Source organism: Mycobacterium sp. E2989 (genome assembly GCF_001667595.1).
Taxonomy (GTDB): Bacteria; Actinomycetota; Actinomycetes; order Mycobacteriales; family Mycobacteriaceae; genus Mycobacterium.
Map to the genome: position 1 here is coordinate 1 of NZ_LZJX01000039.1, position 47,451 is coordinate 47,451.

General features: G+C 68.3%; 47 protein-coding genes. 27 read left to right on the top strand and 20 right to left on the bottom strand.

Translation table 11 applies throughout. The annotated features are described in order from the left end of the window. Both A5680_RS26000 and A5680_RS08015 read left to right on the top strand, forming a co-directional pair. Nucleotides 1–1,182, top strand: a complete 1,182-nt coding sequence (locus A5680_RS26000) for a hypothetical protein (protein WP_067818021.1) — start codon at nucleotides 1–3, stop codon at nucleotides 1,180–1,182. Next, complete coding sequence (locus A5680_RS08015; protein WP_067818024.1) at nucleotides 1,179–2,024, top strand: SDR family NAD(P)-dependent oxidoreductase; 846 nt, start codon at nucleotides 1,179–1,181, stop codon at nucleotides 2,022–2,024. Before A5680_RS26000 ends, A5680_RS08015 begins: the two co-directional genes overlap by 4 nt. Here the strand turns inward: A5680_RS08015 and A5680_RS08020 are convergent. The 3 genes from A5680_RS08020 to A5680_RS08030 form a co-directional block, all read right to left on the bottom strand. Next, a complete protein-coding gene (locus A5680_RS08020) occupies nucleotides 2,021–2,896 on the bottom strand; it encodes an SMP-30/gluconolactonase/LRE family protein (RefSeq protein WP_197499743.1) in 876 nt (291 codons plus the stop codon). The two genes, A5680_RS08015 and A5680_RS08020, sit on opposite strands and share 4 nt — an antisense overlap. A 124-nt stretch (nucleotides 2,897–3,020) precedes the next feature. Further along, nucleotides 3,021–6,122: a DUF3427 domain-containing protein gene (locus A5680_RS08025; RefSeq protein ID WP_197499744.1), complete on the bottom strand. Its 3,102-nt coding sequence runs from the start codon at nucleotides 6,120–6,122 to the stop codon at nucleotides 3,021–3,023. A gap of 156 nt (nucleotides 6,123–6,278) precedes the next feature. After that, complete coding sequence (locus A5680_RS08030) at nucleotides 6,279–6,746, bottom strand: VOC family protein (RefSeq protein WP_067818030.1); 468 nt, start codon at nucleotides 6,744–6,746, stop codon at nucleotides 6,279–6,281. Nucleotides 6,747–6,834: 88 nt separating this feature from the next. Here A5680_RS08030 and A5680_RS08035 point away from each other — a divergent pair, with 88 nt between their 5' ends. The 3 genes from A5680_RS08035 to A5680_RS08045 are packed head-to-tail and all read left to right on the top strand — an operon-like array spanning nucleotide 6,835 to nucleotide 10,247. Then, nucleotides 6,835–8,088: a cytochrome P450 gene (locus A5680_RS08035; RefSeq protein ID WP_067818033.1), complete on the top strand. Its 1,254-nt coding sequence runs from the start codon at nucleotides 6,835–6,837 to the stop codon at nucleotides 8,086–8,088. Continuing rightward, a complete protein-coding gene (locus tag A5680_RS08040) occupies nucleotides 8,089–9,249 on the top strand; it encodes a S9 family peptidase (RefSeq protein ID WP_067818034.1) in 1,161 nt (386 codons plus the stop codon). Continuing rightward, nucleotides 9,246–10,247 (top strand): tocopherol cyclase family protein, encoded by a 1,002-nt coding sequence (locus tag A5680_RS08045; RefSeq protein WP_067818037.1) that lies wholly within the window; start codon nucleotides 9,246–9,248, stop codon nucleotides 10,245–10,247. Before A5680_RS08040 ends, A5680_RS08045 begins: the two co-directional genes overlap by 4 nt. Nucleotides 10,248–10,251: 4 nt before the next feature. On the opposite strand, the gene A5680_RS08050 is transcribed toward A5680_RS08045, so the two are convergent. From A5680_RS08050 to A5680_RS08070, 5 genes are all read right to left on the bottom strand, one after another. After that, nucleotides 10,252–11,670: a serine/threonine-protein kinase gene (locus A5680_RS08050; protein ID WP_067818040.1), complete on the bottom strand. Its 1,419-nt coding sequence runs from the start codon at nucleotides 11,668–11,670 to the stop codon at nucleotides 10,252–10,254. A gap of 78 nt (nucleotides 11,671–11,748) precedes the next feature. Next, nucleotides 11,749–12,138, bottom strand: coding sequence for a hypothetical protein (locus tag A5680_RS08055; RefSeq protein WP_156669569.1), 390 nt, complete (start codon nucleotides 12,136–12,138; stop codon nucleotides 11,749–11,751). Between the two features lie 6 nt (nucleotides 12,139–12,144). Further along, nucleotides 12,145–13,281, bottom strand: a complete 1,137-nt coding sequence (locus A5680_RS08060; protein ID WP_067818043.1) for a serine/threonine-protein kinase — start codon at nucleotides 13,279–13,281, stop codon at nucleotides 12,145–12,147. Nucleotides 13,282–13,399: 118 nt separating this feature from the next. After that, a complete protein-coding gene (locus A5680_RS08065) occupies nucleotides 13,400–15,217 on the bottom strand; it encodes an alpha/beta fold hydrolase (RefSeq protein ID WP_067818045.1) in 1,818 nt (605 codons plus the stop codon). After that, the gene (locus A5680_RS08070) at nucleotides 15,214–15,834 is read right to left on the bottom strand and encodes a TetR/AcrR family transcriptional regulator (RefSeq protein ID WP_067818047.1); all 621 of its coding nucleotides are present in this window, start codon (nucleotides 15,832–15,834) and stop codon (nucleotides 15,214–15,216) included. The genes A5680_RS08065 and A5680_RS08070 overlap by 4 nt, the downstream gene beginning before the upstream one ends. A gap of 53 nt (nucleotides 15,835–15,887) precedes the next feature. On the opposite strand from A5680_RS08070, the gene A5680_RS08075 reads away from it, so the two are divergent. Then, a complete protein-coding gene (locus A5680_RS08075; RefSeq protein WP_067818050.1) occupies nucleotides 15,888–16,532 on the top strand; it encodes a polysaccharide deacetylase family protein in 645 nt (214 codons plus the stop codon). A 6-nt stretch (nucleotides 16,533–16,538) separates the two neighbouring features. Further along, on the top strand, nucleotides 16,539–17,918 hold the full coding sequence (locus tag A5680_RS08080) for an FAD-binding oxidoreductase (RefSeq protein ID WP_067818053.1): 1,380 nt from the start codon (nucleotides 16,539–16,541) through the stop codon (nucleotides 17,916–17,918). On the opposite strand, the gene A5680_RS08085 is transcribed toward A5680_RS08080, so the two are convergent. Continuing rightward, nucleotides 17,915–18,724: a lysophospholipid acyltransferase family protein gene (locus A5680_RS08085; protein WP_067818055.1), complete on the bottom strand. Its 810-nt coding sequence runs from the start codon at nucleotides 18,722–18,724 to the stop codon at nucleotides 17,915–17,917. The genes A5680_RS08080 and A5680_RS08085 overlap by 4 nt on opposite strands. A 427-nt stretch (nucleotides 18,725–19,151) precedes the next feature. On the opposite strand from A5680_RS08085, the gene A5680_RS08090 reads away from it, so the two are divergent. The 3 genes from A5680_RS08090 to A5680_RS08100 are packed head-to-tail and all read left to right on the top strand — an operon-like array spanning nucleotide 19,152 to nucleotide 22,272. After that, nucleotides 19,152–20,819, top strand: a complete 1,668-nt coding sequence (locus A5680_RS08090) for a nitrite/sulfite reductase (protein ID WP_067818058.1) — start codon at nucleotides 19,152–19,154, stop codon at nucleotides 20,817–20,819. Nucleotides 20,820–20,833: 14 nt separating this feature from the next. Continuing rightward, nucleotides 20,834–21,559, top strand: coding sequence for a phosphoadenylyl-sulfate reductase (locus A5680_RS08095; protein WP_067818061.1), 726 nt, complete (start codon nucleotides 20,834–20,836; stop codon nucleotides 21,557–21,559). Beyond that, on the top strand, nucleotides 21,556–22,272 hold the full coding sequence (locus tag A5680_RS08100) for a sirohydrochlorin chelatase (RefSeq protein WP_067818063.1): 717 nt from the start codon (nucleotides 21,556–21,558) through the stop codon (nucleotides 22,270–22,272). The genes A5680_RS08095 and A5680_RS08100 overlap by 4 nt, the downstream gene beginning before the upstream one ends. Here A5680_RS08100 and A5680_RS08105 read toward each other — a convergent pair. Further along, nucleotides 22,236–23,201 carry a LysR family transcriptional regulator gene (locus A5680_RS08105; protein ID WP_067818118.1) on the bottom strand — a complete coding sequence of 322 codons (966 nt, stop codon included), beginning with the start codon at nucleotides 23,199–23,201 and terminating at the stop codon, nucleotides 22,236–22,238. The two genes, A5680_RS08100 and A5680_RS08105, sit on opposite strands and share 37 nt — an antisense overlap. A 98-nt stretch (nucleotides 23,202–23,299) precedes the next feature. Between A5680_RS08105 and fdxA the strand changes: the two genes are divergently transcribed. Then, a complete protein-coding gene (gene fdxA / locus A5680_RS08110; RefSeq protein WP_055405344.1) occupies nucleotides 23,300–23,626 on the top strand; it encodes a ferredoxin in 327 nt (108 codons plus the stop codon). Between the two features lie 35 nt (nucleotides 23,627–23,661). Continuing rightward, a complete protein-coding gene (locus A5680_RS08115) occupies nucleotides 23,662–24,957 on the top strand; it encodes an alpha/beta hydrolase (RefSeq protein ID WP_055405345.1) in 1,296 nt (431 codons plus the stop codon). Here the strand turns inward: A5680_RS08115 and A5680_RS08120 are convergent. Continuing rightward, nucleotides 24,903–25,529, bottom strand: coding sequence for a TetR/AcrR family transcriptional regulator (locus tag A5680_RS08120; protein ID WP_055405346.1), 627 nt, complete (start codon nucleotides 25,527–25,529; stop codon nucleotides 24,903–24,905). The genes A5680_RS08115 and A5680_RS08120 overlap by 55 nt on opposite strands. A 62-nt stretch (nucleotides 25,530–25,591) precedes the next feature. On the opposite strand from A5680_RS08120, the gene A5680_RS08125 reads away from it, so the two are divergent. Both A5680_RS08125 and A5680_RS08130 read left to right on the top strand, forming a co-directional pair. Then, nucleotides 25,592–26,017: a DUF1707 domain-containing protein gene (locus tag A5680_RS08125; protein ID WP_055405347.1), complete on the top strand. Its 426-nt coding sequence runs from the start codon at nucleotides 25,592–25,594 to the stop codon at nucleotides 26,015–26,017. 9 nt (nucleotides 26,018–26,026) lie between these two features. Then, nucleotides 26,027–26,794 (top strand): SDR family oxidoreductase, encoded by a 768-nt coding sequence (locus tag A5680_RS08130; protein WP_067818066.1) that lies wholly within the window; start codon nucleotides 26,027–26,029, stop codon nucleotides 26,792–26,794. On the opposite strand, the gene A5680_RS08135 is transcribed toward A5680_RS08130, so the two are convergent. Together A5680_RS08135 and A5680_RS08140 are read right to left on the bottom strand one after the other, a co-directional pair. Continuing rightward, a complete protein-coding gene (locus A5680_RS08135) occupies nucleotides 26,791–27,270 on the bottom strand; it encodes a hypothetical protein (RefSeq protein ID WP_067818069.1) in 480 nt (159 codons plus the stop codon). The genes A5680_RS08130 and A5680_RS08135 overlap by 4 nt on opposite strands. Nucleotides 27,271–27,287: 17 nt before the next feature. Then, nucleotides 27,288–27,740, bottom strand: a complete 453-nt coding sequence (locus A5680_RS08140; protein WP_082970305.1) for a protease inhibitor I42 family protein — start codon at nucleotides 27,738–27,740, stop codon at nucleotides 27,288–27,290. A gap of 98 nt (nucleotides 27,741–27,838) precedes the next feature. Here A5680_RS08140 and A5680_RS08145 point away from each other — a divergent pair, with 98 nt between their 5' ends. The 4 genes from A5680_RS08145 (at nucleotide 27,839) to A5680_RS08160 (ending at nucleotide 33,135) form a co-directional block, all read left to right on the top strand. After that, a complete protein-coding gene (locus A5680_RS08145) occupies nucleotides 27,839–28,885 on the top strand; it encodes a DUF5685 family protein (protein ID WP_055405350.1) in 1,047 nt (348 codons plus the stop codon). Nucleotides 28,886–29,012: 127 nt separating this feature from the next. Further along, nucleotides 29,013–30,605: a Na+/H+ antiporter gene (locus A5680_RS08150; protein ID WP_067818071.1), complete on the top strand. Its 1,593-nt coding sequence runs from the start codon at nucleotides 29,013–29,015 to the stop codon at nucleotides 30,603–30,605. Between the two features lie 32 nt (nucleotides 30,606–30,637). Continuing rightward, nucleotides 30,638–31,798, top strand: a complete 1,161-nt coding sequence (locus A5680_RS08155; RefSeq protein ID WP_067818074.1) for an AAA family ATPase — start codon at nucleotides 30,638–30,640, stop codon at nucleotides 31,796–31,798. Between the two features lie 206 nt (nucleotides 31,799–32,004). Beyond that, entirely contained in the window at nucleotides 32,005–33,135 is a 1,131-nt protein-coding gene (locus tag A5680_RS08160; protein WP_067818077.1) for a glycosyltransferase, read from the top strand. Here A5680_RS08160 and A5680_RS08165 read toward each other — a convergent pair. Next, nucleotides 33,132–33,599 (bottom strand): hypothetical protein, encoded by a 468-nt coding sequence (locus A5680_RS08165; protein ID WP_231633902.1) that lies wholly within the window; start codon nucleotides 33,597–33,599, stop codon nucleotides 33,132–33,134. The genes A5680_RS08160 and A5680_RS08165 overlap by 4 nt on opposite strands. A gap of 62 nt (nucleotides 33,600–33,661) precedes the next feature. Here A5680_RS08165 and A5680_RS08170 point away from each other — a divergent pair, with 62 nt between their 5' ends. Further along, nucleotides 33,662–34,516: a sulfurtransferase gene (locus tag A5680_RS08170; RefSeq protein ID WP_067818080.1), complete on the top strand. Its 855-nt coding sequence runs from the start codon at nucleotides 33,662–33,664 to the stop codon at nucleotides 34,514–34,516. Between the two features lie 4 nt (nucleotides 34,517–34,520). On the opposite strand, the gene A5680_RS25085 is transcribed toward A5680_RS08170, so the two are convergent. Beyond that, entirely contained in the window at nucleotides 34,521–35,381 is an 861-nt protein-coding gene (locus A5680_RS25085) for a hypothetical protein (protein WP_082970306.1), read from the bottom strand. Nucleotides 35,382–35,506: 125 nt separating this feature from the next. Between A5680_RS25085 and A5680_RS08180 the strand changes: the two genes are divergently transcribed. The 6 genes from A5680_RS08180 to A5680_RS08205 all read left to right on the top strand — a co-directional run bounded on the left by A5680_RS08180 (nucleotide 35,507) and on the right by A5680_RS08205 (nucleotide 40,305). Then, nucleotides 35,507–36,307 (top strand): alpha/beta hydrolase, encoded by an 801-nt coding sequence (locus A5680_RS08180; protein ID WP_067818082.1) that lies wholly within the window; start codon nucleotides 35,507–35,509, stop codon nucleotides 36,305–36,307. Beyond that, a complete protein-coding gene (locus A5680_RS08185) occupies nucleotides 36,286–37,086 on the top strand; it encodes an SDR family NAD(P)-dependent oxidoreductase (RefSeq protein ID WP_231977587.1) in 801 nt (266 codons plus the stop codon). The genes A5680_RS08180 and A5680_RS08185 overlap by 22 nt, the downstream gene beginning before the upstream one ends. Further along, nucleotides 37,083–37,955, top strand: a complete 873-nt coding sequence (locus A5680_RS08190; RefSeq protein ID WP_067818086.1) for a TIGR03619 family F420-dependent LLM class oxidoreductase — start codon at nucleotides 37,083–37,085, stop codon at nucleotides 37,953–37,955. The genes A5680_RS08185 and A5680_RS08190 overlap by 4 nt, the downstream gene beginning before the upstream one ends. Then, nucleotides 37,955–38,680, top strand: a complete 726-nt coding sequence (locus A5680_RS08195) for a hypothetical protein (RefSeq protein ID WP_067818126.1) — start codon at nucleotides 37,955–37,957, stop codon at nucleotides 38,678–38,680. Before A5680_RS08190 ends, A5680_RS08195 begins: the two co-directional genes overlap by 1 nt. An 84-nt stretch (nucleotides 38,681–38,764) precedes the next feature. Beyond that, nucleotides 38,765–39,259, top strand: a complete 495-nt coding sequence (locus A5680_RS08200) for a lipoprotein LpqH (protein ID WP_067818088.1) — start codon at nucleotides 38,765–38,767, stop codon at nucleotides 39,257–39,259. Nucleotides 39,260–39,315: 56 nt separating this feature from the next. After that, nucleotides 39,316–40,305, top strand: a complete 990-nt coding sequence (locus A5680_RS08205) for an alpha/beta fold hydrolase (RefSeq protein WP_067818090.1) — start codon at nucleotides 39,316–39,318, stop codon at nucleotides 40,303–40,305. 82 nt (nucleotides 40,306–40,387) lie between these two features. On the opposite strand, the gene A5680_RS08210 is transcribed toward A5680_RS08205, so the two are convergent. Together A5680_RS08210 and A5680_RS08215 are read right to left on the bottom strand one after the other, a co-directional pair. After that, the gene (locus A5680_RS08210) at nucleotides 40,388–41,590 is read right to left on the bottom strand and encodes a cytochrome P450 (protein WP_067818094.1); all 1,203 of its coding nucleotides are present in this window, start codon (nucleotides 41,588–41,590) and stop codon (nucleotides 40,388–40,390) included. Between the two features lie 12 nt (nucleotides 41,591–41,602). Next, a complete protein-coding gene (locus A5680_RS08215) occupies nucleotides 41,603–42,268 on the bottom strand; it encodes a TetR/AcrR family transcriptional regulator (protein ID WP_067818097.1) in 666 nt (221 codons plus the stop codon). A gap of 194 nt (nucleotides 42,269–42,462) precedes the next feature. Here A5680_RS08215 and A5680_RS08220 point away from each other — a divergent pair, with 194 nt between their 5' ends. After that, on the top strand, nucleotides 42,463–43,248 hold the full coding sequence (locus tag A5680_RS08220) for a spirocyclase AveC family protein (protein WP_067818100.1): 786 nt from the start codon (nucleotides 42,463–42,465) through the stop codon (nucleotides 43,246–43,248). Between the two features lie 84 nt (nucleotides 43,249–43,332). Here the strand turns inward: A5680_RS08220 and A5680_RS08225 are convergent, their stop codons facing one another. From A5680_RS08225 to A5680_RS08235, 3 genes are read right to left on the bottom strand one after another with little or no spacing between them, the layout of a single operon-like run. Further along, complete coding sequence (locus A5680_RS08225; protein WP_067818103.1) at nucleotides 43,333–44,307, bottom strand: LLM class flavin-dependent oxidoreductase; 975 nt, start codon at nucleotides 44,305–44,307, stop codon at nucleotides 43,333–43,335. 44 nt (nucleotides 44,308–44,351) lie between these two features. Further along, nucleotides 44,352–45,419, bottom strand: a complete 1,068-nt coding sequence (locus tag A5680_RS08230; RefSeq protein WP_231977589.1) for a dihydrodipicolinate reductase — start codon at nucleotides 45,417–45,419, stop codon at nucleotides 44,352–44,354. Between the two features lie 8 nt (nucleotides 45,420–45,427). Continuing rightward, nucleotides 45,428–46,408 (bottom strand): LLM class flavin-dependent oxidoreductase, encoded by a 981-nt coding sequence (locus tag A5680_RS08235; protein WP_067818109.1) that lies wholly within the window; start codon nucleotides 46,406–46,408, stop codon nucleotides 45,428–45,430. 236 nt (nucleotides 46,409–46,644) lie between these two features. On the opposite strand from A5680_RS08235, the gene A5680_RS08240 reads away from it, so the two are divergent. Next, nucleotides 46,645–47,451, top strand: an 807-nt coding sequence (locus A5680_RS08240; RefSeq protein WP_067818113.1) for a dihydrodipicolinate reductase, incomplete at its 3' end; no start/stop codon positions are given.

A 47,451-nucleotide genomic window follows, 5' to 3' on the forward strand; every position in this document is an offset into this window, starting at 1 on the left:
GTGGCCGCCCGCAAGCCCCCGCGTCTGACCGTCGACGACTGGCTGCAGGCCGGCTGCGCGCTGCTCGCCGAGCAGGGTGTGCGCGTCGCGGGCATCGACAGCGCCTCGCTGGCGAACGCAGCGATCGCCGGGCTGGCCACGCTCCTGGCCGACTCCGGCAAGTACGTGCAGTTGCACCGCGACGCCGTGGACGCGCTGAGGGAAAGCAACCTGGTTCCAGTCACTGAGGGCGTCTTCCGGCTGACGACGGGCGCCGAGGACCTCTTTGCCCAATGGCGACCGGAGTTGCTCGGGCCGGAGGTGATGCTGTCGGCGCAGCTGCTTGCGGTGCAGATGGCGTTGAAGTCCGCGGTGGCCGAGGTGGAGGACGCCGTCCGGCGGGTGGAGGACAAGGTCGAGGCGGTGCTCGAGGTCGCTCGGGCGCAGCGCGCCGGCGACGTGCTCGGCAACAGCCTGACGGTCTCGCGAATGGTCGAGTCGTTGGACAAGTACGGGTCGCTACCCGACGCGTATTGGGATTCGGTGGCCGCGCTCGGGCCGGCGCTCAACGTCGCCGTCATGCAGCTGCGCAACCATGTCAGCCGTATCCTGGCGTCGTTCGGTCCCGAGTTGGCGGTGCAACAGCGCGCCGCGAAGCTGCGAAATGCCATGGCCGACAACCGACTTGGCGATACCCTGAGCCTGCTGGTGATCGCCGAGGAGGCGCTGCACAAGTGGCAGCGGCTGAACCTCGCGCGGATCGAGGCCAAGGAGCCAGAGCAGCTGCTGCGGGCGATTGATGAGGCACGCGGGCTCGTCGACCATCACCTGCGCGAAGACCTCGACATCTACCGGAGCGCTACTGAGGTGCTCGACCGGTTCGCACGGACGGCGGCCGTCGACGGCTTTCGGTTTTGGGCGGTGCGCGAGCTGGCGCGACAGCGCGGCGCCCTGCGTGATGAGTTCGACCGCTTCGCGAAGGCGCGCCAGCACCAAGTCGAGGCCTGGGAGGACTTCCACATCCCGAGCGTCTTCGATGCCGCCTTGGCCACGCTTGCGGCCGTCGGCGGTGTGACCGGCCGTGCGCTGGTGGCGGCCGGCCGAGGGGTCGCCTACTTGGGTGGGCACGTCGTCGCGCCGTTCCGTGGGCGAGGCGATGAACCGTCTCAGACGACCGGACTCGAGGAACACCAGTCGGCGTGATCGATCTGGGGCTCTCGGGTAAACGCGCGGTGGTGTCGGGTGCCGGCTACATTCCCGAGCGCGCGGGCCACGGCTGGTTCACGTCGCTGGCGCTGGCCGAGGCGGGCGCCTCGGTGGCCTGCATCGACATCGACGAGCAGCGCGCGGAGCAGGTTGCCGGCGAGATCGTCGGCCGGGGCGGTCATGCCGTCCCGATCGTCGCCGACATGACCGACCCCGAGCAGGTCGGACGGGCGATCGACGATGTCGAGGCGGCGCTGGGCGGTATCGACGTCTGCGTCGACATCATCGGCGGGGCGACCTGGTCGAAGGTCGAGGACTTCACGCCCCAATTATGGGACGCGGCAATCCATTACAACCTGACCCAGGTGTTCTATCTCTTTCAGGCCGCGTCCAGGTACATGATCGCCCAGGGCAGCGGCGGATCGCTGGTGGCGATCGCGTCGGTCGACGGCATCGCCTCGGCGACGTACCACGCCGCTTACGGTGCCGCGAAGGCCGGCGTGATTTCGTTAGTCAAGACGTTCGCGGATGAGTTGGGGCGGTACGGCATTCGCGCCAACGCGGTCGCGCCGGGCAACGTGGGGTCTGGCAACGAAGATCAGCCTCCTGGCGAGTACAACGTCAACGGGATCAACCCGCTGGCGGCGCCCCGCGCGCATGACATCGCCAACGCCGCATTGTTCCTGTCCTCCGAGTTGGCCGCCCGGATCACCGGCCAGACGCTCGTCGTGGACGGCGGTGCGACGATTCGGCAGCTGTGGGGATTGGGCGAGTCGATGATCCCGGCTGACCCGGAGCAGGCGCTGCCCGACTTTATGAGGCCCGGGCCGTCGGGCTAGCGCTGGTGGATTAGCGGCAGGCCGGGCACAGAGCTTCTGCCCTTGAGCACGTACGGGGTCGCGATCGAGCCGATGTAGATGTCGCGCATGTCGCGCCCGCCCCAGGCGATGCTGGTGGGGCTTTGTAGAAGCGCGCCGTCGGGGTCTTCTATCACGGTTGTCGCTTGACCGCCCGGGCTTATCGCAACGATCCGGTTGGCGAGAACCAATGTGACCCATAGGTTTCCGTGGGCGTCGAACGCACATCCGTCGGCCATTGCCCACCGGCGGCCCACCTCCGGGTCGGCCATTAGGCGGCCGGCGTCGCGGCCGAACTCATCGGGCCGTCGCTCCCCTAGCGGCGGCCCGAATCGCTCGTCGGGGCCGAGTGTTTCGCCTGCGATCGGAAATCGCACCACGTCGGCGGCCAGCGTGCGGACCACGTATAGGTAGTCCTCGTTGCGATCCAGCGCCATGCAGTTCGGGAAGCCCACGCCATCGGCGACCACCTGCGCCGATTGGCGATCCGGCGCGACGCGAAAGATGAACCCGTCGGCGGTGCCGCGCGCGATGGTATCCATCAGGTCGTCCGCCATCGTGCTCACCGAACACCACAAGGCGCCAGTCGAATCCACGCAGACGAAGTTCAGCCATCGCAGCGGGCGTCCGTTGAGTTGTCCGCTTAGGACCTCCGTGACCACGCCGGTCACCGGGTCGAGGTCCAGCAGGACGCCCAAGCCCCAGTTGGCAATCAGAAAGTGGCCGTTGCGGTCGAAGGCGATCCCGTTCGGCTCGCCACCGGCCTTGCCTATTCGCCGAACGGTGTTGTCGTCGATGAGTTCCGCGACAGCTGAGCCCTTGTCGGACGCGAACACCCGGCCATCGCCTGCCACCCCAACATGTTCCGGCCGATCCACGCCGCGCCCGAAGGGGTGCAAACCGGCTACCGTGACGGCGGTCTCGCCCGTTGCGCTCATCTATGCCCTTGTGAACTTGTAGCAAGTCATTTCTCAGCGCTCACGCCACCGCGGCCCGAGACGTCAGATAGACCTCAGTGGGCATCGACTGGTGGAGTCGCCAAGTGATCGCCATCGGCCTGTCCCCTTCATAGGACACGTAGTCGGCAGGACCAAGGAAAATGTAGGGCGCGGTGCCCAATGCGTTGTTCTTCGCCTCTCGAACGAAAAGCAGTATGTGCGAACCACGTTCGCGATGGTGGATGTAGCGCTGCCCTGTCGGTGAGGTGGACGACGTGGTCGACTGAGACTCCCAATGGAATAGATCTGGACTAAGCGCAAAATCGCGGTACATCGTCGTCGGCGAGTAGTCGCGGTCAGACTTCTTCAACGTAATCAGAAATGCGTCCGCGTTGACCGCCTCGCACCAGGCCACGCCCTCGCGCATAGTGCTAGGTGTTCGACGAAGCGAAGCGAAGCCCAGCGCGGCCAGGATCTCCTCACGGGTGTAACTCGCGTGGATTTCAAGAGGGACGTCGCCCAGGGCAGCCACCGCCCCACCAAGCCGGTAGGTATTGCGACGGGCCCGATCGAACGCGATGTCGATGACCTGGCGCATCTCGTCAGCCGCAGGCTGGTTCTTGAGGGCGTTGAGTCCTATTGCTGGGCTGTCGAACCCGCCGCCACTGGGGAACAGCGAGTAAAAAAGCATCTCGGCTAGGCGTTGGTCGGCAGGGCTTTTGATTTCAGCTGTTCCGTCGAGTATGGACCGATACGCCAGCCATCGGCGATGGTCGTCGACGTGGGCGAGCGCGCGGACGCGTTTGACGAGATCTGACTCGCGCGGGCCGGCTTCGGGGCCGAGCTTTCCGGCATCCCGGCACAGGGTCGTCCACGATCGCTTGTCTCTCAGGACGTCCTCCAGGTCCCGCCCCGTTGCCCCGAGATAGGACGCCAGCTTGTTATCAGGATGTGCGCGCACCTCGGAGACCAGCGCCGCCCACCTCGGTGCGACCTGCTGTTTGATGTTCTCGAGTACTAGATCACGTGCGATAGAGTCGAGCACGATCTGACTGCCCGAAGGCAGAAACGGAAAGCCCTCCTGAACCTGGCGCTGCAACGATCTCCCCCCGGCGCCTGTCAGCGCCCGGAATCGTTGGTCGAACCGGAACTCGCGACGCTGGTGCCCAACGAAATCCAGTGCAGTCAGCACTGTCTTTCCTTTCATTAGCCGTAGTCCACGCCCCAGTTGCTGTAGAAAGACCGTTGCGCTCTCGGTTGGTCGAAGGAAAAGCACGGTATCGACTTCAGGAATATCGAGGCCTTCGTTGAACAGGTCGACCGCGAAGAGAATGTTGATCTCGTGGTTGCGTAGCGCGGTCAGTGCATTGCGGCGATCGGCCGTGGGCGTGTCGGCGGACACTGCGCGTGCGGGGATACCAGCGTCGACGAAGCGTTGGGCCATGTAGCGAGCATGTTCGACGCTGACACAGAATCCCAAGGCACGCATAGCCGCAACATCGGCAACCTTGTCATTGAGCTCCTTGAGAACGATCCGGGTGCGGGCGTCGTCGCCGGTGTAAATACTGCTGAGAGCCGCCAGGTCATAGCCGCCTCGCCTCCACTGCACCGATTCAAGATCGGTTCCGTCGTGAATGCCAAAGTAGTGGAACGGGCACAGGAGGTTCTGCTCGAGCGCTTCCCAGAGCCGCAGCTCGGCCGCGACTCGTCCGCCAAAGAGGTCACGGACGTCGATGCCATCTGCGCGCTCTGGGGTTGCGGTCAGTCCCAAGAGTTCGATTGGGCGCACGTGGTCCAACAGCCGTCGGTACGACGCGGCTTCGGCGTGATGGAACTCGTCGATCACCACAATGTCGAAGCGATTTGGTTCGATGGTGGAAAGCCTGCCTCGGGAGAGGGACTGGATGCTGGCGAACACTTGCCGCCATTTCGTGGGTTCTTGCCCCTCGACCAAAAGCTCACCGAATGTGGCGTCGGTCAGCACCTCCTGGTACATGCGCCGAGACTGCTGCAGGATCTCCTTGCGATGCGCGACGAACAACAATGTGAGATCGCGACGATGGATGTCGCGAGCAAGGTGGCGATAATCCAGAGCGGCCATGACGGTTTTGCCGGTGCCCGTCGCGGCGACGAGCAGGTTGCGGTGCCGATCGTGAATGGTGCGTTCAGCGTCGAGATGTTCCAGCATCTCGGCCTGATGCGCCATTGGGTAAACGTCTAGCCCTGACAGCGTGATGGCGAGCGGGTCGCGCGGGCGCCTCCCCGATCCGGCCTCCAGGGCCGCGCGCAGACGGTCACCATCCTCCGCTGGCCGGTAGACCTCGAATTCTCGGTTTTCCCAGTAGGAGTCGAACGTGGTGCGGAACTTCTCCAGCAAATGTGGCGTGGACATCGCCGAAAGCCGGACATTCCATTCCAGTCCGTCGACCAGCGCGGCAGAGGACAAGTTGCTGGATCCGACGTAGGCAGTGTGGAATCCGGTGTTTCGACGCAGCAGCCACGCTTTGGCGTGCAAACGGGTGCGGTTGATTTCGTAGTTGACTCGAACCTCGGCGCCGAACTCGGTGACAAGGCGATCGAGCGCGCGAGCGTCCGTGGCCCCGAGGTAGGTGCTGGTGATGACGCGAATCGGGACGCCGCGCCGACGCAGCTCCTCTAGCTGGGCCTCAAGCAGACGCAGGCCGTGCCACTTCACAAACGCACAAAGCAAATCAACGCGGTCAGCGCTGGCGAATTCGGCGCGCAGTTCGGCGGCCAATGTCGGCTCGCTGCGGGCGTTGGTCATCAGCGCAGCGTCTGAAAATGGGGTCGCAGGTCGCGGCAAGCGGGTCGACCCAAGTGCCGTCGCAGTCATCACTTCCTCGAGGCGAGTAATCTTGCCGGGCTCTAACTGATGCAACACTTCCCCGTCCGCGTAGGCGTTCGGCAGGACCTCGAGAATCCGCTGAGCGAGTTCCGCTCGGTCCTCGGCGGTGGTAACGGTGCGCAGCGACTTCTCGATGATGGAGGCTAGGTGTCGCGCGATCGCCAGCGGCTGCTCGGCATAATCGACGGTGCCGTACTCCGGCCGCAGGTCCTCAAATCGACGCAGCTCACCGTTAAGCCGTTCGGTCAGCAGCGATTCATAGACGCCCAGATCCACGGGTCGCAGACTAACGAATGGGCTACCCCACAACGGGACTTTGCGCCTTTACACATGAAGTTTAGATACGCGTTATGAGATTGCGAGCAGCCGTGAGTACGGATTTCATGGGCAACCAGGTCCCCGGGCGGCGGAAATGGCCGCTGCCCATCGACGCTAAATGACCGCGCTAGAAGGCCGAGGCGGCAACGCCGACAACCAACCATCCGAAAGCAACTCCAACAGCTGCCCATCCGGATCCCGGATCATCGCCATCGCGTCGGTCACGGTCCCGTCGACTACCACTCCCCCGAACTCCGCCACCCGAGCCAACGCGCCGGCGAGGTCGGACACCGAAAACGAGATGTGCGTCAGCCCAACCTGATCCATGACGCGACCGGACCCGGCGTGAACTTGACGCTTCGAGTAGTCCATCAACTCCAGCACAAACCCATCCCGTACCAGATACGTCGCATGCACACCGAGCGGCTCGGGAAGCTGGACCAGCTTGGAGGTCGGGCCGTCGGGCGGGTCGAGCTCCCACCAAAACTGGAAGCCGAGCACATTTTCGTAGAACCGCCGCGACCGCTCGCGATCGGAGACGCACAGTCCGACGTGGTTGAAGGTCGTCCGGTGACTACTCATCGTGGCCTTTCTCGGCAGAACCCGGCGCGTAATAATGCAAAGATAGTGCAGATAGCCGATCGCGCGGCACGGTGGAGGACCAACCCAGATGACAATCCGTCCCGACGTCGCCGAAGACGCGATCGTCGACTTCGACCACCATTCCGACGCGTTCAACCTCAACGAAAACGCCATCAACAAAGACCTGAGAAGCAGGTGCCCCGTCGCCTGGAACAAGAATTACGGCGGATTCTGGTTCCTCAGCAGCTACGACGCGGTCAGCCGAACGGCCAGAGACGGTGACACCTTCGCCCACAAGTACGAGCCCAACTCAAAAGACGGCGTTGACTACCAAGGCGAGATGGGCGTCCCGCGCCCCGACGGCCAGCCGGCCCTGGGCATCGGCGAGGTCGACGGCCCGTACCATCAGGCGCTCAGACACGCCCTGGCCCCGTTCTTCTCCCCCGGCGCCGTCCAAAAACTCAAGCCCTTCATGGAACACAAGGCGCACGAGTTCCTCGACCAGAAAATCGAAGACGGCCGCATGGACCTCGTCCTCGACTACGCCAGCCCGGTCCCGGCCATCCTCACCATGAAGCTGATGGGCCTTCCCCTCGACAACTGGCACCTCTACGCCCACCTCTTCCACTCCGTCATGGCCGTGCCCCAGGACAGCGACGAGTACAAAAACGCCATCGCCAAGGTCCCGAAGATGATGGAAGAAGTCCTCGAGTACGCGGCCGGCAGACGGGCCAAACCGACCGACGACCTCACCAGCTTCCTCCTCCAGTTCGAGTTCGACGGCCACCGCCTCACCGACGACCAGCTGCTCAACATCCTCTGGAACCTCATCGGCGGCGGCGTCGACACCACCACCTCCCAAACTGCGCTCACGCTCCACCACCTGGGCACCCACCCAGACCTCAGGCAACAACTCATCGACCACCCCGCGCTCTACCGCACCGCCACCGACGAATTCCTGCGCTACTTCAGCGTCAACCAAACCCTCAGCCGCACAGTCACTCACGACGTCGAGCTCAACGGCCAACGCCTGAGAAAGAACGACAGAGTCGTCATCAGCTGGCTGTCGGCCAACCACGACGAAAAAGAATTCGAAAACCCCGACGAGATCATCCTCGACCGCGCGCCCAACCGTCACGTCGCCTTCGGCCTTGGGCCGCACCGCTGCATCGGCTCGCACCTCGCTAGGCTGATGGCCGAAGTCATGGTCAAAGCCGTCCTCGACCGCATCCCCGACTACCAAGTCGACGCCCAACACGTCCACCAATACCTCGGCAACCCCAGCATGACCGGGCTCGCCAACCTGCCGGTCACCTTCACCCCCGGAGCAAAGCGAGGCTAGATGCCCGCCAACCCGATCACCCAACTACTCGGGCCGTTCACCCGGACCGGCGGCTTCTACGCCCGCTCCTGGGGCACCTACCTGGATCGCCAGCCCGACGAGCTGCCGGTCGCCCGGCCCACCATCGCGCTCGCGGCGCAGGCATTCCGCGACGAAATCCTGCTGAGCGGCTTCAGCATGCTGCGCCGGGCCCCCGACGCCGAAACACTGGAACGAATCAACACAGAAGTCGTTGCGGCACAGGACTTATACAAAGATAAGGGCTGGCTCGACAATCCCGAGGGATTCTTCGCACCACCCCCACCGCTCAACGACGTGACCGTCAAGCGCGTGAGCAATATGGGACGCAACTACGAGCGGCTGTCCTTCGACAGCGACTACGACCCTTACGAAGGCGAACCCGGCCGGGACCGCTGGCGCAGCTACACCGGCAACAAGCGCGAATACGCGCTGATGTTCCGGCACCGCCGGCCCCGGCCCTGGCTGGTCTGCATCCACGGCGCCGAGATGGGACGCGCCGCGCTCGACCCGATGCTGTTCCACGCCTGGCATCTCTACCGGCAGCTCGACCTCAACGTCGTGCTCCCGGTGCTCCCCCTACACGGCCCCCGAGCAAGCGGCGGACCGAAGTTCCCCAGCGAGGACGTCCTCGACGACGTCCACGGCGCCGCCCAGGCGGTCTGGGACATCCGGCGGCTCATCGGCTGGATCCGCGCGCAACAGCCCGACGCCGAAATCGGCGTCAACGGCATCTCCCTGGGCGGCCTGATCTCGTCGCTGGTCGCCAGCCTCGACGACGGTCTCACCTGCGCCATCCTCGGCGTGCCCGCCGTCGACCTGGTGAACCTGGTCGGCCGCCACGCCAGCCTCAGCGGCCACGCCGCCCTGGGCCACACCATGAATGAAGCCAAGCCCCTCGGCCGCATGATCTCGCCACTGGCGCTGACCCCGCGCGTCCCGAAAGCGGGCCGCTTCATCTACGCGGGCCTCGCCGACCGGCTGGTCCACCCGCGCGACCAGGTCACCCGGCTCTGGGAGCACTGGGGCAAACCCGAAATCCAGTGGTACCCAGGCGGTCACACCGGATTCTTCCGCTCGCGGCCCGTGCAGCGCTTCATCGACGACGCGCTCGTGCAGTCGGGGCTGGCGGAGCGGAGATGACCGCCGCCTACCTGCGCTGGATAGCCGGGAACACGGTCGGGCCACTGGTCCATGCCTATCGACGCACCGGCGCCGACGTGCCCTTCGGCGATCCGGTTCCCTCGCACGGCACCGAAATGGAGGGCTGGTTCTGGCGCCTCACCGATGCCGCCTCGGGTCGCGTCGTCGTCGCGCTGTGCAGCGTGAACCGGCATCCCGACGGCGACTGGGCCACCGTCGCGGTAGCGCTGCATCCCGGCGACGTGGTGCGCTCCGCGGTCATGGACGGCGCCCACGCCGACTCGTCGACCTTCTCCCTACACGCCGGGACCGCTCCCGACTGCCGCCTGGTGGCGTACCTCGATCGGCTCCAGATCGACCTCGACGGCATCCATCTCAACCTGCATTTCACCGATCCGTTCAACTGGCCCAAGGCTTTCGGCGGAGGTGGGGTCTTCTCGTCGGTCCCGTTCCTCAACCAATACTGGCATCCCTACCGGCTCGGCGGAAAAGCCGGCGGCACAGTCGAATTCCGCGACCGCACGTGGTCGTTCAAGGGCGCCCGGCTGTACACGGAACGTAACTGGGGCGCGGGCTTCCCCGAGCGCTGGTGGTGGGGTCAGGCCCACGATTTCGGCGACGCCGACGTCTCGGTCGCGTTCTCTGGCGGCCTTCTTCAGCTCGGCCCGATCCGCAGGGACGTCACCGGTGTCGTCGTGCGGCTCGGCGACCGCGTCATTCGGGTGACCCCGCCGGCGCCCGTGCGATCGGACGTCGGCGACGGACGCTGGACCATATCGGCGCGCACACCCCGCTACCGCATCGAGCTGGACGGCGACGGCACCCACGCAGATCCGCACGTGCTACCCGTTCCGCTGCCCGCGCAGCGGCGCAACATCGACACCGATTGCGAGCACCTCGCGGGCCGATTACGTTGCAGGGTAAGGGAATACGGTCGGGTGGTGTTCGACGGCACCTGCGAGCTGGCCGGCCTGGAGGTCGGCAGCCGGCCGGCCTAGATCGTTACGACGCCGTCGCGTACTGCAGGACCGGCTCCGAGGAATCGACGTGGCTGCCGCTGATGATCCGCAGCCGATTGGGCCGCACCTCGTAGACGACGCCGTCGACCGGGTTGGTGACGTCGAACCCGTCCCCCGCGCGCTCCGCGTTGGACAGCTCGATGTGGGCGCCGTCGCTGATGCGCTCACCACGGTAGTAGTAACTGCCGCTGAGGTTTTGGCACACAACGGCTAGCGACTTGGCGGTGCGCACCACGGCGGCCGGCGGATTCCCCGGATCGCAGCGGGCCGTCTCGCCGACGAACCCTAGCCCGTCGGCGCCCCGCACCGGGGCCGACAGCGTCGGCGTCTTCGGCGGCGGCGGGCTGGATGGCGCCGGACCAGAAGGCTTAACGGCGGCCGGTGGCTGCGAACCGCCACCGGCCAAAGCCGAGACCAGCGCCACCAGAAGGCCGACGACGACCAGCGCCAGCGCCGCGCCGATCGCCAGCAGCGGCCCGCGGCCGCCAAAAGGCCGACGCGGCAACGGCGATGGCATCTCGACAATCGGATACGGGCTGAAACCGGTGTCGTCCGGATTCGGATACACCGCCTCGAACGGCCGGGTGCCAAGGGGCCCGGCGCCGACGCCAATCGGTTCGTACGCCGAGTTCACGGCTTCGCTCGCCGCCCGCGCGAGCTCACCCGCGGAGCCGAACCGCGCCGACCGCTGTTTGGCCATGCCGCGGGCGATCACGTCGTCGAAGGCCCGGCCCACGCCGCGGCGCATGATGCTGGGCCTCGGCGCCGGCGACAACAGGTGCGCGCGCTTCAACTCCTCCGCGCCGCCTTCGAACGGCGGCTGGCCGGTGAGGCATTCGTAGAGCAGGCAGGCCAGCGCGTACACATCGGTCTGCGGGCCGACGCGGCCGGTGGTGAACCGCTCGGGCGCCATATACACGCGAGAACCGTCCGCGATCCCGAAGTCGATCAGATACGCGAAGTGATCGGGCGTCAGCAGCACATGCTCCGGCCGCACGCCCAGGTGCACCAGCCCGGCGGCATGCGCGGCGTCCAGCGCCCGGGCCACCTGCGCGACGATCGACGCGGCCCGCGGCGCCTCCAACGCACCTTGCGAGCTCAGCAGGTCGCGCAGGCTGCCACCCTCGACCAGTTGCATGTCGACGAAGAACACCCCGTCGATCGAACCGAAGTCGTGCACCGGGATGACGTGGAGTTCGGTCGACCGCGCGGCAATCCCACACTCGCGCTGAAACCGTTGCTGGAAGTCATCTTCGGCCGCCATCGCGGCAGGCAACAGCTTGACCGCGACCGTCCGGTCGTTAACCGTGTCGTACGCCCGATAGACCTCGCCGGTCGCGCCCGCACCGATCAGTGAGCGCAGCTCGTAGGGGCCAAAACGGGTGCCGAGCCGCGAGGTCAATGGGCAGTCCTTTCGCTGGGCGGAACAGGTCCAGCCCGGCGGGTTCCCATATTGGCCGAGGACGTAACGTGCGGCGGCTCACGCGTGCGGCGGCACGGGGCACCAGAACAGGCCGCAGTTGAAGTTGGGCGGTCCGGCCGGCGCCGGGTGCGGGGTGGCGTTGATCGGGCCGCCGGGCCATCCGTAGACGGCGCCGCTGTCGGCGTCGACCACGCCGCGGTAGTCGTAGTAGTAGAGGTGGCACACGCCCATGTCCCAGTTGATGAAGTTGTCCGGGACACGCTCGCCGGGGCACCACTTGCCGCAGGTGTGCCCGGCCGGGCAGTTCCCGCCGACGTGGCCGTACGGGTCGGCCTGCGCGGTGCCGGCGGCCAACCCCGCGCCGATACCGGCCGTCAGCAGCGCGCCGGCCATCCACTTCTTGTTCATCCCGCAATCACACAACAAATCGCCGGCTACCGATCCCATATCGGCTCAGCCTCCGTGCCCACCCTTGTGCTTGGGTCCCCCGTGCCCGGGCGGCGGCGCTGGGGCCGGCTGCGGGGTGCTGCTAGGCGTGGTGGTGGTCGTCGTCGGGGGCGGCGCCGGTGTGGTGGTGGTCGTCGTGGGCGTGGGCGGTGGCGACGAGAACGGCGGATCGATGGCCAGCAGCAGCATCGCCAACAGGAACGCGGCGAGGATGCCCGCGACCCACCATTTGCGGCGGGGGCTGTGCGGCTCCAAAGCGGGGACGTAGGTCAGCACGGCGGGCGGCGGCGCCTCCATGACCCGGGTGCCGACGGGAGCCCTCACGGGTTCGGCGCCGAACAGCGCGGCGCGCATCGCGCCGGCCTCGTCGAATCGCGACGCGGGGTCGCGCGCCATCGCGCGTTCGATCGTGGCGGCGAGCGGCGGTGGCACGTCGGGGCGCAGGGCGGCGATCGGCGGCGGCGAGTCGTGCAGGATCGCGTGTGCCAGCGCGCCCAGGTCCTCCTGCGGGAACGGCCGCCGCCCGGTCAGCGCCTCGTAACCGACCACGCCGACGGCGTAGAGGTCGTCGACCACCGTGGCCGGTTTGGACGTCAGCCGCTCGGGGCTCAGATAGGCCATGCTCCCGACGACTTCGCCCGCCCGGGTGTAGGCGGCGCCGGCCGTTTTGGCGATGCCGAAGTCGGCGAGCTTGGGTTCGCCGGTGGCGGTGAACAGGATGTTGCCGGGCTTGACGTCGCGGTGCAGGATGCCGGCGTGATGCGCCTCGGCCAGGGCGTCCAGGACGCCGTCGAGGACGGCGTGCACGAACGGCGGCGGCAGCGGCCCGCGGGCGATGTGGTCGGCCAGCGACACGCCCGGCAGCCGCTCCATCACGATGAACGGCAACCCCTGATGCTCGCCGACGTCATGGACGACCACGACGTGCCGCCCGGTCAGCCGCGCGGCCGCTCGCGCCTCGGTGTCGAATCGCAGGCGGCTGTCGGGACGGTCCGCGATCCCGGGGTAGAGCAGCTTGACGGCGATGGGCCGGCCCAGCTTGCGGTCCCAGCCGTCGCGCACCTCGGCCATCGCCCCGCGGCCGAGCACACCCCGCAGCTCGTACCGGCCGTCGCCAAGGAGACCGCCCGGCGCCGGAGGCACTTCACCGCGGTGAGACTGAGTTCCCTGGAGGTCCGTGTCGATCTCCTGTCGGAAAGCTGGCTGGCCTGATTCCGAGTAACCACCCGATCCGGAATCGAAACTAGCTACTCAACAGGAGTCAAACAGCAGGCGGTTTCTGCACCGCCCCCGCGTACTCGCCGACGAAGCCGTTCCTCAGCCACCACCGCGGCTCGGTGTGCTCGAAGATTTCCTCGCCGAGGGCGCGCGTGCGCACCGACTTCTTGACGGGGAACGGGTTCATCCCCGACTTGTATTCGACCCCGACCATCGCGGGCCTGCCCGGCCGGCCTCGCCGGCGCAGCAGCTCGAAGCCGGCCCCCTCCAGCAGGGCGTTCAGCTCGGCGGGGCGGGGGAACCGGCGGAAGTCGTGGTTCGGCTTGTGCAGACCGAACACGAACAGCGGCCCGACGGTCACGAAGCACAGCCAGGTGCACACGTTGCGATCCGGTGCGACGTAGAACATCCGGCCGCCCGGTTTCAGCGCGCGGAACACGGTGTCCATCAGGCGGCGGTGCTCGGTGCAGTGGTCGAGCACCCCGTGTAGGTAGACCAGGTCGAAGCGGTTGTCCCCCAACACCTCCGGGTCACGCGCGTCACCGACGACGAACCTCACCCCGGCCCGGTCGGCGAACCGCCTGCGCGCGGCGTCGATCGACTTGTAGTCGACGTCGACGCCCACGACGTCCCAGCCGCGCAGCTCCGGATATCGGTCGAGCAATCCCGCGATCGCCCCGCCGGCGCCGCAACCGACCACCGCCATCCGCGGCCGCTCGCCCTCGATGGGCGGCAGGTAGTCGCGCAGGAAATCCCATGCCGCGTAGTCGATCTCGCCGACGAGCTCGGCGGTGAAGCGCCACTGGTCGCTCACCTCGGCGTTGGAGAAGTACCGCACGCCGCGCTCGATAGTGCCGTTGCTGATCCGCATCAGCAAGCGGTCGATCGCCGAATAGCGGTACTCGGGCTCGCCCGCCGCGTCGTTGGCCCGTTCGCGCTCGAGGAATTCGAAGAATCGCCGCTCTTCGGGTTCGATCGGCGCCTGCCACGACTTCGCGTCCCCGAGCACGCGTTCGGAAATCCACGAGTCGATCACGCGGCTGTACACGTTGGTGTCGAACAGCATCAGCTGGTGGCCACCGCCGGGCATCATAAAGAAGTCCTTGGGCCCGCCGATCCGCTCGAAGCAGGCCCGGCAGTGCTCGGCGCCGACGATTTCGTCGTGCTCCCCGCACGTGACAAGGACGGGTTTCGTGTTGGCAGCGGCCGGTTTTGGCGGCACGTAGTTGAACACCGAGTGGTAGCTCTTGAGCCCGTACCGCCAGACGTAGAACGGATCTTTCTTCTTCTTGTCCAGCAGCCCGGGGTCTTCCTGGTAGGCGGCCTCGAAGTCGATGACCCGCCGCAGTGGGACCCGCACCCGGTCGCCCAGCTTGTCCGCCGCCCACTTCGCCGGCCGCGACCGGAACAACCGGATCGCCGGGCTCATCGGCGTTTCGTGGTTCAACAAGATGTTCATGCACACCCCGGCCGTTACGGCCGGGCACGCGTCCAGCGCGTGGAACGCGACCTCGCCACCCTGGCTCGCGCCGTGCAGGACGACCGGGAGGGACGTACGCTGCGCCGCGTAATCGGTGACGGCCCTGGTGTCTTCGAGGAAGTCCGCGAAGCTGAACACGCCCGGCTCGCCCTCCGTGCGGCCGTGCCCGGTCAGGTCGAACGAATAGACGGCCGCCCGGTAATTGCGGCGCATGTGCTCGGCGAACGCGTCGTAACTCTCGCTGTTCCCCGCCGTGCCGTGCACCAGCACCAGGACGTAGTCCGCGTTGGGGTTGTCGTAGCGGCGCACGAAGATTCGTTTGCCGCCGGAGCCGACCACCGAATCTTCGACCATCGGTTGCACGGTGAGGTTGGCGGTCATCGCCTTTCCAATCCTTCGGTGATGCGGGCGGCGAGCAGTTGGGCGAACACGTCGAAGTCGCGCCGAAAGCCCGCCGCGTCGGATACGAACGGACGCTGCATGGACATACCCAGCAGCACGGTTTCGAAAAGGCGCACCGACTCGTCGATCAAGGGTTGCGGCGCGTCGTCGCCGGCGATGCTGCGCAGCGCGCCGGCGAGCTGCCGGCGCTGGGTGTCGCGATAGTCGACATACGCGGTCCGCAAGAACTCGTTGTGGTTGGCGGCCGCGGCGAACTCGACCATGAACATCACCGCGTCGATGTTGTCGATGAACAGGGCGTACATCAGGCCGGCCGCCTCGGTCAGGCCCTCGCGCACCGACATGCCGTGCGGCAGACGGGCCGACGCCGTGGCGAACATGCGCTTGGCCATGTCGTCGATGGCCGCCTGGAACAGCTTTTCCTTCGTCTCGAAGTGATAGTGCAGCAGCGTCTGCGAGACGCCGGCCCGCGTCGAGATCAGCTTCATCGAGGACTTTTCGTAGCCGTACGCGCAGAAGCATTCGATGGTCGTCTGCAGGATCCGCTGCCGGGCGGCGCCGGCGGGAACCTCGGACTTCGACACGGTGACGGTCACCCCGCCAGGGTACTAACTGATCGATCAGTCAGGCAAGAGTAGGATGTGGATCGATGCGACCGAGAATCACGTTGACCTTCGACAACGGCCCGACCCCCGGGGTCACGGACCAGGTTCTCGACGTCTTGGCCGAGCGCGGGATGTCGGCCATCTTCTTCGTCGTCGGCGAGAACGTCTCCTCCCCGGCGGGACATCGGTTGCTCGAGCGCGTCGTGCGCGACGGGCACCGGATCGGCAACCACTCCCTCACCCATGGCCGGCCCCTCGGCGAGCTCTCCGCGGCGGAAACCCTGCGCGAGATCCGCAGCACGCAGAAGATTTTGGACGGCTTCGGCGACGGCGGTCGCTACCTCCGGCCGTGGGGAACGGAGGGCGCACTGGAACGGCGCTGCCTGAACCCGACGGCGATCGAGTATCTCCTGACGGAGAAGTACACCTGCGTGCTGTGGAACAGCGTCCCCCGCGACTGGGCCGATCCGACCGGGTGGGTCGACCGGGCGCTCGCCGACACCCGTAGTCGACAGCACACCGTGGTGGTGCTGCACGACCTGCCCACCGGCGCGATGGAGCAGCTGCCAAGATTCCTCGACGGACTCGGCGGCGTGGACGTCACCACCGACCTCCCCGACGACTGCGTGCCGATCGTCGGCGGCGAGATGCGAGCGGCCATCGATCACCTCACTCCGGCGATAGGGTGAAGTCCCATGAGCGACATGACGGCGCGGTTCGCCGAGATCGTCGGCCAGCACAACCTGCTGACCGGCGACGCCATCCCCGAGGACTACTGGCACGACGAGGTGCTGACCAAGCCGCCGCAGCGCCCGGCGCACGTCGCCAAACCGGCCAGCGCGGAAGCGGTTTCGCAATTGCTGAAGGCTGCCTCGGACAACAAAGTGCCGGTGACGGCCCGCGGGTCGGGGACGGGGTTGTCGGGCGCGGCCATCCCGCGGGCCGACGGGCTGCTGATCTCCTTCGAGCGGATGAACGCCGTGCTGGAAGTCGACACCACCAACCAGGTCGCCGTCGTCCAGCCGGGCGTGACGCTCACCGAGCTGGACGCTGCGACCGCCGACACCGGCCTGCGCTACATGGTGCACCCGGGCGAGCTGTCGTCCAGCGTGGGCGGCAACGTCGGCACCAACGCCGGCGGGATGAACGCCGTCAAGTACGGCATCGCCCGCCAGAACGTGCTCGGGTTGCAGGCGGCGCTGCCGACCGGTGAGCTCATCCGCACCGGCGGCAAGATCGCCAAGATCTCCACCGGCTACGACCTCACCCAGCTCATCGTCGGCTCCGAGGGCACCCTGGCCCTGGCCACCGAGGTGACCGTCAAGCTGCACCCGCGGCTCGACCACAACGCCGCCGTGCTCGCGCCGTTCGCCGACTTCGACCAGGTCATGACGGCGGTCCCCAAAATCGTGGGAAGCGGCCTCGCGCCCTACATCCTGGAGTACATCGACAACGTGACGATGGCCGCGCTGGTCCACACCCAGAACCTGGAGTTGGGCATTCCCGACAGCGTCCGCGACAGCTGCGACGCGTATCTCGTTGTGGCCCTTGAAAACCGGACGGCGGAGCGGCTGGACGAGGACGTCGAGAAGGTCGGCGAGCTGCTGGCCGAACTGGGCGCCGTGGATGCCTATGTGCTGGAAGGCGGTTCGGCGCGCAAGCTGATCGAGGCGCGCGAGAAGGCGTTCTGGACGCTGAAGGCCGTCGGCGCCGACGACCTCATCGACACCGTGGTGCCGCGCGGCGCGATGCCGAAGTTCCTGTCCGCCGCCCGCGGATTGGCGGCGGCCGCCGGCGGCGCCGCGGCGGGCTGCGGGCACGCCGGCGACGGCAACGTGCACCTGGCCATCTTCTGCAAGGACCCGGACACCCGCAAGAAGCTGATGACCGACATCTTCGCGCTGGCAATGGAATCGGGCGGCGCCATCTCCGGCGAACACGGCCTGGGCCGCGCCAAGACCCCCTACTACCTCGAACTCGAAGACCCGGTGAAGATCGACCTGATGCGCCGCATCAAGCACAGCTTCGACCCGGCAGGCATCCTCAACCCCGACGTGGTGTTCGCGGGAGCCTAACCGATCACCGGGTAATGACGCTGGGCGGCAAGCTCTTTCAGCCCTTTCTGCATCACCCACCGCACGTGCGCGTCGACACGCTTGACGTCGTGCGCGTCGGCGAACCGGGCAACGTTGATGGGCGGCAACACCTCGGTGACGAGCTTGGTGGGCAGCGGCATGTTGACCGGCGCGAGCACGCTGAGCCCGAACGGAAAGCCGAACGTGATGGGCAGGATGTCGGTTCGGAAGAATTTGCGCTCCAGCTTGGTGAGCCGCAGCGCCCGGGATAGCCACCGGCCGCGGCTCACGAAGAACTGGCTCTCCTGCCCGCCGATGGAGACGGCGGGAACGATCGGGACGTTGGCCTCGATCGCGGTGGTGATGTAACCGGTGCGCCCGTCGAAGTCGATGGTGTTCTCCCGCAAGGTGGACCGGTAGACGTCGAAGTCGCCGCCGGGGAAGACCAGCACCGGTGAGCCGGAGGCCAAGGCCTTGGCGGCGTTCTCGCGCGTCGCCCGGATCACCCCCGTGCGCCGGAAGAACTCACCGGCGGGCCCGGCGAAGATGGTGTCGAAAGCGAGCGCGTACAGCGGGCGGTCGTAGCCGTACTTGTCGTAGTAGTCGACGGCCAACACCGACCAATCGAACGTGGTCATGCCGCCGGAATGATTCCCCACCATCAACGACGCCCCGGGCGGGATATTGTCCAGGCCCCGCACCTCGGACCGGAAATAGTGCTTGACGATCGGGCGGGTCAGCGCGACGACATGTTCGGTCAGGTCGCGGTCCCATTTGTCGACGTCGGTCGAGTCGCTGTGGCTCATGTGTACCTCGCTCGCCGTTGAGCGTGAGCTGATGCTACGCCCGCCGCTCCGCGCCGCCCCCGGTTTCGCCGCACGAACTTCCCCGGCGAGTTCGAGGGATTAGGCGAGGTGCCCGCCTCATAGCGACAACCGGCCGACTCGGGCCGTTCCGCGTTGTGCTGCCCGCGAATTGTCGCTATGAGGCGGGCACGTAGGGTGCCTCCGATTCCAGAGGCTGCTGTGGCGGGTGTGACTCAAATCGCGCACACACACAACCAACCGTTGTGCCCTCACAACGGCGCGACCTCTACTCGCCGACACCCATGCCGGGCACCATGAAGCCATGAGACGTGGGCGCAACGAAGCGCCCGTCCCCTAACGAAGACAACATCATCGCGTCGATGCCGCGGCCGGCAGCCCTGCAGCCCAGCACCGCGAAGGAGCACCCATGACCACAGCACGTCCGGCCAAGACCCGCAGCGAGGGCCAGTGGTCGCTGGGCGACCGCGAACCGCTCAACGACACCGAGAAGATCAAGAACGACGACGCGCCGCTCAACGTGCGCGACCGGATCATCAACGTCTACGCCCACCAGGGTTTCGACAGCATCGACCACTCGGATCTGCGCGGGCGCTTCCGCTGGATGGGCCTGTACACCCAGCGCGAGCAGGGCTACGACGGCAGCTGGACCGGCGACGACAACACCGACAAGATCGAAGCCAAGTACTTCATGATGCGCGTCCGCACGGACGGGAAACCGTTGACGGCGCACGCGATGCGCACGCTCGGTCAGATCTCGACCGAATTCGCCCGCGACACCGCCGACATCAGCGACCGGGAAAACCTGCAGCTGCACTGGATTCGCATCGAGGACGTCCCCGAGATCTGGCGGCGCCTGGATTCCGTCGGACTGCAGACCACCGAGGCCTGCGGTGACTGCCCGCGCGGCATCCACGGTTCGCCGCTGGCCGGCGACTCGCTCGACGAGGTGCTCGACCCCTCCCCCGCGATCGACGAGATCGTCCGGCGCTCCATGAACAACCCCGAATACGCCAACCTGCCACGCAAATACAAGACCGCGGTCTCGGGCCTGCAGGACGTCTCGCACGAAACCCACGACGTCGCGTTCGTCGGCGTCAACCACCCCGAGCACGGACCCGGCCTGGACCTGTGGGTGGGCGGTGGCCTGTCGACCAATCCGATGCTGGCCCAACGGGTCGGCGTGTGGGTCCCGCTGGACGAGGTGCCCGACGTGTGGGAGGCCGTCACCAAGGCGTTCCGCGACCACGGCTACCGGCGGCTGCGCGCCAAGGCCCGGCTGAAATTCCTGATCAAGGACTGGGGCGTCGAAAAGTTCCGCGAGGTCCTCGAAACCGAGTACCTGCACCGACGGCTCATCGACGGCCCGGCGCCCGAGCCGGTCAAGCAGACCATCGACCACGTCGGCGTGCAGAAGATCAAGAACGGGCACAACGCCATTGGCGTCGCCCCAATCGCCGGCCGCGTCTCGGGCACCACACTGTCGGCGGTGGCCGACCTGATGGAGAAGGTCGGCTCCGACCGGGCCCGGCTGACCCCGTTCCAGAAGCTGGTCATCCTCGACGTGCCCGACGACCGCGTCGACGAGACGGTGGCAGCACTCGATGACCTCGGCCTGCCGTCGCGGCCCTCCGCGTGGCGCAAGAACACCATGGCCTGCACCGGCATCGAGTTCTGCAAGCTGTCCTTCGCCGAAACCCGCGTCCGCACACAGACTTTGGTGCCCGAGTTGGAGCAGCGCCTGGCCGACGTCGACTCCAGGCTGGACGTGCCGATCAGCGTCCATCTCAACGGGTGCCCGAACTCGTGCGCGCGAATCCAGGTGGCCGACATCGGCTTCAAGGGCCAGTGGATCGACGACGGCGAGGGCAATTCGGTCGAGGGCTTCCAGGTCCACCTGGGCGGCGGCCTGGGCGAGGCGAGCGGGTTCGGCCGAAAGCTGCGTCAGCACAAGGTGACCAGCGACGAGCTCGGCGACTACATCGACCGGGTGACCCGCAACTTCCTCGAACGCCGGGAGGGCAACGAGACCTTCGCGTCCTGGGCGCTGCGCGCCGACGAGGCCGACCTGCGATAGGAGCTGAGGACCCGATGGTGGCGATCAACTTCACCAAGGAACAGCTGCGCGAGCTGGCCGAGCGCGGCGCCGCCGAGATGGAGGACGCGGGCGCCGTCGAGGTCCTGCGGTGGACCGACGAGCACTTCGGCGGTGCCGACGGCCCGGGTTGCCAGTACGTGGTCGCCGCCAATATGCAAGACGCCGTAATGGTTTCGCTCGCCGCCGAGGTGCGGCCGGGCGTGCCGGTGGTGTTCCTGGACACCGGCTACCACTTCGCCGAAACGATCGGCACCCGCGACGCGGTCGAGTCCGCCTACGACATCCACCTGCTCAACGTCACCCCCGAGCACACCGTCGCCGAGCAGGACGAACTGCTGGGCAAGGACCTGTTCGCCCGCGACCCCAACGAATGCTGCCGCCGGCGCAAGGTCCTGCCCCTGCGTCGCGCGCTGCGCGGCTACGCGGCGTGGGTCAGCGGGCTGCGCCGGGCGGAGGCCGCCACCCGCGCGAACGCGCCACTGATCAGCTTCGACGAATCGTTCGAGCTGATCAAAATCAACCCCATCGCGGCCTGGACCGACGAGGACGTCCGGGACTACATCGAGCGCCACAACGTGCTGGTCAACCCGCTGGTCGAGGAGGGCTACCCGTCGATCGGCTGCGCCCCGTGCACCAGCAAGCCGGCCGAGGGTGACGATCCTCGTAGCGGGCGCTGGCGGGGACGAAACAAGGTCGAATGCGGGTTACACGCCTCATGAGCACGCTGGTACTCACCGCCCACGGCAGCCGCGACCCCCGGTCGGGCGCCAACGCGCGCGCGGTGGCCGACCGGCTGGCCGGCCTGCGCCCCGACCTCGACGTGCGGCTGGCGTTCCTCGAGCTCAACGAGCCGAACTTCGTCGACGTGTTGGCCGGCCTGCCCGACAGCCGCCGCGCGGTGGTCGCCCCGCTGCTGCTGGCCAGCGCGTACCACGCGCGCCTGGACATCCCGAAGCAGATCGCGGACGCCGGGGCCCACGGCATCCGGCAGGCCGACGTGCTCGGCGAGGACGGGCGGCTGGTCTCGGTGCTGCGGGAGCGCCTGGCCGAGGTGGGGGTCTCCCCGCTCGACGAGGACCTCGGCGTGATGGTCGTCGCGATCGGCTCGTCCAACGCCGCGGCGAACGCCCGGACGGCGACGGTGGCGTCCCGGCTCGTGGTCGGCACCCGGTGGGCCGCGGCGACGACGGCCTTCGCCACCCGGCCCGAGGCGTCGGTGCCCCGCGCCGCCGCCCAGCTGCGCCGCCGCGGGGCGCGGCGGCTGGTCATCGCGCCGTGGTTCCTGGCCCCGGGCCTGCTCACCGACGGCGTCTCAACCTTCGCGCGGGACAACGACATTCCGATGGCCGCGCCGCTGGGCGCGCACCGGCTGGTGGCCGAGACCGTGCTCGATCGCTACGACGAGGCGCTGGAGGCCGACGCCGCGGCCTGACGGCTGACGATGTGGCTCAACAGGTCTCGCACCGCCCCGGCCGGCGGGGTGCGACCGCCCACCCAGATCGCGCGGAACTTGCGCCGTAGGTCCAACTTCGGGATGGTGACCGCGCTCAGGCGCCCGACCGCCAGGTCGTCGGCCACCGCCAGCCGGCTCATCGCCGCGGGCCCGGCGCCGGCGAGGACGGCGGCGCGCATCGCCGCCGCCGACGTCAGCTCCAGCACGGGGGGCGCCTGCTCCATGTCCTCGCCCAGCACGTGACGCAGCGCCTGGGTGAGCGAATCCCGGATGCCCGAATGCGGTTCGCGAGCCACCAGCGGCGTTTCCGCGAGTTCGCGGGCGGTCACGCCCCGCGCCCGCCGCGTCCACTTGTGGCCGGGCGGCACCACGATCACCAGTTCGTCCTGCCCCACCACACAGGTCGCCAATCCCTTTGGCGTGCCAGGGTTTTCGACGAAGCCGAGGTCGACGCTGCCGTCGCGGACCGCGGCGATGGCGTGCTCGCTGTTGGTGGCGGTCAAGATCACCTGCGGCGCGGTGCTATTGCGCCGCGTTGCCTCGGTCTGCAGCGACAGCAGCCAGTGTGGCATCAGCTGTTCGGAGATGGTCTGGCTGGCCGCGACCCTGATCCGCTCGCGCCCCTCCTTGCGCAGCGAGCCCATGCCCGCGTCGATCTCGGTGGCGACCTCGAGCAACCGTCGGGCCCAGTCGGCGACGATCAGGCCCGCCGGGGTCAGCTGCGAGCCGCGCGTGGTCCGCACCGCCAGCGTGACGCCGATCTGGGCCTCCATCGATGCGAGGCGCCGCGAGATGGCCTGCTGGGTCAGCCCGAGTTCGCGCGCGGCGCGGCCCAGGCTGCCGGTCTCGGCGATCGCCAGGAACACCTCGAACGAGGCGAGCTCGGGCATCCGAGGGCTGAGCGGCATGATCACTCACAATCATTTCGTGTGACACAACGATAGCTTGTGACTCCACAACGACCGTGCCTCTACTCGCCCGTGGCCCCGACAAGAACCATGGAGGCATGGCCTATGTGATCGCCGAACCCTGCGTCGACATCAAGGACAAGGCGTGCATCGAGGAATGCCCCGTCGACTGCATCTACGAGGGGGCGCGGATGCTCTACATCCACCCCGACGAGTGCGTCGACTGCGGGGCCTGTGAGCCGGTGTGCCCGGTCGAGTCCATCTACTACGAAGACGACCTGCCGGCCGAATACGGCGAGTACACGCAGATCAACGCCGACTTCTTCGCCGAACTCGGCTCGCCCGGCGGCGCGGCGAAGGTCGGGCTGACCGAAAACGACCCCGCCGCGGTCAAGGGCCTGGAGAGCCGGGCCGAGGCCACGTAACCACCTGCCGCAGGGGCTTTTCGTAAGGTGAGCTCATGCGGACAGCTCGAATCATCCACGTCATCCGGCAGCTAGGGTCGCTCGTGGTCACCGCGGTGACCGCGGTGTCCACGCTCAACGCCTACCGGCCGTTGGCGCGCAGTGGCTACCTGTCGCTGTTCTCGTGGTTTTTCGGCCTGGTCGTCACCGAGTTGCCGCTGCAGACCCTGGTCAGCCAGCTCGGCGGGCTGGCGTTGACGGCCCGACGGCTCACCCCGGCGGTGCGGACGCTGGCCTGGCTGACCGCCGCCGCATCGGCGGCGGGCTTGCTGAACTTCAGCCGGGCAGGCCATCAAGCCAACGTGCCGCTCACCCAGGCGCTCGACGCCGGGCTGGGCTCGGACCGGCGCACCGACTCGGCCGACCTGTGGCGCCGGCCCAAGGGCGCGGGCATCGCCAAGGCGCCGGGCCTGCTGCGCATGTTGCGGATTTACCGCGACTACGCCCACGACTCCGACATCAGCTACGGCGAATACGGCGGCGCCAACCATCTCGACATCTGGCGACGGCCCGACCTGGACCCGAACGGCAAGGCGCCCGTGCTCTTCCAAATCCCGGGCGGCGCCTGGACGACGGGAAACAAACGCGGACAAGCCCATCCGCTGATGAGCCACCTTGCCGAACTCGGCTGGATTTGCGTGGCGATCAACTACCGGCACAGCCCGCGTAACACCTGGCCGGCCCACATCGTCGACGTCAAGCGCGCCCTGGTGTGGGTGAAGCAGCACATCGCCGAGTACGGCGGCGATCCCGAATTCATCGCGATCACCGGCGGTTCGGCCGGCGGCCACCTGTCGTCGCTGGCCGCGCTCACCCCCAACGACCCCCAGTTCCAGCCCGGATTCGAGGACGCCGACACCCGGGTGCAGGCGGCCGTGCCGTTCTACGGGATCTACGACTTCACCCGGCTCGACGACTCGATGCACGCGATGATGCCCGGGTTGCTGATCAAGTCGATCATCAAGCAGCGGCCCTCGACGCACCACGACACGTTCGCCGCCGCGTCGCCGACCCATCGGGTAAACCCCGACGCCCCACCGTTTTTCGTGCTGCACGGCAAGAACGACTCGTTGGCCTTCGTCGAGCAGGCCCGCGACTTCACCGCCAAGCTGCGCGACGTGAGCAACCAACCCGTCGTGTACGCCGAATTGCCTTACACCCAGCACGCTTTCGACATCTTCGGCTCGGCCCGCGCGGTGCACGCCGCGGTCGCCGTCGAACAATTCCTCGCCGAGGTCTACGCGAGCACCCGGGCCACCGCGCCCGCGACCATGGCCTCCGGATCCGCCTGAATCCCGACCGCCTGTAGTTCGCCGCCGATCGCGAGCGACGCGACGCCGTGCACCAGCGACCATAGCGGCGCGGCGAGCTCGCGCGGGTCCCGACCGCCCGAGACGCCCAAGACGCCCGCCCGCTGGCAGTCGGCGATCGCGTCGAGCAGATCCCCGAACGCCTGCTCGCCGGCGACGGCCAGGCCGGGATGGTCGGCCTTGGACAGCTCGGCGCCGAACATCACCCGGTAGTGGTCGGGGTGGGCGACGGCCCAGCGCACGTACGCGCGGCCGAGTTGGACTACCCGATCCTTGGGGTCCGGCGCGGAGGCGGCCGCGGCCAATTCGGCGTGCAGCTCACCGAAACCCTGTTCGGCCACCGTCGCGAGCAACGCCGCCTTGTCGGCGAAGTGCCGGTACGGGGCGGCGGCGCTGACCCCGGCCCGGCGGGCCGCCTCGGTCAGCGTGAAGCCCTTGGGCCCCTTTTCGGCGACCAACGACAGTGCGGCGCTGGTCAGGGCGCGTTTCAGGTCGCCGTGGTGGTAGCTGTCCCGCCGCACCGCCCCGGTCGGCGATTTTCGCTCGCGTGCCATGTTGACGAGATTAACATTAGGGACTATGTTAAAGCCATTCACATCCGAAGGAAGGGGACGAAATGGACCCGCAACTGACCCCCCGCGCCGGCGACCGCGACCGGGAGCGGGCGGCAACCCGCCTGGGCCAGGCGCTCGCGCAGGGCTACCTGGAACTCGACGAATACGACCGACGCGTGCGGGCGGTGTTCGCCGCGCAGACCACCGGGGAGCTGCGTGAGCTGCTCGCCGACCTTCCGCTCGAGCGCATTCGCCGCGCGGACCCGCGGCGCCGCGCCGCCCGCATCCAGGCCGCCCGCCGCGGGGTGCGCATTCACCTCGGCGCCTATCTCGCGATGACCGTCATCGTGCTCACCGTGTGGGCGGCCGTCGCCGCCACCACCGGCGCCACGTACTTCTGGCCGGTATGGCCCATCCTCGGCGCCGGGATCGGTCTCGTCAGCCACGCGCTGGGCATCCGCCCGGCCGTGAAAACCGTTGCGCGGTAGGGGTTTGCCATGTCGTGGGCCGTCATCACCGGTGCCAGCTCCGGATTCGGCGCGATCTTCGCCGACCAGCTGGCAAGGCGAGGCATGTCGTTGGTGCTCGCAGGGCGCGACGAAGCCCGACTCAAAGCGGTCGCCCAGCGGGTCGAGCAGCCCGTTGAGCTTGCCGTCGGCGACCTTGGCACCCCGGCCGGCGTCGACAACCTGGTCGCCCGCTTGGACGGCCGGGAGGTCGACGTGCTGGTCAACAACGCCGGCTTCGGCACCTACGGCCCGTTCGCGGAGGTCGACGCCGAGCGCGAGCGCGAGCTGGTCGCGGTCAACGTCGACGCGCTGGTGCGGCTGACGCACGCGGTGCTGCCCGGCATGCTGGCGCGGGGTCGGGGCGGCGTCCTGAATGTCGCCTCCACCATCGCCTTTCAGCCCGGCCCGTATCAGGCCACCTATGGCGCGTCGAAGGCTTTCGTGCTGTCGCTGAGCCAAGCGTTGTGGGCCGAGACGCGCGGTTCCGGGGTGACCGTCACCGCGTTGTGCCCCGGGCCCACCCGGACCGGGTTCGTCGATGCGCTCGGCTCGGACGTTTCGCACACCGCGATCTATCGCCGGCTCGCCGCGCCCGAACCCGTCGTGGCCGCCGGGCTGCGGGGGCTGGATCGGGGCCGCGCCGTCGTCGTGCCCGGGTGGCGCCTTCGCACGATGGCCACCGGCTCACGACTGATGCCCGGGTGGCTCTCGGCGGTCGTCAGCGGCCGAATGCTGCGGCCCGCCGAGCCGAGCTAGGTCTTGGGCCGAACGCCCGCGGCGCGATAGACGAAGACCGGCTGCACGGGAAAGCGCAGCGTCGTGGTCGGCAGCGTCTGAAGCACCTCGTCGGGAATCTTCTTGCGGTAGTTGAGCCGCATCGACCCGCTGAAGGCGGGATCGACGCCGTGCAAATCGATTTCGAGATTCAGGCCCTTGCCGGTGATGGTGGCGCGGGCCGGCCCCCTGGCGTTGTTCCAGGGGCAGTCGATCGATCGGAGGTTGGCGTCCCCGCGCGCGGGCAGCGTGGCGACGACCCGTGCCGCGGTGAACGCGAACGCGCCCGTGTAGCGGGACACGCCCGAAGCCGAATAGACGCCCGGCACATGGCCGCCGAAGTGCCGGCTGACGCCGACCTTGCCGGCGCTGAAGATGATTCCCTCGGCGTCGAGCTCGTCGCGCAGCGCGGCGGGCAGTTTGCCGATTTCGGACAGGTTGCGGAGGAAGCCGAACACGTTCCAGACCGTAGCGTCTATTGCACCGTGACGTTGGCCGTATAGGTGCACGCCGGTTTGGAGTCCTTGCCGACGAAGCTGGTGTAGGACGTGCCGATGGTCGTGGTTCCCGGCTTCAGCGCGGTGAACGTCCACACCTCCGTGCCGGGCGCCCCCAACGCGTCCGAGCTCGGTGGCACGAATTCGTGGCTGGTCTGCTTGAGGACCCCCGAGTCGCCGATCTTCATGTCCGGCGCCCACCGGTACGGGGTGGTGTAATTCGAGCCCAACTTCACGACGAGCGTGTTGCCGACCGCCAGCGTGATGCCCTGGGTGATGACGCTCTGCGTGAGCACGTCGTTCATCGGCACCTGCAGCGTCTTGGTCGACGGCGGGTTCCTGGACTCGAAATGGCAACCCACCAGGATCGGCGAAACGAGCATCGCGACGGTCACCAAAAGCCTGATCTTCCCGACAGTCATCGAGCCCATTATGGCCTGAAGCCCCATCGACGCGCGGCCCGGCGATACCCCATGGGCGGCTCGGCGTTTCGCGCGCGCGTTTGCTGCGCGTCGGGTAGCTTCTGTGCATGTTTGGCATCATCCGGCCCTGCCGTCACCGGCTCGGCGGCGAGCTGGCGGCGGCCTGGACAGCCCAGTTGTGCGGATTGTGTCTGGCGCTGCGCGACGACTACGGCCAGACCGCGCGCATCGCCACCAACTACGACGGCCTGGTTGTCTCGTTGCTGGTCGAGGCGCAATCGCCCGGGGAACCGAGCCGCCGCGCGGCCGGGCGCTGCCCATTGCGCGGGATGCGCCGCGCCGATGTGGCCACCGGTGACTGCGTGCGGCTGGCCGCGGTGGTGTCGTTGGCGCTGGCCGCCGCGCGGGTCCGCGATCACGTCGACGACCGCGACGGGGTGGTCGGCGTGGCCGGGGTGCGGCCGGCCGCGCGCCGCATCGCCGAACGCTGGGTGCGCCAGGGCACCGACACCGGTCACAGCCTGGGCTTCGACACGGGCGTGCTTGTCGCCGCGATGGACCGCCAGGCCGCCCTCGAATCCCAGGCCCGCCCCGGTAGCTCGCTGTTGCTGGTGACTGAGCCCACCGAGACCGCCGTCGCCGAGGCGTTCGCGCACACCGCGGTGTTGGCCGGTCGTCCGGACAACGCGGCGCCGCTGCGCGAGATCGGGCGGCTGTTCGGCCGGGTGGCGCACCTGCTCGACGCGGTCGAGGACTACCGCGACGACGTCGCGCGGGGGAAGTGGAACCCGTTGGCGGCCACGGCAACTCCCGTGGCAACGGCGCGCGCCCTATGCGACGACGCGGCGTTGGGCATCGAGCTGGCGCTGGCCGACGTGTCGTTCACCGACGGCCGGCTGCCCCACCGGCTGCTGACCAGCGAGGTGCGCCGATCGATCAAGCGCACCTTCGCCCACGCCGGTTTCAGCGCGCAAACCGGGACGCCGCACGGCCAGCAGGAACCCATCAACTTCGGCGATCAGCCCGGGCAGCCCGAAGGTGACGGCGAAAACCCCGCCGGCAAGCGCAAGAAGAGCGGGGACGGCACCGGCTGCTGGTGTTGCTGCGAGAGCTGCGACTGCTGCTGCGACGACTGCTGCTGCGACTGCTCCTGACCGGCCGCGCGCGACGGAATCCCCGGCCTTCAGGCGACTCTCGACGGGTCTGAAGTGACCTAACCGACAACCCCGCCCGCCCCATCCCCGCTCGGCGCGAGCCGAGCAAGTCCGGCAGGATGGGCTGGTGTTTGGCCTCGTCCTGATCGTCGCGCTCGTCTCCACCGTCATCGTCGGGACGGTCATCGGCCGGCGCTATCGCGTCGGTCCGCCGGTGCTGCTCATCGTGCTCGGCACCCTGCTCGGCCTGGTCCCCCATTTCGCCAATGTGCATGTCAATGGCGAGGTGGTGCTGTTGCTCTTCCTGCCGGCGATCTTGTACTGGGAGGGGCTGAACACCAGCTTCCGCGAGATCCGGGCGAACGCGCGCATCATCGTCTTCCTCAGCGTCGGCCTGGTGATCGCGACGGCGGTGGCGGTCTCGTGGACGGCCCGGGCGCTGGGGATGGACTCGCACGCGGCGGCCGTCCTGGGCGCCGTGCTCTCCCCCACCGACGCCGCCGCCGTGGCCGGCCTCGCCAAGAAGTTGCCGCGCCGGTCCGTCACCGTCCTCAAGGCCGAGAGTCTCATCAACGACGGCACCGCGCTGGTGCTGTTCGCCGTCACCGTCCACGTCGCGATCGGCGGATCCGCGATCACCCCGCCCGACCTGGTCGGCCGTTTCGTCGGCTCCTACCTCGGCGGCATCGCCGCCGGACTCCTGGTCGGCGGTGCGGTGACGCTGCTGCGCAAGCGAATCGACGCCCCGCAAGAGGAAATGGCATTGAGCGTGCTGACGCCGTTCGCGGCGTTTCTGTTGGCCCAGAGCATGGACTGCAGCGGGGTCGTCGCGGTCATGGTCGCGGCATTGGTGCTCGCCTACGCCGGTCCGGTGGTGATCCGCGCGCGATCACGCCTGCAGGCCTACGCATTTTGGGACAGCGCGACCTTCCTGCTCAACGGCTCGTTGTGGGTGTTCGTCGGTGTTCAGATACCGGGGGCGCTGCGCGGCATCGCCGGCGTGGACGGCGGGATTCGCCACGCGCTGTTCATCGCGCTCGCCGTCACCGCCGTGGTGATCCTGTCGCGCATCTTCTGGGGCGAGCTCACGGTGTTGCTGATCCGCCTGATCGACCGCCGGCAGGCCCAACGCGAACGCCGGGTCAGCTGGCGGCAACGCTTCGTCACCGCGTGGGCCGGCTTCCGCGGTGCGGTCTCACTCGCCGCGGCGCTGGCCGTCCCGACCACCACGCTCAGCGGCGCGCCGTTCCCCGACCGGAGCCTGCTGATCTTCATCGTGGTGGTCGTCATCCTGACCACCGTCCTGGTCCAAGGGACCACGCTGCCCGCGGTGGTGCGCTGGGCGCAGATGCCCGAGGACGTCGCGCACTCCGAGGAGCTGCAACTGGCCCGCACCCGGGGTGTGCGAGCCGCCCTCGACGCGTTGCCCGCCGTCGCCGACGAGGTCGGCGTCGGCGACGACCTGCGGCGCCGGCTGCAGAAGGAATACGAGGAGAAGGCCGCGCTGGCGCTGGCCACCGAAGACGGCTCGACGAACAACCACCTGGTCAAGAAGAAGGAACTGGTCCGGCGGGTGCGGTTGGGTGTGCTCGACAGCAAGCGCCGGGAGATCACCGCGCTGCGCAACCAGAACCTGATCGACGACATCGTGCTGCGTGAGCTGCAGAACGAGATGGACCTCGAGGAAGTGCAGCTGCTCGACGCCGCCGACAACGAGTAAGGGCGTCGGTCTTCGACCGTACAGTCGGCTCCATGTTGCAGACGGTCGCGATCCGCGGGTATCGCTCGCTGCGCGAGGTGATCCTGCCGCTGGGCCGGCTCTCGGTGGTCACCGGCGCCAACGGCGCCGGAAAGTCGTCGCTGTACCGCGCGCTGCGGTTGCTGGCCGATTGCGGCCGCGGCGAGGTGATCGCCTCGCTCGCCCGGGAGGGCGGGCTGCAGTCCGCGCTGTGGGCCGGGCCCCAGGAGCTCAAGGGCGCCCGGCGCACCGGGAAGGTCGAGGGCACCGTGCGCAACCGGCCGGTTTCCCTCGAATTGGGCTTTTCTGCAAGTGATTTCGGCTATCTGGTCGACCTGGGCATCCCGGTGTCGGCGGGGCAAGCCCGCTCAGCTTTCGCTCGCGATCCGGAAATCAAGCGGGAGGCGGTCTTCGCCGGTCCGGTGTTGCGCGCCGGCACGACGCTGGTGCGCCGAGCCGCGAGTTTCGTCGAGGTCAGTGCCGACACCGGTCGCGGATTCGACGAGCTGTCCCGGTCGCTGCCGTTGTACCGCAGCGTGCTGGCCGAGTACGCCAACCCGCACGCGCTGCCCGAGCTCGCCGAGGTGCGCGAGCGGCTGCGCGGGTGGCGGTTTTACGACGGCTTCCGCGTCGACGCCGGGGCGCCGGCGCGGCACCCGCAGGTGGGCACCCGCACCCCGGTGCTCTCCGACGACGGCAGCGACCTGGCGGCCGCGGTCCAGACGATCATCGAGGCCGGCTTCGACGACCTGAGCCGCGCCGTCGCCGACGCGTTCGACGGCGCCACGATTTCGGTCGCCGTGCACGACGGCCTCTTCGATCTGCAGTTGCGTCAGCGCGGCATGCTCCGGCCCCTGCGATCGGCGGAATTGTCCGACGGCACACTGCGATTCCTGCTGTGGGCCGCCGCGTTGTCCAGCCCGCAGGCGCCGTCGCTGATGGTGCTCAACGAACCGGAGACCTCGCTGCACCCGGAGTTGGTGCGCCCACTCGCGGGGCTGATCCGCACCGCCTCGGCGCGGACGCAGGTCCTGGTGGTCACCCATTCCCGCACGCTGTTGGAGGCCATCGGCGACGACTCCGTCGACATCGAGCTGTACAAGGAGTGGGGCGAAACGCGCGTCGCCGGCCAGGACCTGCTGAGTACGCCGCCGTGGGACTGGGGCAAGCGCTAGCTTCGCGCGGCCGGGCCTCACCCCGTCACCCCATCCCATCGAGCGTGCATTCACGGCGGTGTTTCTCGGCGTGTCGCCGCCCTGGGCGCACACTCAACGCCCAGTAGGCACGCGCTCGAAGCCTGCGCGGCGGAATTCATGGACTGTTCAGGCCGGCGTCAGGTCCGCATTGTTGAGTGCACACGCGCACCGCGTGTCCTCACCTTATGCGCGTTGTACAGGTCGCCAATTTCTACGGCCCTCGCTCCGGCGGCCTTCGCACCGCGGTGGACCGGCTGGGCGCCGAATACTGCGCCGGCGGTCACGAGGTGTTCCTGATCGTGCCCGGGCAGCGGGCCGAACGCAGCCAGCTGGGCACCGGCGTGGTGCGAATCACCCTGCCCGCCAGGCTGATTCCCCTCACCGGCGGCTACCGCGCGGTGCTGCCCGGACCCGTCAAGGCGCTGCTGGAGGCGTTGCGGCCCGACGCACTGGAGGTTTCGGACCGGCTGACGCTGCGATCACTGGGCCGGTGGGGCCGCGACCACGGTGCCACGACCGTGATGATCTCCCACGAGCGGTTGGATCGCCTTGTGGGGCAAGTGCTTCCGCGGCGGGCCGCGGTCAGGTTCGCCGACCTGGCCAACGCGCGCACCGCGGCCGATTACGACACGGTGGTGTGCACCACCGGTTTCGCCCGGGAGGAATTCGATCGAATCGGCGCCACCAACACCGTTACCGTTCCCCTGGGCGTCGACCTGCAGACCTTTCACCCGCGCCGCCACTCCTACCTGGTGCGGCGTCGCTGGGCCGCACCGACGCAGCTGCTGGTGGTCCATTGCGGCCGCCTGTCGGTGGAGAAACGCGTCGACCGCAGCATCGACGCGATCGGCGAGTTGCGCCACGCCGGGGTCGACGCCCGGCTCGTCGTCGTCGGTGAGGGTCCGCTGCGGGCCAGGCTGGAGCGTCAGGCGGCCCGGCTGCCGGTCGATTTCACCGGCTTCGTCTCCGATCGGCGCACGGTCGCCGGGCTGCTGGCCTCCGCCGACGTGACGCTGGCCCCCGGGCCGCACGAGACCTTCGGGCTGGCGGCGCTGGAGTCGCTGGCCTGCGGGACGCCGGCCGTCGTCTCGCGCACCTCCGCGCTCACCGAGATCATCACCCCGGACAGCGGCGCTTCGGCGGATAACCACCCGGCCGCCATCGCGCGGGCGGTCAGCGCCATCACCCGTCGTCCCGAGCACCACCGTCGCGTCTCCGCGCGGCGCCGCGCCGAGGACTTCACCTGGCATCGCGCTGCGGCGGGCATGCTGGCCTCGCTGGGGGCCGCCGACGACGACGCCGAACACACGGCTTAGAAGTCGGAGGCCGCCCACGACCCGGGCGGGTAGGGCGGCACCGTGCCGGCGAACGCGCCGTCGGTAAGCCTGCACAACGTGTCGGAAATCGTTCCGGCATTGGCCAATACCTTCGGGTCCCCACCGGGCGCGAGGCGTGCGACCACCGCCTGCCAGGAATAGCCGACGCCGCCGTGCTCGTACCAGAGGAACCAGTCGGCGTCGCGATGGCCGGCCCGGATCAGCCGGCGGAACGGCAGTGTCGGGTCGCTGACCGAGTCGGTCGCGTTGAATGGCGCGCCGATGTCGGCGATGGGCGGTAGCAGCTTGAGCAGCTCCGGCGGCACTTGCGACAAGTGCTGCACTTCTTGAACGGGCGTCGTCAGCGCGCACTGGGTGTTTGGCACCGCCTGGGCCGGGACCGCCGTTGCCAGGACCGCCGTGACCGCAACACATCCGGTCATTCCGTAGCTGATGCGCGCCACGATCCGCTCCATCTGCTCTGCCGCCCCTCAGCACACTACGCCCGGCCGATAGGCTCGATCGAGTGAACGCCCGAGATCAGGTGTTGATCACCGCCGCGGCATTGGCCAACCTCATCGAGGCCGGCGAACCGCTCACCATCCTCGACGTCCGTTGGCGCCTCGATGAACCCGACGGGCGGCCCGCCTACCTTCAGGGCCACATACCGGGCGCGGTGTATGCGTCCTTGGAGGACGAACTCAGCGACCACGCCGTCGCCGGACGCGGCCGCCACCCGCTGCCCTCGGGGAGCGATCTGCAGGCCGCCGCGCGTCGGTGGGGCGTCCGGCAGGACGAGCCGGTGGTGGTCTACGACGACTGGAACCGCGCCGGCTCGGCGCGGGCCTGGTGGGTGTTGACGGCGGCCGGCCTGCCGAACGTCCGCATCCTGGACGGCGGCCTGGGGGCCTGGCGATCGGCCGGCCGGAGCCTCGAAACCGGCGACGCCACACCGCAACCCGGGAATGTGACTGTGCCCCATGATGATCTGTATGCGGGGGCCCTACCCACCCTGACCGCCGAGCAGGCCGGCGCGGGCGGCGTGACGTTGCTCGACGCGCGGGCACCCGAACGTTTCCGCGGCGAAGTCGAGCCGCTCGACCCGGCCGCCGGGCACATCCCCGGTGCCACCAACCTGCCGAGCACGGCCGTTCTGTCCGCCGACGGCACGTTCGGCGGCGAAGAGGCGCTCCTGCGACTGCTCGCCGACCGCGAGATCGAACGGGATGCCGCGGTGGGCGCCTACTGCGGATCCGGCGTGACCGCCAGCGTCACGGTCGCCGCCCTGGCGGCGGCGGGCCGGGACGCGGCGCTGTTTCCCGGGTCGTGGTCCGAGTGGTGTGCGGACCCGGGCCGCGCGGTGGCCGTCGGCCCCGAGTAGCGGCTCAGGTGCCGGCCCAGCTCCGCAGGAAAGCGGCGGTTACCCGGGCGGCGTTGTTCGCCGCGATCCGCTTGTAGCAGAAGAACTGAAACGGAAAGCCCGGCAGGTGAAGCGGATCGCCCGGCCCGTCGGTGATGCCCCGGATGCCCAGGAATGGGACGCCGTGCGCGTCGGCCACGGTCTGCGCGGCCGCGGTCTCCATGTCGGTTGCGGCATAGGCCGGGTCCGACGTCGAGACGATGCGCATGTTGCTGATCAGGGCGCTTCTCAGCCAGGGGCCCGCCGTCTGCCGGAAGTTGCCGGTATACCGCAGCGACCGATCGGGCGCGCTGCGCGGCTGACAGCCGAAAACGTCGCCGCCGTTCGGGATGCACGGAAACGCGACGCCGTTGTTGTTGTCCCAGCTGCATCCGTCGCCCCCAACGACGATCCGCGGCCGTCGCCGCAAATCGATCCGGTGGGTGACGCTTTCCAGTGCGACGGAAAGCTTCCCGGCCTCGGCCAGCATGCCGGGGTCAACCGCGCGGAATGTGGTGCCGTGGTCCAACGTCCACCGCGCCGGAACGGCGACGTCCGCGATGCCGGTGCGGCCCGCCCCACCGGCGACGCCCGAAAACACCACGGCGGCAATGGAATCGCGAGGGAAGCGGGTGAGCGCGGCCTCGGTGGTGTCGACGGCGTTCACCAGGCCGATGCCGGTCATCGCGACGATCACCCTGTTGCCGGCGATCGAGCCGAGATAGAAGCGCCGCCGGTCGGCGATCACCACCGGATCGGCATCGAGCGTGGTGTGGGACAGCACGGCGTCGGCCTCGCCCGGAAAGGCGGACAGCACCAGCGTGCGCCGCTCCCCATCTACACCCACCGCATCAGTAAACGCCACGAGACGGCGTGGCTTGGCCGATTCCGGTCCCCCATGCGCACGTCAACGGCTAATCTCAGCGGCGTTGCAGCCGACCGGTGGGCGCGGCCCACGGAGGAGTCCCGCACATGCTCGAAGTGATCGAACGAACGCCCGGCCGCGAATCCCACCAGCCTCCGGTGCTATTCGTGCACGGGGCGTGGCACGGCGCCTGGTGCTGGGACGAGCACTTCCTGGACTACTTCGCGGACAAGGGCCACCGGGCGCTGGCGCTGAGCCTGCGCGGTCACGGAAGCAGTCCGGCGCCCAGGTCCATGCGGTTGTGCTCGATCGCGGATTTCGTCGCCGACGTCGCATCCGTCGCCGACGGACTGGGCGAACGGCCGGTGGTGGTCGGGCATTCCCTGGGCGGCTTCGTGGTGCAGAAGTATCTGGAGTCACACGAGGCTGCGGCCGCCGTACTACTCGCCTCCGCACCCCCGAACGGCATCCAGGGATTCCTGGCGCGCCGGTTCAAGCGGCACCCGTGGTACACCGCCAGCGGCCTGGCGATGACCAGGTCGCTGCGCGGTGTCGGCGCCACGCCGGAATTGGCCCGCGAAACCTTCTTCTCGCCGTCGCACTGCGAAGCCGACGTTGCGCGCTATGCCGCGGAACTCTGCGAGGAGTACGCCCTGAGGATCGCGATCGACATGCTCTGGCATGACCTGCCCAGGCCCCACCTCGTCACCGCCCCGCTGTTGGTGTTGGGCGCCGAAGACGACGTGTGCTTCACCCAACGGGAAGTCCAGGCCACCGCGGCCGCCTACGGCACGCAAGCCGAAATCTTCCCTAAGATGAGCCACGACATGATGCTCGACCCTGGCTGGCTCGCCGTCGCCGAACGAATCCACGCATGGATCGAAACATGCGTGCCCGCAACGCAATGACCGGCCGGCTGGACGGCAAGGTCGCGATCATCACCGGCGCGAGCACCGGCCTGGGACCCGTGCTCGGCTCGCTCTTCGTCTCCCAGGGCGCCAAGGTCTTGCTGGCCGCGCGACGCGAAGAGCTGGTGCGCGCCGCCGCCGAAGCGGCCGGTCCCGGCGCCATCGCGATGCGCGCGGACGTGACCGACGAGCGCGACGTCGCCGCCATGGTGTCGCGAGCCGTCGACGAGTTCGGCCATGTCGACATCTTGTGCAACAACGCCGCCGCCCCCGGGCAGGACCGCTGGATCTGGGAGCAGACCCTGGACAACTGGAACGCCACCATCGCCATCGACGTGACCGCGGCGATGCTGTGCACCCGCGAAGTGCTCAACCAGTCGATGCTCGCGCGCCGTCGCGGCGTCATCCTCAACTTCTCCTCCACGGCAGGCTATTCCGGCGTCGTCCGCAAGAGCCACTACGTCACCGCCAAGGCCTCCCTTCGGGCCTTCACGAAGACGGTCGCGCTGGAGGTCGGCCCCTATGGCATCCGGTGCAACTGCATCGTGCCCGGCGCCATCGACACCGAGCTGTGGCGTCGATGGGTGCAACGCACCGCCGACGAGCAAGGGGTCGACGTCGCCGCCCAACGCGAGAAAGCGCTCAAAGGGGTTGCGCTGCACGCCATTTCCTCGCCCGACGACGTCGCCAACCTCGCCCTGTTTCTGGCCAGCGACGAAAGCCGGACCATCACCGGCCAATCGATCCCCGTCGACGCCGGGGGGTACATGCAGGGATGAGCGCCCCACGACTCTCCGTGGCCACGCCCGTGGTGACGATGTTCCCGAAGGCCAGCGGCGACTGGGAGAAGGACGCCTCGATCGAGGACCTGGCCCTTATCGCCGAGGCCGCGGATCGGCTCGGCTATCACCACCTGACCTGCAGCGAACACATCGCGCTGCCCGCGGCCGAGACGCACCGCCGTGGCGCCCGTTACTGGGATCCGCTGGCCACGTTCGGCTACCTGGCGGCGCGCACGCAACGAATTCGGTTGGCCACGAACGTGCTGGTGCTCGGATACCACCATCCGCTCGAGATCGCCAAGCGCTACGGCACGCTGGACAAGGTCAGCAACGGCAGGCTCATCCTCGGGGTCGGCGTCGGCAGCCTGAAGGAGGAGTTCGAGCTTCTCGATGCGCCCTTCGACGACCGCGGACCGCGGGGCGACGACGCGCTCAGGGCGCTGCGCGCGTCGCTGTCGGCGCCCGAACCCGCCTACCGCGGCGAGTTCTATTCGTTTGGCGGCATGGTGGTCGACCCCTGCGCGGTGCAGGACCGGGTCCCGATCTGGGTGGGCGGGCGCACGCTACGTTCGTTGCGCCGCGCCGCGACCCTGGCCGACGGCTGGGCGCCCTTTGCCGTGAGCCTGTCCGAAGCCCGAGACTGGTTGCGCCGCTTCGAGCTTCGGCCGGGGTTCGAGGTCGTCCTGCCGACTGCCGCTGCGCTGGACCCGATCAACGAGCCGGAGCGCACCCGCGACGCCGTCGGCGAGGCCGCCGAGCACGGCGCCACCATCGTGCCCGCCGTCTTCCGCCACACCTCGCTGCAGCACTACCTGGACAGCCTCCAAGCGTTGGCCGAGTTGCACTCCCCCGGCGGCGCCGCGTGATTCGCGTCAGGGCGGGCATATTCAGCCTCACCGCGCCGGCCGACGACGACGGCAGCTATCTGCGCTGGCACCTGCTCGATCACATGCCCGAGCAGTATCAACTGCCGGGCATCGTGCACGGGCTGCGCTGGATCGCCGACGGCGACTATCCCCAACACCGCCTGGCGGCCGACGGTCCGCTTGGCGAGATCGGCAACGCGGTGCACTACCTGGTGAGCGATCCCGTCGAGGAGACCTTCGACGACTTCGTCGCGCTCGGACGCGCGCTGCGCGAGAACGGTCGGTTTCCCGTCGTCCGCCCGTCCCTGCAAGTGGCCGGGCTGCGCCTGCTGCAGTGGCGATCCTCGCCGCGGGCGCTGATATCCCCCGAGGTGGTGCCGTTTCGGCCGCACCGCGGCGTCGTCCTCCTCGTCGAGGAACCGGTCGACGGACGCCGTCCGGACGAGTGGCTGCAATGGCTGCACGCCGAGCACCACCCGGCGCTGCTCGATACGCCGGGCGCGGCCGGGGCGTGGACCTTCGGTTCGAGCGCGGGCTGGAGCCGCCTTCCGCGCGGATGGCGAACGGACCACCAGTACATCACCGTCATCTACCTCGACGACGACCCGCTGACCACGACCGACGCCCTGGCGCCGGCCATCGAAGGGCGCTGGCGGTCGGGCGCGGTGCGGCCGGTGTTCGCCGGACCGCTGCGCAGCATGGTGAATTGGGAAGCGTGGCGGTAAACCCCGCGGTCGACTGGCCGCCAGGAAAAGGAGACCTTCCCGAAACGAATGGGTCCTATAGTCCTCGCTGGCAAGGGAGGTGAGATGACGAATCCGTACGCGCTGGCGGCCGCCGGCATCGCGCTGGCCGCCGGTATCTCCGGCTGTTCGGGCAAGGCCAGCCAGCCGGCGACCGCCCCGAGTGCGAGCCCGGTTTCGGTAACCACGACCGTGATGATCGACGGAAACAAACACACGATGACCGCCGGCGTCGAATGCACCAGTGCGGCGGCGCAACCCAACGCGTCACCGCCCGAGTCGGGTGACCTCACCACCCGGATCAGCGTGCGCGACGATACGGCGTCGGTGTCCTTGGCCCTCTCGGACGAGAAACCGCCCATGGTCGACGGATTCGCGATCTCGCTTACGCTCGCCAACGGCCAGTACCAACTCCCCTACCAGGCCGCCAGGTCGGCGACCCAGGTGCAAGCGACCAAGGAGGGCAAGAGTTACACGGTGACCGGGACCGGCGAGGCGACCACCCCCGGCCAAAGCGCCACGCGCCCGGTCACTTTCGGGGTGCACGTCACGTGCCCGTGACGGAGCGGTGCTGACGCATGGTTGTTAACCGCGACCCGCTCTGCGATGCTGGCAGCTTGGACATCTTCGCGGAGTGGCAAAGCGGCGGCGCGGAACTGCGTTGGCGGTCAACGACCGCCGCCAACAATGGGCACGAAGTCGCGGTGTTCAGCCGCCGCTGCGGGACACCGGGCGCGCCCGCGCTGGTGCTCGTGCACGGCTTCCCGACGTCGAGCATCGACTATCACGGCCTGGTGGGCGACCTGGGCTTTGAGTTCGACATCTACCTGCTCGACTTCCCCGGCTACGGCCTCTCCGACAAACCGCCTGAGCCCTACGTGTATTCGCTCTACGACGACGCGCGCCTGCTCGTTTACGCCATCACCCAGGTGTGGAATCTGTCCGAGTTCCGCATGCTCACCCACGACCGCGGCAGCAGCGTCGGCATGATCGCGCTGGAGCTGCTGGCGGCGCTGGATCCGCCATCCCTACCCCTCGACCTCATCCTGACCAACGCCAACATCTATCTACCGCTGTCCAATCTCACGGTCTTTCAGACCGCTCTGCTCGACTCCGCGACGGGTCGGCCCACCGCCGCCGCGACGACACCGGAGATGCTGGCGGCCGGCCTGGGAGCCAGCACCTTCATGCCGCGCCGAACGCTGGACGACCCGGAGATCGCCGCGTTGGCGAAATGCTTCGCCCACAACGACGGCATCCGCGTCCTGCCGGACACCATCCAATACCTGCACGAGCGGGCGGCGGACGAAACCGGTTGGCTGGAAGCGCTTTCCAAGAGCCCGGTCAACACCACGGTGGTGTGGGGGCTGCACGACAATGTCTCGCCGCTGCGCGTGCCCAACCACGTCTGGCAGACGTACCTGAAGAACAAGCCCGGCCGCAACCGCTACTGGGTTATTCCCGGGGCCGACCATTACCTGCAATGCGACGCGCCCGACCAGCTGGCCCAGATCGTTCGGCTGACGGCCCAGGGCGACGACATCCCGCTGCAGACCCTCGGCAACGTGCCCGACGGCGCGGTGTTGGTGGACGTAAGCGCTTCCTAGCTTTGCGCCGAACGTCACGCTGGCGTGACGCTCGACACCCCGCGTCACGCTGGCGTGACGCTCGACGGGGAGTGCCAGCCAGTCAGCCCGTGACGACCGGTAACCGCGCCCAGCCGCGCACGCTGGCGGTGTGCGCCCGCTGGGCGTTGGCGTAGTCGACCTCCCAGTCGGGCCAGCGCTTGAGCACCTCTTCGAGCGCCACCCGGCCCTCCATCCGGGCCAGCGCCGAGCCGAGACAGAAGTGCAGGCCCTGCCCGAAGCTCAGATGGCCGCCCTGGCGGTGAATGTCGTAACGGTCGGGATCGTCGAAGTGACGATCGTCGCGGTTGGCAGAACCGTTGAGCAGCAACATGTATGAGCCCTCCGGCACCACCCGGCCGTAGAGTTCGGCGTCCTGGGCGACGTAGCGGGCCTGCACCGGCGACGGCGGTTCGTAACGCAGCGTCTCCTCGACCGCGCCGGGAATCAGGGACGGGTCGGCGACAAGCTCTCGCCGCTGATCCGGATGATCCGACAGCAATTGCCCCATGTAACCGATCAGCCGGGCGGTGGTCTCGTTTCCGGCGCCGGCGATCATCGCGGTGTAGGCCAGCACCTCGGTCCGCGACAACGGCCGCCGGGTGCCGTCGGGTTCCTCGATCTCGGCCCGCAGCAGATCCGTCATCAGGTCGTCGGACGGGTGATCGGCCCGCCATTCGATGTACTCCGCGAACACGACGATGCTCTCCTCGAACAGCTTCGCGTTGACCGCGGCGGGGTCGCGCTCGTCGGACAACTCGATGTAAGCGCCGCCCCGATCGCGAATCTTGGCCTGATCTTCCTCGGGTATGCCCAGCAGGTAACCGATGGTCCGCATCGGCATCATCGCCCCGAGGTCGGCGATGAAATCGAAGCCGCCCGCACCGACCAGCGGATCCAGCTCCCGCACGCAGAAGCCGCGCACCAGGTCCTCCACCGCCAACATGCGCCGCGGCGTGAAGACCCGGGACAGCAGCCTGCGGTGCAGGTCGTGCAGCGGTGGGTCCTCAAACAGCAGAATGCCCGGTGGCACTTCGATATTCGCGAACAAGATGTCGGCCGTGGTCCCCCGCCCAGACCGGTAGGTCTGCCAGTTCGGCAGTTCGCGGGCCACGTCCTCGTACCGGCTCAGCGCGTAGAAGTTGTACTTCTCGTTGTAGTACAGCGGCGCCTCGTCGCGCATGCGCTTCCACACCGGGTACGGGTCGTCGTCGATGTCGGAGTCGAACGGGTCGTAGTACAGGTCGACCGCGCTGGTTCCTGGCATGGTTGATCTCCCTTAGTCGTTGCGGTGCAGGAAGCCGTGCAAGATCGCCTGGACCAATTCGGACACGATCACTTCTCTCGACGGCGGCTTGGCGCCGAAGTAGGTGGAACGCAACGCGGCCATGCCGGCGATCATCGCCACCGTCGAGTAGGCCGGCAGGTCCGGATGTTCCGACCGCAGGCCACGCAGGTTGATGCCCTCGGCGCTGATCTGACCGAGCACCGTGAAAGCCCGTCGAACTTCGGGGATGCCGGCGTCGGCCGCCTCCTCGTCGCTCAGGGCTTCCGATGCCATCAGCGTCAACAACAGGCCCCGGTGTTCGACCAACACGTCGTAGAGCCGACCGACGAAAAGCCCGGCCAGTTCCTCCTCGTCCGTCTCTTCGGGGATGACGGATTGCCACGTCCGGCCGAAGTCGTCGACGAAGCTGGTGAACGGTAGGACCAGCGCCTCGCGAAAGAGCGCGGCCTTCGAGCCGAAGTGCCGGAACAGCAGGTGTTCCGTGACGCCTGCGGCCTGGGTGATTTCCCGGGTCGTCGTGCTCCGATAGTCCTGGCGCGCAAAGAGTATCCGGGCGGCGTCGAGCAGAAGCTGGCGCGGAGCGCCACGGGGGCGGCGATTCGCCGGGGTCGGCGCGTCTGCCGCGCCACGTTTCGTGGTGGGTGGCCGCTGGGGCACAGGTTCGCTCCTCGCCGGACGGTTGACTGCCTTTAGGATAGTGTGCACTATCTAATGCGTCGAGGTGGTATCGGAAGGGGTGCGGCCGTGGGCGCTGTCATCATGCTGGGCACGTTGTTCGGGCTGGTCATTCTGATATTCGGCCTGGTGCTGCGCCTTGACCCGCAGGCGCGCCGGACCGCGGGGACCGACCAGTGAGTTCCCAGATGACCCCCGTGATGCAGGCGGCCAGCGACTTCGCGCTGATCGGGGGCATCGGGTTCACGGCCCTCGGCGTGTACCTCAGTGTCCGCCGGCGCCGGCTACACCCACTTCTGCTGCTGTGCATCTCGGCGATGTCCTTCTCGTGGATCGAGGCCCCCTACGACTGGGCGATGTACGCGCAGTTTCCGCCGGCCATCCCCCGCATGCCCTCGTGGTGGCCGCTCAACGTCACGTGGGGCGGGCTGCCCCTGTTCGTTCCCGTCGGCTACATCTCCTACTTCGTGCTGCCGGCCGTGACCGGCACGGCCCTCGGACGATGGCTGAGCGCGCGGTTCGGCTGGCGCAGGCCCCCAACGTTGTTGGTGGTCGGTCTCATCGTCGGCTTCTGCTGGGCGCTCTTTTTCAACGGGTTCCTGGGCGCCAAGCTCGGGGTGTTCTATTACGGCCGGGTGATTGCGGGGCTGGCGATCCGCGAGGGAACCGTGCATCAATATCCCCTCTACGACTCCCTCGCGATGGCCATCCAGATGATGGTCTTCACCTACCTGTTGGGCCGCACCGACGCGCAGGGACGAAACGTCATCGAGATGTGGGCCGAGAACAGGTCGAAGAGCCGCCTCGGCGCGTCGCTACTGTCCGTCGCCGCGGTGATCGTCGTCGGAAACGTCCTCTATGGCGCGGTTTTCGCGCCCCACCTGGCGACGAAGCTCGGCGGCTGGGTCACCGCGGGGCCGACGGAACAACTGTTCTCGGGCGTGCCGAACCAACCGCCATAACAGCCGCGCCCAACGTGGAGTTGTTGGGCGAAAATGGGCAAAGTCGCCTCAACAACTCGACGTTCGGCGCGTGTGCGTCCAACCTCACCCGAGAGCCTCGGGCAGCACGACCTCGCCCACGCGCTTGAGATACGGCCACGCGACATCGGGCGGCAGGCCGCCGCACAGCGGGGACAGGTTGAGCACCTGGCCGGCGCGGACCCGCGAAATGGCTTCCGGCACAGAGATAATGATGTGGGAAGTCGGCGCGGCGCGCAGCTCGTCGACGGTGTTCACGTGCGAGAAGCCGGCCGTCGTCTCGTCCCCGGGGTTCCACGCGGCGTAGGTCCGCACGTCGTGCAGCAGGTGCTCGCCGATCTCCTTCCACGCCTGATCCACGTCGTCGGCGACGAACACGACCGAGGGCGTGTCGCGGCTGGGAAACATCGTGGGCCCGGGCTGATGGCCGTGCTCGCGGCAGGCTTCCTCGTAGGCCTGCTGCATGCCCGGCGCGTTGGCGTTGCCCAGCATGCCCAGGCCATACCGGCCGGCGCGACGAGCCGCGGCGACCGTTCCGCCACCCCACATCAGCGCCGGCCCGCCCGGCGTCAGCGGGCGGGGCGTCACGGTGATCCGCCGCCCGTCCTGGACGACGGTCTCCCCGGCAAGCAGTCGCCGCAACAGCCCCAGTTTCTCGTCGCAGAGGCGGCCACGGGTCTTCATCGGCACGCCGAAGTGCTCGAATTCCTCCGGCCGGTAGCCCAGGGCCAGGATGTACGAAGCCCGCCCGCGGCTCAGGATGTCCAGCACCGCCATGTCCTCGGCGAGACGCACGGTTTCGTAGAACGGCAGGATCAGAATCAGGCTCAGCGCCAGCCGCTGGGTCCGCGCGGCCACTGCTGAAGCCAGCAATAGCGGCGAGGGCAGATAGCCGTCCTCCGACCCGTGGTGCTCACACAGGACGGCGGCCAAACCGCCGTGTTCTTCGGCCCAGGCGCACATTTCGGGCACGGCTGCGTACAGATCGGTTGGGGGGGCGGCCCATTCGGGATCGCGCATGTCGAAGCGAAGTGTGTACACGGCAGACTCCTAGCCAGGCTATTCGTTCGACGTACGTTACACGTTTAGTCGAAGGCGTAAAGAGGCAGAGTCGTTGGGATGTCCAGAGAACTCAGCAGGCCCGCGGGCGCGTCGACGACGTACGGGATCGCGTTCACCACCCGCATGGCCGTCGACGCCATCGCGGCGCGCCCGGCACCGTGGCCCTCGGCCGCGCCGAGCGTCATGACGCAATGGATGTCGGGGTCGCCCTCGATGTCCACCCGATAGGTCGCGTCGAACTCCGATGTCGGCCAGCCGGGCGCGACATCGCGGGCCATCCGGATCACGTGCTCGATCACGATGGCCTCGCGGCCGTTGACCACACCCGCGGCCCGGGTTCGCACGGCACCGCAGGTGCCCGCCTTGATGGTGCCGAACGCCACCTCGATGTCGCGGTCGGCCAACTCGCGGTCCAGCGAACCGCGCACCAGCTCCACCTCGACACCCAGGCCGTTGGCCATCAGGAATATCGGTGCCTTCCAAGCCATCTCGATGAATCCGGGTGTCTTCAGCATGGGCTCGAAATCCAAGGGGCGACCGAATCCCATCCCGTCCATCATCACGTCCGCCACCGGGTAGTGGTCGTTGAGCGCGACCTCACTGGCCGTGATGGTGCGGATGCTCTTGGACTGCGTCGTCATCAGCAGGGCGAGCTGATCAGAGGCGAAACCCGGGAAGATGCCCGAGACGTAGAACGACGCGCCGCCGGCCTTGGCGGCCGCCTCGAGCTGGTCGCGCCAGTCCGGGGCGAAATACGCCGGCGGGTAGACGAGGCTCGTCGACGATGTCGACACCACGTTGACGCCGGCCCGCAGCAGCCGCAGGTAGTCGGGCACCGCGGCCCCGTCGCGTTCGGGCCCGCTCGCCGCGTACACCACGCAGTCGGGCGCCAGGGAGATCAGCGCATCGGCGTCGTTGGTGGCCGTCACGCCCAGGGGCTTGCCGCCGGCCAACTCGCCGGCGTCCTTGCCGACCTTGTCCGCCGAATGCACCCAGACCCCAACGAGTTCCAGGTCGGGACGACGGGCGATGGCGTCGATCGCGATCGCCCCAACACCGCCGGTGGACCACACGACGGTACGGATGGGCACCGGCGTTCTCATATGGCCCGCGCGGCGGCCGCCGCCGCCCGCTCGAGGTAGGGCCACGCGACATCGGGCGCGAGGCCGCCGCATAGCGGGTGCAGCGGCAGCGGCCGGCCGCCGCGGACGTACTCGGTCGCCTCATCGCAGGTCATGATGCGGTAGGGGCCGCCCTCGTTGCGCAAATCCGACACGCTGTCGGCGCGGGTGATGCTGGCAACGGAATCGTCGTGGGGCCGGTATGACGCCGCCGTCACCGCGTCGTGCAGCAGGTGGGGCCCGAGCACGTCCCAGGCCTCCTCGACGCCCCGCTTGTGTTCGGCGACGAACACCGCAGTCGGCACCCCCGGAGCGGGAAACTGGACGAATCCGGGTTCATGCCCGTGTGCGCGGCACTGCTCTTCGTAGAACTCGATCAGGCCGGGCCACTCCGTCTGGGACACGAACCCCAGGCCGTAACGCCCGGCCCGGCGGGCGGCGGCCTTGCTGCCGCCGGCGATCAGCATCACCGGCCCCGAGTCAGAACCGGACGGCGGCGTGACCCGGACTGTGCGCCCGCGATATTCGACGGGTTCGCCGCGAACGAGTGGCCCGAGAACGGCCAGGATTTCGTCGGCCGCGCGACCGCGCGTGGCCATGTCGATGCCGAAGTGGTCGTACTCCTCATGTCGATGTCCGACACCGAACGCGTACGACACCCGTCCCCGGCTGATCAGGTCGAGTACGCACATCTCCTCGGCGAGCCGAACCGGATCGCGTAGCGGAATCGTCACCGCGGCAAGCAGGATCGCCAACGTGTGCGTCCTGGCGGCGATCGCCGAGGCCAGCATCAGCGGCGACGGCAAATGGCCGTCGTCGGCCCCGTGATGCTCGGACAACACCGCCAACACTGCGCCGCGGGTTTCGCCCCACGCGCACATGTCGATTGCCGCGGCGTACAGCTCCGCGGCGGGCCCGGACCAGCGCGGAACCCGCATGTCGAATCTCAACGTAAACATCGGCGCCCCCCCGGTCCGCCTCTGAACACGCAGTCTAACGCCCGCATGGCTGCAAGTTAACCTAAAATTTGTTCGATAAGATAGTGCGCGCTTTCTTAAATCCTTGACCGAGGGATGTCGCGGCGGTAGCTTCAAATCGAATATCGGATACCAGCCGCCCCTGTCCGTGTCGTACGGGCAACGGCCGCAACAGTTTTCATCGTGCTGGCGACGCGCGCACACCTGAGGAGGACGAGATGACGGCTCACCGGGTGGTGGTGTGGGCGACGGGTGGCATCGGGTCGATCGCCATCCGTACCATCGCGCGTCGCCCGGATCTGGACCTGGTCGGCGTGTGGGTGCACTCGCCGGAGAAGGACGGCAAGGACGCCGGCGAGCTCGCGAACGGCGAGCCGATCGGCATCACGGCCACCACCGACGCCGACGCGCTGATCGCGCTGAAACCCGATTGCGTCATCTACGCCGCCAGCGGCCCGGAGCGCGACGCGCTGGCCATCCCGGATTACGTCAGGCTGCTCGAGTCCGGCATCAACGTCGTCACGACCAGCACCACCCGCCTGGTCAACCCGCACGCCTACGAACCCGCCGAGTGGCGCGACCAGCTGGTCGCCGCGGCCAAGCAGGGCCAGGTGTCGTTGTACGCGTCGGGGATCGAGCCGGGGTTCGCCGCCGATTACCTGCCGCTGGTGTTGTCCACCCAGTCATCGTCCATCGAGAAGATTCACGCGTTCGAGATCGGCCTGTACGACGACTACGGCGTCCCCGACATCATGAGCGACGCGCTGGGTTTCGGTCGACCGCTCGACTACCAGCCCTGGATCGGCTTCCCGGGTGCGATCGCGGGCGAATGGCAGGGCCAGATCCGGTTGGTCGCCGACGCCCTCGGCGTCGAGGTGCAGGAGGTCCGCGAGTATTTCGACCGCGCGGTGACGAACCGGACGCTGGAGGTCGCTATGGGCACCGTCGAGGCGGGCACCTGCGGTGCGCTGCGCATGCGGGCGATCGGTGTGGTCGACGGCCGGGAAGCCATCGTCATCGAGCAC

What these genes read in the sequence shown, in the direction of transcription:
- A5680_RS08030 (WP_067818030.1), bottom strand. Translation starts at nt 6,746, where the DNA reads ATGAGTAGTCACCGGACGACCTTCAACCACGTCGGACTGTGCGTCTCC.
- A5680_RS08035 (WP_067818033.1), top strand. Translation starts at nt 6,835, where the DNA reads ATGACAATCCGTCCCGACGTCGCCGAAGACGCGATCGTCGACTTCGAC.
- A5680_RS08040 (WP_067818034.1), top strand. Translation starts at nt 8,089, where the DNA reads ATGCCCGCCAACCCGATCACCCAACTACTCGGGCCGTTCACCCGGACC.
- A5680_RS08045 (WP_067818037.1), top strand. Translation starts at nt 9,246, where the DNA reads ATGACCGCCGCCTACCTGCGCTGGATAGCCGGGAACACGGTCGGGCCA.
- A5680_RS08055 (WP_156669569.1), bottom strand. Translation starts at nt 12,138, where the DNA reads ATGGGATCGGTAGCCGGCGATTTGTTGTGTGATTGCGGGATGAACAAG.
- A5680_RS08065 (WP_067818045.1), bottom strand. Translation starts at nt 15,217, where the DNA reads ATGACCGCCAACCTCACCGTGCAACCGATGGTCGAAGATTCGGTGGTC.
- A5680_RS08075 (WP_067818050.1), top strand. Translation starts at nt 15,888, where the DNA reads ATGCGACCGAGAATCACGTTGACCTTCGACAACGGCCCGACCCCCGGG.
- A5680_RS08080 (WP_067818053.1), top strand. Translation starts at nt 16,539, where the DNA reads ATGAGCGACATGACGGCGCGGTTCGCCGAGATCGTCGGCCAGCACAAC.
- A5680_RS08085 (WP_067818055.1), bottom strand. Translation starts at nt 18,724, where the DNA reads ATGAGCCACAGCGACTCGACCGACGTCGACAAATGGGACCGCGACCTG.
- A5680_RS08090 (WP_067818058.1), top strand. Translation starts at nt 19,152, where the DNA reads ATGACCACAGCACGTCCGGCCAAGACCCGCAGCGAGGGCCAGTGGTCG.
- A5680_RS08095 (WP_067818061.1), top strand. Translation starts at nt 20,834, where the DNA reads ATGGTGGCGATCAACTTCACCAAGGAACAGCTGCGCGAGCTGGCCGAG.
- A5680_RS08100 (WP_067818063.1), top strand. Translation starts at nt 21,556, where the DNA reads ATGAGCACGCTGGTACTCACCGCCCACGGCAGCCGCGACCCCCGGTCG.
- A5680_RS08105 (WP_067818118.1), bottom strand. Translation starts at nt 23,201, where the DNA reads ATGCCGCTCAGCCCTCGGATGCCCGAGCTCGCCTCGTTCGAGGTGTTC.
- fdxA (WP_055405344.1), top strand. Translation starts at nt 23,300, where the DNA reads ATGGCCTATGTGATCGCCGAACCCTGCGTCGACATCAAGGACAAGGCG.
- A5680_RS08115 (WP_055405345.1), top strand. Translation starts at nt 23,662, where the DNA reads ATGCGGACAGCTCGAATCATCCACGTCATCCGGCAGCTAGGGTCGCTC.
- A5680_RS08120 (WP_055405346.1), bottom strand. Translation starts at nt 25,529, where the DNA reads ATGGCACGCGAGCGAAAATCGCCGACCGGGGCGGTGCGGCGGGACAGC.
- A5680_RS08125 (WP_055405347.1), top strand. Translation starts at nt 25,592, where the DNA reads ATGGACCCGCAACTGACCCCCCGCGCCGGCGACCGCGACCGGGAGCGG.
- A5680_RS08130 (WP_067818066.1), top strand. Translation starts at nt 26,027, where the DNA reads ATGTCGTGGGCCGTCATCACCGGTGCCAGCTCCGGATTCGGCGCGATC.
- A5680_RS08140 (WP_082970305.1), bottom strand. Translation starts at nt 27,740, where the DNA reads ATGGGCTCGATGACTGTCGGGAAGATCAGGCTTTTGGTGACCGTCGCG.
- A5680_RS08145 (WP_055405350.1), top strand. Translation starts at nt 27,839, where the DNA reads ATGTTTGGCATCATCCGGCCCTGCCGTCACCGGCTCGGCGGCGAGCTG.
- A5680_RS08155 (WP_067818074.1), top strand. Translation starts at nt 30,638, where the DNA reads ATGTTGCAGACGGTCGCGATCCGCGGGTATCGCTCGCTGCGCGAGGTG.
- A5680_RS08160 (WP_067818077.1), top strand. Translation starts at nt 32,005, where the DNA reads ATGCGCGTTGTACAGGTCGCCAATTTCTACGGCCCTCGCTCCGGCGGC.
- A5680_RS08180 (WP_067818082.1), top strand. Translation starts at nt 35,507, where the DNA reads ATGCTCGAAGTGATCGAACGAACGCCCGGCCGCGAATCCCACCAGCCT.
- A5680_RS08185 (WP_231977587.1), top strand. Translation starts at nt 36,286, where the DNA reads ATGCGTGCCCGCAACGCAATGACCGGCCGGCTGGACGGCAAGGTCGCG.
- A5680_RS08190 (WP_067818086.1), top strand. Translation starts at nt 37,083, where the DNA reads ATGAGCGCCCCACGACTCTCCGTGGCCACGCCCGTGGTGACGATGTTC.
- A5680_RS08200 (WP_067818088.1), top strand. Translation starts at nt 38,765, where the DNA reads ATGACGAATCCGTACGCGCTGGCGGCCGCCGGCATCGCGCTGGCCGCC.
- A5680_RS08210 (WP_067818094.1), bottom strand. Translation starts at nt 41,590, where the DNA reads ATGCCAGGAACCAGCGCGGTCGACCTGTACTACGACCCGTTCGACTCC.
- A5680_RS08235 (WP_067818109.1), bottom strand. Translation starts at nt 46,408, where the DNA reads ATGTTTACGTTGAGATTCGACATGCGGGTTCCGCGCTGGTCCGGGCCC.